The sequence below is a fragment of the Pseudomonas sp. GW821-FHT09C10 genome, from assembly GCF_059418085.1.
Genome location: NZ_JBWKPE010000015.1, coordinates 1 through 56,557, shown reverse-complemented (window position 1 = coordinate 56,557; position 56,557 = coordinate 1). Strand labels below are relative to the sequence as shown.

The 56,557-nt window shown below is 61.5% G+C and carries 55 protein-coding genes (1 of these 55 cut by a window edge); 37 read left to right on the top strand and 18 right to left on the bottom strand.

All coding sequences use genetic code 11. The features are described 5' to 3' along the window. Positions 1–96: the 3' portion of a SprT family zinc-dependent metalloprotease gene (locus AC07OT_RS24640; protein WP_027606355.1), read on the top strand. 399 nt of this gene lie to the left of the window's left edge; the window shows 96 of its 495 coding nt (coding positions 400–495); the start codon falls outside the window, past its left edge; the stop codon is at positions 94–96. Positions 97–192: 96 nt separating this feature from the next. Here the strand turns inward: AC07OT_RS24640 and AC07OT_RS24635 are convergent, their stop codons facing one another. Continuing rightward, positions 193–1,368, bottom strand: a complete 1,176-nt coding sequence (locus tag AC07OT_RS24635) for a CaiB/BaiF CoA transferase family protein (protein ID WP_495109274.1) — start codon at positions 1,366–1,368, stop codon at positions 193–195. A gap of 157 nt (positions 1,369–1,525) precedes the next feature. Between AC07OT_RS24635 and tusD the strand changes: the two genes are divergently transcribed. From tusD to AC07OT_RS24605, 6 genes are all read left to right on the top strand, one after another. Beyond that, the gene (gene tusD / locus AC07OT_RS24630; RefSeq protein WP_495109273.1) at positions 1,526–1,918 is read left to right on the top strand and encodes a sulfurtransferase complex subunit TusD; all 393 of its coding nucleotides are present in this window, start codon (positions 1,526–1,528) and stop codon (positions 1,916–1,918) included. Position 1,919: 1 nt separating this feature from the next. Further along, entirely contained in the window at positions 1,920–2,270 is a 351-nt protein-coding gene (gene tusC / locus AC07OT_RS24625; RefSeq protein WP_495109272.1) for a sulfurtransferase complex subunit TusC, read from the top strand. Then, on the top strand, positions 2,270–2,548 hold the full coding sequence (tusB, locus tag AC07OT_RS24620) for a sulfurtransferase complex subunit TusB (protein WP_092488792.1): 279 nt from the start codon (positions 2,270–2,272) through the stop codon (positions 2,546–2,548). The genes tusC and tusB overlap by 1 nt, the downstream gene beginning before the upstream one ends. Then, positions 2,545–2,880: a TusE/DsrC/DsvC family sulfur relay protein gene (locus tag AC07OT_RS24615; RefSeq protein ID WP_495109271.1), complete on the top strand. Its 336-nt coding sequence runs from the start codon at positions 2,545–2,547 to the stop codon at positions 2,878–2,880. Before tusB ends, AC07OT_RS24615 begins: the two co-directional genes overlap by 4 nt. After that, the gene (locus tag AC07OT_RS24610; protein ID WP_495109270.1) at positions 2,877–3,878 is read left to right on the top strand and encodes a glycosyl transferase family protein; all 1,002 of its coding nucleotides are present in this window, start codon (positions 2,877–2,879) and stop codon (positions 3,876–3,878) included. Before AC07OT_RS24615 ends, AC07OT_RS24610 begins: the two co-directional genes overlap by 4 nt. A gap of 88 nt (positions 3,879–3,966) precedes the next feature. Further along, positions 3,967–4,962, top strand: a complete 996-nt coding sequence (locus AC07OT_RS24605) for a glutathione S-transferase family protein (protein WP_495109269.1) — start codon at positions 3,967–3,969, stop codon at positions 4,960–4,962. A gap of 50 nt (positions 4,963–5,012) precedes the next feature. Here the strand turns inward: AC07OT_RS24605 and cysG are convergent, their stop codons facing one another. Genes cysG through AC07OT_RS24575 form a run of 6 tightly spaced genes read right to left on the bottom strand, consistent with a single transcriptional unit; the run spans position 5,013 to position 12,515 of the window. After that, positions 5,013–6,407: a siroheme synthase CysG gene (gene cysG, locus AC07OT_RS24600; RefSeq protein WP_074847172.1), complete on the bottom strand. Its 1,395-nt coding sequence runs from the start codon at positions 6,405–6,407 to the stop codon at positions 5,013–5,015. Continuing rightward, positions 6,408–7,688 (bottom strand): serine--tRNA ligase, encoded by a 1,281-nt coding sequence (serS, locus tag AC07OT_RS24595; protein ID WP_495102828.1) that lies wholly within the window; start codon positions 7,686–7,688, stop codon positions 6,408–6,410. Positions 7,689–7,704: 16 nt separating this feature from the next. Beyond that, entirely contained in the window at positions 7,705–8,079 is a 375-nt protein-coding gene (gene crcB / locus AC07OT_RS24590; protein ID WP_065948349.1) for a fluoride efflux transporter CrcB, read from the bottom strand. Then, entirely contained in the window at positions 8,079–9,401 is a 1,323-nt protein-coding gene (locus tag AC07OT_RS24585) for a replication-associated recombination protein A (RefSeq protein ID WP_027606344.1), read from the bottom strand. The genes crcB and AC07OT_RS24585 overlap by 1 nt, the downstream gene beginning before the upstream one ends. Positions 9,402–9,428: 27 nt before the next feature. Then, entirely contained in the window at positions 9,429–10,052 is a 624-nt protein-coding gene (lolA, locus tag AC07OT_RS24580) for an outer membrane lipoprotein periplasmic chaperone LolA (protein ID WP_016975527.1), read from the bottom strand. Between the two features lie 54 nt (positions 10,053–10,106). After that, positions 10,107–12,515, bottom strand: a complete 2,409-nt coding sequence (locus AC07OT_RS24575) for a DNA translocase FtsK (protein WP_027606342.1) — start codon at positions 12,513–12,515, stop codon at positions 10,107–10,109. 498 nt (positions 12,516–13,013) lie between these two features. On the opposite strand from AC07OT_RS24575, the gene aat reads away from it, so the two are divergent. The 3 genes from aat to infA all read left to right on the top strand — a co-directional run bounded on the left by aat (position 13,014) and on the right by infA (position 14,776). Continuing rightward, on the top strand, positions 13,014–13,694 hold the full coding sequence (gene aat, locus AC07OT_RS24570) for a leucyl/phenylalanyl-tRNA--protein transferase (protein WP_495109268.1): 681 nt from the start codon (positions 13,014–13,016) through the stop codon (positions 13,692–13,694). Between the two features lie 55 nt (positions 13,695–13,749). Beyond that, entirely contained in the window at positions 13,750–14,457 is a 708-nt protein-coding gene (locus AC07OT_RS24565) for an arginyltransferase (RefSeq protein WP_027606340.1), read from the top strand. Between the two features lie 100 nt (positions 14,458–14,557). Further along, complete coding sequence (gene infA / locus AC07OT_RS24560; RefSeq protein WP_002553999.1) at positions 14,558–14,776, top strand: translation initiation factor IF-1; 219 nt, start codon at positions 14,558–14,560, stop codon at positions 14,774–14,776. A gap of 163 nt (positions 14,777–14,939) precedes the next feature. On the opposite strand, the gene clpA is transcribed toward infA, so the two are convergent. Further along, a complete protein-coding gene (gene clpA, locus AC07OT_RS24555; RefSeq protein ID WP_027606339.1) occupies positions 14,940–17,210 on the bottom strand; it encodes an ATP-dependent Clp protease ATP-binding subunit ClpA in 2,271 nt (756 codons plus the stop codon). A gap of 29 nt (positions 17,211–17,239) precedes the next feature. Next, positions 17,240–17,608 (bottom strand): ATP-dependent Clp protease adapter ClpS, encoded by a 369-nt coding sequence (gene clpS, locus AC07OT_RS24550; RefSeq protein ID WP_010567912.1) that lies wholly within the window; start codon positions 17,606–17,608, stop codon positions 17,240–17,242. Positions 17,609–17,832: 224 nt separating this feature from the next. Here clpS and cspD point away from each other — a divergent pair, with 224 nt between their 5' ends. Then, complete coding sequence (gene cspD, locus AC07OT_RS24545) at positions 17,833–18,123, top strand: cold shock domain-containing protein CspD (RefSeq protein ID WP_495102827.1); 291 nt, start codon at positions 17,833–17,835, stop codon at positions 18,121–18,123. Positions 18,124–18,204: 81 nt separating this feature from the next. Here the strand turns inward: cspD and icd are convergent, their stop codons facing one another. Continuing rightward, positions 18,205–19,461, bottom strand: a complete 1,257-nt coding sequence (gene icd / locus AC07OT_RS24540; RefSeq protein WP_027606337.1) for an NADP-dependent isocitrate dehydrogenase — start codon at positions 19,459–19,461, stop codon at positions 18,205–18,207. A 493-nt stretch (positions 19,462–19,954) separates the two neighbouring features. Between icd and AC07OT_RS24535 the strand changes: the two genes are divergently transcribed. From AC07OT_RS24535 to nuoN, 22 genes are all read left to right on the top strand, one after another. Next, complete coding sequence (locus tag AC07OT_RS24535; protein WP_495109267.1) at positions 19,955–22,180, top strand: NADP-dependent isocitrate dehydrogenase; 2,226 nt, start codon at positions 19,955–19,957, stop codon at positions 22,178–22,180. A 157-nt stretch (positions 22,181–22,337) separates the two neighbouring features. Next, positions 22,338–22,784 carry an NUDIX hydrolase gene (locus tag AC07OT_RS24530; RefSeq protein WP_495109266.1) on the top strand — a complete coding sequence of 149 codons (447 nt, stop codon included), beginning with the start codon at positions 22,338–22,340 and terminating at the stop codon, positions 22,782–22,784. A gap of 59 nt (positions 22,785–22,843) precedes the next feature. Beyond that, a complete protein-coding gene (gene mnmA / locus AC07OT_RS24525; RefSeq protein ID WP_495109265.1) occupies positions 22,844–23,968 on the top strand; it encodes a tRNA 2-thiouridine(34) synthase MnmA in 1,125 nt (374 codons plus the stop codon). Beyond that, positions 23,965–24,588, top strand: a complete 624-nt coding sequence (gene hflD / locus AC07OT_RS24520; RefSeq protein WP_495109264.1) for a high frequency lysogenization protein HflD — start codon at positions 23,965–23,967, stop codon at positions 24,586–24,588. The genes mnmA and hflD overlap by 4 nt, the downstream gene beginning before the upstream one ends. Positions 24,589–24,713: 125 nt before the next feature. After that, complete coding sequence (purB, locus tag AC07OT_RS24515) at positions 24,714–26,084, top strand: adenylosuccinate lyase (RefSeq protein WP_027606330.1); 1,371 nt, start codon at positions 24,714–24,716, stop codon at positions 26,082–26,084. An 84-nt stretch (positions 26,085–26,168) separates the two neighbouring features. Continuing rightward, positions 26,169–27,335: a ribosomal protein uL16 3-hydroxylase gene (locus tag AC07OT_RS24510; protein WP_027606329.1), complete on the top strand. Its 1,167-nt coding sequence runs from the start codon at positions 26,169–26,171 to the stop codon at positions 27,333–27,335. Next, positions 27,328–27,750, top strand: coding sequence for a GNAT family N-acetyltransferase (locus AC07OT_RS24505; protein ID WP_065927066.1), 423 nt, complete (start codon positions 27,328–27,330; stop codon positions 27,748–27,750). Before AC07OT_RS24510 ends, AC07OT_RS24505 begins: the two co-directional genes overlap by 8 nt. Before the next feature lie 249 nt (positions 27,751–27,999). Next, positions 28,000–28,737 carry a secretin N-terminal domain-containing protein gene (locus AC07OT_RS24500; RefSeq protein ID WP_495109263.1) on the top strand — a complete coding sequence of 246 codons (738 nt, stop codon included), beginning with the start codon at positions 28,000–28,002 and terminating at the stop codon, positions 28,735–28,737. Positions 28,738–29,230: 493 nt separating this feature from the next. Beyond that, complete coding sequence (aceA, locus tag AC07OT_RS24495; RefSeq protein WP_003219577.1) at positions 29,231–30,556, top strand: isocitrate lyase; 1,326 nt, start codon at positions 29,231–29,233, stop codon at positions 30,554–30,556. Positions 30,557–31,151: 595 nt separating this feature from the next. Continuing rightward, positions 31,152–31,565: an NADH-quinone oxidoreductase subunit A gene (locus AC07OT_RS24490; RefSeq protein WP_003219575.1), complete on the top strand. Its 414-nt coding sequence runs from the start codon at positions 31,152–31,154 to the stop codon at positions 31,563–31,565. 10 nt (positions 31,566–31,575) lie between these two features. Further along, positions 31,576–32,250 carry a NuoB/complex I 20 kDa subunit family protein gene (locus AC07OT_RS24485; protein WP_003174719.1) on the top strand — a complete coding sequence of 225 codons (675 nt, stop codon included), beginning with the start codon at positions 31,576–31,578 and terminating at the stop codon, positions 32,248–32,250. 72 nt (positions 32,251–32,322) lie between these two features. Further along, the gene (gene nuoC, locus AC07OT_RS24480) at positions 32,323–34,107 is read left to right on the top strand and encodes an NADH-quinone oxidoreductase subunit C/D (RefSeq protein WP_092488806.1); all 1,785 of its coding nucleotides are present in this window, start codon (positions 32,323–32,325) and stop codon (positions 34,105–34,107) included. A gap of 2 nt (positions 34,108–34,109) precedes the next feature. Further along, complete coding sequence (gene nuoE / locus AC07OT_RS24475; protein ID WP_010566874.1) at positions 34,110–34,607, top strand: NADH-quinone oxidoreductase subunit NuoE; 498 nt, start codon at positions 34,110–34,112, stop codon at positions 34,605–34,607. Next, complete coding sequence (gene nuoF, locus AC07OT_RS24470; RefSeq protein ID WP_027606325.1) at positions 34,604–35,959, top strand: NADH-quinone oxidoreductase subunit NuoF; 1,356 nt, start codon at positions 34,604–34,606, stop codon at positions 35,957–35,959. The genes nuoE and nuoF overlap by 4 nt, the downstream gene beginning before the upstream one ends. Before the next feature lie 135 nt (positions 35,960–36,094). Continuing rightward, positions 36,095–38,809, top strand: coding sequence for an NADH-quinone oxidoreductase subunit NuoG (gene nuoG, locus AC07OT_RS24465; protein WP_495109262.1), 2,715 nt, complete (start codon positions 36,095–36,097; stop codon positions 38,807–38,809). Then, on the top strand, positions 38,806–39,813 hold the full coding sequence (nuoH, locus tag AC07OT_RS24460) for an NADH-quinone oxidoreductase subunit NuoH (protein WP_017137518.1): 1,008 nt from the start codon (positions 38,806–38,808) through the stop codon (positions 39,811–39,813). Before nuoG ends, nuoH begins: the two co-directional genes overlap by 4 nt. A gap of 11 nt (positions 39,814–39,824) precedes the next feature. Further along, positions 39,825–40,373, top strand: a complete 549-nt coding sequence (gene nuoI, locus AC07OT_RS24455) for an NADH-quinone oxidoreductase subunit NuoI (protein WP_003174725.1) — start codon at positions 39,825–39,827, stop codon at positions 40,371–40,373. Between the two features lie 9 nt (positions 40,374–40,382). Further along, on the top strand, positions 40,383–40,886 hold the full coding sequence (gene nuoJ, locus AC07OT_RS24450) for an NADH-quinone oxidoreductase subunit J (protein ID WP_003174726.1): 504 nt from the start codon (positions 40,383–40,385) through the stop codon (positions 40,884–40,886). A 2-nt stretch (positions 40,887–40,888) separates the two neighbouring features. Beyond that, positions 40,889–41,197, top strand: a complete 309-nt coding sequence (gene nuoK, locus AC07OT_RS24445; protein WP_003174727.1) for an NADH-quinone oxidoreductase subunit NuoK — start codon at positions 40,889–40,891, stop codon at positions 41,195–41,197. Further along, positions 41,194–43,047: an NADH-quinone oxidoreductase subunit L gene (gene nuoL, locus AC07OT_RS24440; protein WP_065927062.1), complete on the top strand. Its 1,854-nt coding sequence runs from the start codon at positions 41,194–41,196 to the stop codon at positions 43,045–43,047. Before nuoK ends, nuoL begins: the two co-directional genes overlap by 4 nt. Before the next feature lie 39 nt (positions 43,048–43,086). After that, positions 43,087–44,619, top strand: coding sequence for an NADH-quinone oxidoreductase subunit M (gene nuoM, locus AC07OT_RS24435; protein ID WP_017527174.1), 1,533 nt, complete (start codon positions 43,087–43,089; stop codon positions 44,617–44,619). 7 nt (positions 44,620–44,626) lie between these two features. Further along, positions 44,627–46,090, top strand: coding sequence for an NADH-quinone oxidoreductase subunit NuoN (nuoN, locus tag AC07OT_RS24430; RefSeq protein WP_003174731.1), 1,464 nt, complete (start codon positions 44,627–44,629; stop codon positions 46,088–46,090). Between the two features lie 126 nt (positions 46,091–46,216). On the opposite strand, the gene AC07OT_RS24425 is transcribed toward nuoN, so the two are convergent. Both AC07OT_RS24425 and AC07OT_RS24420 read right to left on the bottom strand, forming a co-directional pair. Next, positions 46,217–46,969 (bottom strand): outer membrane beta-barrel protein, encoded by a 753-nt coding sequence (locus tag AC07OT_RS24425; protein ID WP_495109261.1) that lies wholly within the window; start codon positions 46,967–46,969, stop codon positions 46,217–46,219. Positions 46,970–47,091: 122 nt separating this feature from the next. Then, positions 47,092–47,931, bottom strand: coding sequence for an arylamine N-acetyltransferase family protein (locus tag AC07OT_RS24420; protein ID WP_495109260.1), 840 nt, complete (start codon positions 47,929–47,931; stop codon positions 47,092–47,094). 120 nt (positions 47,932–48,051) lie between these two features. Here AC07OT_RS24420 and AC07OT_RS24415 point away from each other — a divergent pair, with 120 nt between their 5' ends. Further along, a complete protein-coding gene (locus AC07OT_RS24415; RefSeq protein ID WP_027606320.1) occupies positions 48,052–48,288 on the top strand; it encodes a DUF6555 family protein in 237 nt (78 codons plus the stop codon). Positions 48,289–48,320: 32 nt separating this feature from the next. Here the strand turns inward: AC07OT_RS24415 and AC07OT_RS24410 are convergent, their stop codons facing one another. Continuing rightward, positions 48,321–48,521 carry a DUF6021 family protein gene (locus AC07OT_RS24410; protein WP_065940074.1) on the bottom strand — a complete coding sequence of 67 codons (201 nt, stop codon included), beginning with the start codon at positions 48,519–48,521 and terminating at the stop codon, positions 48,321–48,323. A gap of 12 nt (positions 48,522–48,533) precedes the next feature. Further along, positions 48,534–48,713: a hypothetical protein gene (locus AC07OT_RS24405; protein ID WP_065940075.1), complete on the bottom strand. Its 180-nt coding sequence runs from the start codon at positions 48,711–48,713 to the stop codon at positions 48,534–48,536. Between the two features lie 134 nt (positions 48,714–48,847). Here AC07OT_RS24405 and AC07OT_RS24400 point away from each other — a divergent pair, with 134 nt between their 5' ends. Further along, positions 48,848–49,369, top strand: a complete 522-nt coding sequence (locus tag AC07OT_RS24400; protein WP_495109259.1) for a DUF3087 domain-containing protein — start codon at positions 48,848–48,850, stop codon at positions 49,367–49,369. A gap of 1 nt (position 49,370) precedes the next feature. Here AC07OT_RS24400 and AC07OT_RS24395 read toward each other — a convergent pair whose 3' ends face one another. From AC07OT_RS24395 to AC07OT_RS24385, 3 genes are all read right to left on the bottom strand, one after another. Further along, positions 49,371–50,504 (bottom strand): MFS transporter, encoded by a 1,134-nt coding sequence (locus tag AC07OT_RS24395; protein ID WP_495109258.1) that lies wholly within the window; start codon positions 50,502–50,504, stop codon positions 49,371–49,373. A 57-nt stretch (positions 50,505–50,561) separates the two neighbouring features. Then, complete coding sequence (locus AC07OT_RS24390) at positions 50,562–51,929, bottom strand: MFS transporter (protein WP_141155383.1); 1,368 nt, start codon at positions 51,927–51,929, stop codon at positions 50,562–50,564. A gap of 118 nt (positions 51,930–52,047) precedes the next feature. Continuing rightward, a complete protein-coding gene (locus tag AC07OT_RS24385) occupies positions 52,048–52,911 on the bottom strand; it encodes a Dyp-type peroxidase (protein ID WP_065940079.1) in 864 nt (287 codons plus the stop codon). A gap of 151 nt (positions 52,912–53,062) precedes the next feature. Between AC07OT_RS24385 and AC07OT_RS24380 the strand changes: the two genes are divergently transcribed. Both AC07OT_RS24380 and AC07OT_RS24375 read left to right on the top strand, forming a co-directional pair. Continuing rightward, positions 53,063–54,679: an NADP-dependent glyceraldehyde-3-phosphate dehydrogenase gene (locus AC07OT_RS24380; protein ID WP_495109257.1), complete on the top strand. Its 1,617-nt coding sequence runs from the start codon at positions 53,063–53,065 to the stop codon at positions 54,677–54,679. Between the two features lie 89 nt (positions 54,680–54,768). Then, a complete protein-coding gene (locus tag AC07OT_RS24375) occupies positions 54,769–55,830 on the top strand; it encodes an FUSC family protein (protein ID WP_495109256.1) in 1,062 nt (353 codons plus the stop codon). 81 nt (positions 55,831–55,911) lie between these two features. Here the strand turns inward: AC07OT_RS24375 and AC07OT_RS24370 are convergent. Beyond that, positions 55,912–56,557 (bottom strand): immunoglobulin-like domain-containing protein (locus AC07OT_RS24370; RefSeq protein WP_495109255.1); only part of this gene is annotated, 646 nt, incomplete at its 5' end.

The following is a 56,557-nucleotide window of genomic DNA, read 5'->3' as shown; positions in this document are numbered from 1 at the left end:
TCGCAACGCCATGGCATGGTGGCTCAGGGGCGGAGGTATCTGTGCAGGCGGTGTCGGCAGACCTTGGTGTTTACCGGCGAAACCAGGGTGGAATAAAGGCCTCATCGGGAGCAAGCCCCCTCCCACATTCAGGCCTGTGAATACGATCAACCTGTGGGAGGGGGCTTGCTCCCGATAGCGTCCGCCCAGCCACTACATAATCACCTTGGAGCTGCGCAGCTCGCTGATGCGCTGCGGGCTCAAGCCCAGCTCCGCCAACACTTCATCGCTGTGCGCGCCCACGGCGACGCCAATGTGCCGGGGCGCTGGCAACCCTTCCGAAAACTTCAACGGGCAGGCCATCTGCGCCTGGCTCGAGCCGTCGCCCCTGGGCACCTGGCTGACCAGCGCCCGCGCCTTCAGTTGCGGATGGGCCACGGCTTCGCTGAGCGTCAGCACCGGCTCCACGCAGGCATCCGCCCCGGCAAACAGCTCGCACAACTGCTCGAAACTGCGCTTCTCGAACTCCACCTGCAAGGCCTGCTTAAGCGCCGGCTGCTGCTCAGGCTTCAAGCCCTGCGCGGCCAACTCCGGGCGGCCCAACGCTTCACACAATTGCTGCATGAAAGCCGGTTCCAGACTGCCCACCGCCATCCAGCGCCCATCCCGCGAGCGGTAATAGTCATAGAAACTGCCGCCATTGAGCACATGGGCCTCTCGCTCAGGCTCCACCCCACACGCCAGGTAACCCGCGCCGGCCATGGCATTCAGGCTGAACGAGCAATCGGTCATGCTCACATCCAGGTATTGCCCGACCCCACTTTGCTGACGGGCGATAACGGCCGCCAGCAGCCCCACTACCGCATGCAGCGAACCGCCGCCCACGTCCGCCAACTGCACGCCCAAGGGCAGTGGCCCGCTGTCCCGGCGTCCGGTGTAACTGGCGACCCCGGCCAACGCCAGGTAGTTGATGTCATGCCCGGCGCGGTCCTTATAGGGCCCGGTCTGGCCGTAACCGGTGATCGACACATAAATCAGCCGCGGGTTGATCGCCTTCAGCGCCTCGTACCCCAGGCCCAGGCGCTCCATCACGCCGGGGCGGAATTGTTCGAGGACAATGTCGTAGTCCTTGACCAGTTCGCGCACGATCTCCAGCGCCGGGGCCTGCTTCAAATCCAGCGCCAGGCTGCGTTTGTTGCGATTGAGATAGGCATGGCTGGCCGAAGTCCCCCGGTCATGGGGCGGCAGCACCCGCAGCAGGTCCATGCGCGTGGGAGATTCGATGCGCAGTACCTCGGCGCCCATGTCCGCCAGCATCAAGGAAGCAAACGGGCCGGGCAGCAAGGTGGAAAAATCCAGCACTTTGAGGGACGCCAAGGGACCTGACATGGAGATTCCATTTGGGTTTCGGATTGCCACAGACTAGGCAGCCTGGCGCCTACCGGCAATCGTCAGAACGATCATCGAGGGTGACCGTTTTGATCATGGCGGGCTTTTTCGTGGCGGCGGCTTTATCATTGCCCCACGTTTGCTTGCAGAGTGTTCCATGAAGTTTGCGATTGCAGTGTTTTCCGCCGCCCACGCGCCCTCCTCGCGCCGCGCCCTGCTGTTTGCACAGGCAGCGTTGGCCGGCGGGCATGAGATTGTGCGGCTGTTTTTCTATCAGGACGGCGTCTACAACGCCTCCAACACCCTCGTGGCACCCCAGGATGAGCAGGACATTGCCCGCCAATGGCACGAGTTGGTCAATGCGCATCAACTCGATGGCGTGGTGTGCATCGCTGCCGCCTTGCGTCGTGGCGTGCTGAATGCCGAGGAAGCCACGCGCTATCAACGCAGCGCGACCAACCTGGATGCGCCCTGGGCGTTGTCGGGCCTGGGTCAATTGCACGACGCCGCCCAGGCCGCCGACCGCCTGATCTGTTTTGGAGGGCCGTGACATGTCCAAATCCTTGCTAGTGATCAGCCGCCAGGCGCCCTGGTCCGGGCCGAGCGCGCGCGAAGCGCTGGATATCGTGCTGGCCGGGGGCGCGTTTGATCTGCCGATCGGCGTGCTGTTCATGGATGACGGCGTGTTCCAACTGGCGCCGCACCAGGACGCCAAGGCCGTGCAGCAAAAGGACCTCAGCGCTAACCTGCAGGCCTTGGGCCTGTTCGGCATCGATGACGTGTTCGCCTGCCACCATAGCCTGGGGGAGCGCGGGCTGACGCAGCCGGCCAATGCCCAGTCGCTGGACAGCGAAGCGATCTCCAGGCTGATTGACCGTTACGACCAGGTGATAACCCTCTGATGTCGACTTTACATGTGGTATCTCACTCTCCTTTTACCGATAGCCGCCTCGCCAGTTGCCTGCGTATCTGCGGCGCCGAGGATGCGATCCTGCTCTGCGGCGATGGCGCCTACGGGTTGCACAACCCGGCCCTGCGCACCAAGGGCGTGAAGGTGTTCGTGCTGGCGGAAGACATGCAGGCGCGCAACCTGCCGCTGCCGGACTGGGCCGACAGCGTGGACTACCCGGGTTTCGTGCAGCTGTCGCTCGACTACAGCAAGGTCAACACCTGGCTATGAACACCCTGACCGTAGGCGCGCGCACCCTCGAGCTGGACAAGGACGGCTACCTCGTCGACCTTAACGAATGGTCCCCTGAGGTGGCCGAGGCCCTGGCTGCCGCCGAGGCCCTGGAGCTGACCCCGGACCATTGGCAGATCCTCGAGCTGCTGCGCCAGTTCTATGCCGAATTCCAGCTGTCCCCCGCCACGCGCCCGCTGATCAAGTACACCGCCTTGAAGCTGGGCCCTGAAAAGGGCAACAGCCTGCACCTCAACACACTGTTCAACGGCACTCCCGCCAAACTCGCCGCCAAGCTGGCGGGCCTGCCCCGGCCGACGAATTGCTTATGACCGACTTTGCCCCACTGACCCTTGAAACCCCTGCCGAGCATCCGTTTGCGCAGTTCGTGCGCATCCTGGGCAAAGGCAAGCGCGGCGCGCGCAACCTCACCCGCGAAGAGGCCCGCGAAGCCATGGGCATGCTGCTCGACGAAAAAGTCGAAGACACCCAGCTCGGCGCCTTCCTGATGCTGCTGCGCCACAAGGAAGAAAGCCCGGAAGAACTCGCCGGTTTTACCCAAGCCGTGCGTGAACGCCTGGACGCCCCCGCACTGAATGTGGATGTCGACTGGCCGACCTACGCCGGCAAGAAGCGCCACCTGCCGTGGTTCCTGCTGGCGGCCAAGTGCCTGGCGCAACATGGCGTGCGCATCCTCATGCACGGCGGCGGCGCACACACGGCGGGCCGGCTGTACACCGAACAATTGCTCGAAACCCTGCACATCCCGCTGTGCCGCAATTGGCAGCAGGTCGGGACGGCGTTTGAACAAGGCAACCTGGCGTTTATCCCGCTGGGCGACTGGGCGCCGCAACTGCAACGCATGATCGACCTGCGCAACACCCTGGGCCTGCGCTCGCCGATCCACTCCCTGGCGCGCCTGCTCAACCCGCTGAATGCGCGCTGCGGCCTGCAAAGCATTTTCCACCCCGGTTACCAGGGCGTGCACCGCGATGCCAGCGGCCTGCTTGGCGACCATGTGATCGTGGTCAAGGGCGACGGCGGCGAAGTCGAGATCAACCCCGACACGATCAGCCACCTCTATGGCACCACCGGTGGCGAAAGCTGGGATGAAGAATGGCCTGCCCTCTCCGACCAGCGCCACGTCAAGCCGGCAACCCTGGAGCCTGAACACTTGAAGGCCGTGTGGCGCGGCGACGTAGAGGACAGCTACCCGCAACTGGCGCTGATCGCCACCATGGCCCTGGCCTTGCGCGGCCTCGGCCACCCACGGGAACAGGCGTTCGCATTGGCCCGGCAATACTGGGATGCACGGGACAAATCGATTTAATCGATCATTCACGCCCGGTCTTTGCGCTTTTAGTTCGAACTCATCCCTTTAGACTGGGCTCCAACGCTTATTAGCCAAGGAGCCAGTCATGGGTTTGCTGATCGAAGGACACTGGAAAGACCAGTGGTACGAAAGTAGCGCAGATGGCGCTTTCCAGCGCGAACAGGCCCAGCGCCGCCACTGGGTGACCGCCGATGGCCAGCCTGGGCCCAGCGGCGAAGGCGGATTCAAGGCCGAGGCCGGTCGTTATCACCTCTATGTGTCCCTGGCTTGCCCCTGGGCCCATCGCACCCTGATCCTGCGCAAGCTCAAGGGCCTGGAAAGCATGATCGACGTGTCCGTGGTCAGCTGGCTGATGCTGGAAAACGGCTGGACCTTCGACAAGGCCCACGGCTCCACCGGCGATAAGCTCGATGGTTTCGAATTCATGCACCAGCGCTATACCGCCGACACCGCCGACTACACCGGCCGCGTCACCGTGCCGGTGCTGTGGGACAAGCAGCTCAACCGCATCGTCAGCAATGAATCGGCGGAGATCATCCGCATGTTCAACAGCGCGTTCAACGGCCTGACCGGCAACACCCTGGACTTCTACCCCGAGCCGCTGCGCGCGACCATCGATGGGCTCAACGAGCGGATCTACCCGGCCGTGAACAATGGCGTGTACCGCGCAGGCTTTGCCACCTCACAAAAAGCCTATGAAAGCGCGTTTGATGATGTGTTTGCCGAACTGGATCACCTGGAGCAGCATCTGGGGGACCATCGCTACCTGGCCGGCGAGTACCTGACCGAGGCGGATGTGCGCTTGTTCACCACGCTGATTCGTTTTGATGCGGTGTATTACAGCCACTTCAAATGCAATCTGCGACGGATTGCCGATTATTCGAACCTTTCGAATTGGCTGAGGGAGATGTATCAGTGGCCGGGCGTGGCCGAGACGGTGGATTTCGCACACATCAAGGGGCATTACTATGGGAGCCACCGCACCATCAACCCGACGGCGATTGTGCCGAAGGGGCCGTTGCAGGCGTTTGATGCCGGGCATGATCGAGCGCGGCTGACAGGTCAGGGTGTCTTGAGCTGAGTACGGCTGGCAAGCCCGTCTTGGTGAACGGGCTTGTCGCAAGAGTGTTGTCAAACCTGAGACTGGGCGCCTTCAAACCACTTCAGCTTCTCGCGCAGCACCACCACCTCACCGACGATCACCAGTGTCGGCGCATGCACTTCATGCTCCGCCACCATGCGCGGCAAGTCCGCCAGGGTGCCGGTAAACACGCGCTGGTTGGACGTGGTGCCCTGCTGGATCAACGCCGCCGGGGTATCCGCGGCACGCCCATGCTTGATCAGTTGCTCACAGATGATCGGCAAGCCAATCAAGCCCATGTAGAACACCAGGGTCTGCGACGGCCCTACCAGGTCACTCCAGGGCAGGTCCGACGTCCCGTTCTTCAAGTGCCCGGTGATAAAGCGTACCGACTGTGCGTAGTCGCGATGGGTCAGCGGTATCCCGGCGTACGCCGCGCAACCACTGGCTGCGGTGATCCCCGGCACCACTTGGAACGGGATGCCATGGGCCGCCAGTTCCTCGATTTCTTCACCGCCACGGCCAAAGATGAACGGATCGCCACCCTTGAGGCGCAGCACGCGCTTGCCTTGCCTGGCCAGGTCCACCAGTTGCTGGTTGATCTGGTCTTGCGGCACGGCGTGGTCGGCGCGGCGCTTGCCGACGTAGATGCGCTCGGCATCACGACGGCACAGTTCCAGAATCGCCGGCGCCACCAAACGGTCGTACAGCACCACGTCGGCTTGCTGCATCAGGCGCAGCGCACGGAAGGTCAGCAGGTCCGGGTCGCCCGGGCCAGCCCCTACCAGATACACCTCGCCCGGCGCATAAGGCGGCGCGCCGTTGACCTTTTCGATCAGCAGACGCTCAGCCTCATCGCCCTGCCCGGCCAACTGACGGTCGGCAATCGGCCCTTGGAACACTTCTTCCCAGAACGCCCGACGCTGCTGCACATCCGGGTACAAACCTTTGACCTGGGCACGAAACCGCGCCGCCAGCCCGGCCAACTGGCCGTAGGTGGACGGAATCCAGGTTTCCAGCTTGGCGCGGATCAAGCGCGCCAGCACCGGCGCATCGCCGCCGCTGGACACCGCGATCACCAAGGGCGAACGGTCGACAATCGCCGGGAAGATCACGCTGCACAAGGCCGGCGCGTCCACCACATTGACCGGTACGCAACGACGCTTGGCGTCACTGGACACTTGCGCGTTCAGTGGCTCGTCGTCGGTCGCCGCGATAATCAGGGTGCAGCCTTCCAGGTCGGCCTCCTGATAACCGCGCAGAATCATTTCCCCGCCACTGCCCTGCACCAACTCGCGCAACTGGTCTTCGATCTGGGGAGCAACCACCCGCAGCACGGCGCCGGCGTCAGCCAGCAGGCGGGATTTGCGCAAGGCAATCTCCCCCCCACCGACGACCAGCACACGACTGCCGCGCAGGTTATGAAACAGCGGCAGAAATTCCATTTAGCGGATGACCTCGACGCCCGCCATGTAAGGCTTGAGCACTTCAGGTACGCGGATCGAACCGTCAGCCTGCTGGTAGTTTTCCAGTACGGCCACCAGGGTACGACCTACAGCCAGGCCCGAACCGTTGAGGGTGTGCACCAACTCCGGCTTGCCGGTTTCCGGGTTACGGAAACGCGCCTGCATGCGCCGGGCCTGGAAATCACCGCAGTTGGAGCACGATGAAATCTCGCGGTATTTGTCCTGGCTGGGTACCCACACTTCGAGGTCGTAGGTCTTCACGGCGCTGAAGCCCATGTCGCCGGTGCACAGCGCCAGCACGCGGTACGGCAGCTCCAGCAGCTGCAGGACGCGTTCGGCGTTGGCGGTCAGGCCTTCCAGGGCTTCCATGGAGGTCGACGGCTCGACCACTTGCACCATCTCGACCTTGTCGAACTGGTGCTGGCGGATCATGCCGCGGGTGTCACGCCCCGACGCACCGGCTTCACTGCGGAAGCACGGGCTGTGGGCGACGAACTTGAGCGGCAGTTGCTTGGCATCGAGGATCTCGCCCGCAACGATATTGGTCAGCGACACTTCGGCGGTCGGGATCAGGTACAGATCGGCTTCGCCATCGCGGCTGATCTTGAACAGGTCTTCCTCGAACTTCGGCAGCTGGCTGGTGCCCATCAGCGCCGGCGCCTGCACCAGGTACGGGGTGTAAGCCTCTTCGTAACCGTGCTCGCCGGTGTGCAGGTTGATCATGAACTGCGCCAGGGCACGGTGCATGCGTGCGATCGGGCCGCGCAGCAGGGCAAAGCGCGCACCGGACATTTTGGCGGCGGTTTCGAAATCCAGGCCACCGGTCAATTCGCCCAGGGCGACGTGGTCCTTGATCTCGAAATCAAAGGCCGTTGGCGTGCCCCAGCGACGCACTTCGACGTTGCCGTCTTCGTCGTCTCCAATCGGCACGGACTCGTGCGGCAGGTTGGGAATGCCCAGCAGGATCGAGTCCAGCTCGGACTGAATGCCTTCCAGCTCGACCTTGCCGTCGGACAGCTCGGTGCCCATGCGCTCGACGTCCGCCATCAACGGCGCGATGTCTTCGCCACGTTGCTTGGCCTGACCGATGGATTTGGAACGCGCATTCCGCTCAGCCTGCAGTGCTTCGGTGCGGGTCTGGACGGTCTTGCGCTGTTCTTCCAGCGCTTCGATGCGCGCAACATCCAAGGCAAAGCCACGGGATGCCAGGCGGTCCGCTACGTCCTGAAGGTTGCTACGTAACAGTTTGGAATCGAGCATGTCGGTCTCTCGTTTATCAAAGTTTGGTCAAGGACAGGCCGGCCCAGGTGGCGAGCAGCCCGCCGAACACGCTGATGCCCAGGTACCCGAAGGCGACCAGGGCCTGCCCGCTTTCCAGCAGGCGCAGCGTATCCAGTGAAAAGGATGAAAAGGTCGTCAGACCGCCTACAAAGCCGACAATCAAGCCGGCGCGAATTTCAATCGGTACTTCCGGGCGCAACAGGAACCAGCCGTACAACAACCCGATAATCAGGCAACCCACCAGGTTGACCGCCAGGGTCGCCGCATAAAAATGCTTCGGCCAATGGGCGCTCACCCAAGTACCAGTGGCGAAACGCAATAATGTACCAGCGATGCCGGCTGCGGACACGGCAAGAATCGTCTTGAACACTACTTTCTCCGCTGTTTGGGGCTGAGGCGGTCGAGTTGGGCGAGGTGATTGAGCTTTTCACCGATCTTCAGCTCCAGGCCACGGGGCACCGGCTGGTAGAACGGCTGCGGCTCAAGCTCATCGGGGAAATAGTCTTCGCCGGCGGCATAGGCGTCCGGCTCATCATGGGCATAGCGGTACTCATCACCGTAGCCCAGTTGTTTCATCAACTTGGTCGGCGCATTACGCAGGTGCAGCGGCACTTCGAGGGAGCCGTGTTCGGCGGCGGCACGCAGGGCGGACTTGAAGCCCATGTACACCGCGTTGCTTTTCGGCGCGCAGGCCAGGTACGTGATGGCCTGGGCCACCGCCAGCTCGCCTTCCGGGCTGCCGAGGCGCTCCTGCACTTCCCAGGCGGCCAGGCACAGGCTCAGGGCGCGCGGGTCGGCGTTGCCGATGTCTTCACTGGCCATGCGCACCACGCGGCGCGCCAGGTACAGCGGGTCGCAGCCGCCGTCGATCATGCGCGCAAACCAATACAGTGCGCCGTCCGGGTTGGAGCCACGCACGGACTTGTGCAGCGCCGAAATCTGGTCGTAGAAGGCTTCGCCGCCCTTGTCGAAACGTCGACGCGTATCGCCGAGCAGGCTTTGCAACAGGTCGACGCCAATCTCGCTGCCGTCTTCGGCCAGGTCGGAGGCGTTCTCCAGCAGGTTGAGAAAGCGCCGGCCATCACCATCGGCGGCGCTTAGCAGGATCTTGAAGCCTTCATCGCTGAGGCTCAGCTGACGCTTGCCCAAGCCCTTGTCTTCGCTCAGGGCACGGTGCAACAGCTTTTGCATCGCGGCTTCGTCGAGGCTCTTGAGCACATAGACCCGCGCCCGCGAGAGCAACGCATTGTTCAATTCAAACGAAGGGTTTTCGGTGGTGGCACCGATAAAAATCAGCGTGCCATCCTCGACGTAGGGCAAAAACGCATCCTGCTGAGACTTGTTGAAGCGATGCACTTCGTCGACAAACAGGATGGTGCGCTTGCCGTACTGCCCGGCCTGCTGCTTGGCCACCTCGACGGCCTGGCGGATCTCCTTGACCCCGGCCAGAACGGCCGAGACCGTTTCGAAGTGAGCATCCGAGACTTTTGCCAGCAGCCGCGCCAGGGTGGTCTTACCCACGCCCGGCGGCCCCCAGAAAATCATCGAGTGCAGCGCACCCTGCTCCAGGGCTTCGCGCAAAGGCTTGCCACGAGCGAGCAGGTGTTCCTGACCGACGTACTCATCCAGGTTGGTCGAGCGCAGGCGCGCGGCCAAAGGCTGGGCAATCGGGTCACTTCGAAACAGATCCATGGGCAGCGTTTGAAACCTCTGGGCAGTTTATTCCTGGATCACGTCGGCACCCTTGGGGATGTCGAACTTGAACTTGGACGCCGGTACCGGCTGGTTGGCCTTGACCCCGGAGAACAGGATGTCGGTGCGCTGGCCGACGCTGTCGACCAGGCGCATGTTGTTGATCACGCCGTTGCCGAACGACAGGGACAGCGTGTCAAACAACGTGTCCTTGGATTTCGGCTTGAGGGTGAACTCGATCACGTTGCTGGTCTGCTTGGAGGTGATGTCGAAGCTGTCGTTGATTTTCGACACATCGCCCGACAGCAGCAGCGCCGGCGTCTGGTTCAGGCGCGGGTCGAGCTTCTTGATGGTGGCCTGCTCCAGGTCCGGGTCCCACAGGGTGACTTTCTGGCCGTCCGAGACGATGGTCTGCTCGGCCTTGCCTTCGGTGTGCCAGTAGAACAGCCCAGGGCGCTGCACGGCCATCTCGCCGGCGGTTTCCTGCAACTGGGTGCCGCCGGCATCCAGGGTGAGCTGGGAGAAGCGCGCGGTCAGGGTCTGGGATTTGTCCAACAGGTTTTTCAGGCTGGCGACGGAGGCCGGGTCAGCGTGGGCCGAAACAGCGGTCAGGGCCAGTGCCGGCAACAACAGCATGCGGATAAGACGCATGGGAGTCCTCATTGAGTCGTAAGGGCGCGCCGCGTGGTGCCACGCGGCACGGAATCAGTCGCGCATCTGCCCGGGGGCGATGACTTCGCGCGAGCCGTTGGTGTTCATTGCAGTGACGACGCCAGCGTTTTCCATGGCTTCGATCATGCGCGCAGCGCGGTTATAGCCGATCTTCAGCTTGCGCTGCACAGCAGAAATCGAGGCGCGGCGGCTTTCCAGCACGAAGGCCACGGCTTCGTCATACAGCGCGTCGGTTTCGGCATCGTCGTCGCCACCGCTGCTGCCGCCGTCGAAGCCGCTGCCGGCCTCTTCGACACCGGCAAGGATGTCGTCGTTGTATTCGGGGGCGCCACGCAGCTTCCAGGCTTCCACCACGCGGTGCACTTCATCGTCGGAGACGAAGGCGCCGTGGACCCGTATCGGCAGGCTGGTACCCGGCGGCATATAGAGCATGTCACCGTGGCCCAGCAGTTGCTCGGCACCGCCCTGGTCGATGATGGTCCGTGAGTCGATCTTGCTCGACACCTGGAACGCCATGCGGGTCGGGATGTTGGCCTTGATCAGGCCGGTGATCACGTCCACCGACGGACGCTGGGTGGCAAGGATCAAGTGGATACCGGCGGCACGGGCCTTCTGGGCGATACGGGCGATCAGTTCTTCGACCTTCTTGCCGACGATCATCATCATGTCGGCGAACTCGTCGACCACCACCACGATGGTCGGCAGCTTGCCCAGCAGCGGAGCCTCGTCGTGGATACTTTCGCGCTTGTACAGCGGGTCGGTCAGCGGCGTGCCGGCGTCCTGGGCTTCCTTGACCTTGGCGTTGAAGCCCGACAGGTTACGCACGCCCATCTTCGCCATCAGTTTGTAGCGGCGCTCCATCTCGGCCACGCTCCAGCGCAGGGCGTTGGCGGCGTCCTTCATGTCGGTGACCACCGGGCAGAGCAGGTGCGGAATGCCTTCGTAGATCGACAGCTCGAGCATCTTCGGGTCGATCATGATCAGCTTGGCGTCTTCCGGGCCGGACTTGAACAGGATCGACAGGATCATCGCGTTCACGCCCACCGATTTACCCGAACCGGTGGTACCGGCCACCAGCAGGTGAGGCATTTTGGCGAGGTCGGTGATCACCGGCTTGCCGCCGATGTCGTGGCCCAGGGCCAGGGTGACCGGCGACTTGAAGTTGTCGTATTCGGGCGTCGACAGCACTTCGGAGAAGCGCACGATCTGGCGATCTTCGTTGGGAATCTCGATACCCACGGTGGTCTTGCCGGGGATCACTTCCACCACGCGCACGCTGGTCACGGCCAGGGAGCGCGCCAGGTCCTTGGCCAGGTTGGAAATGCGACTGACCTTGACGCCGGCAGCCGGCTGGATTTCGTAACGGGTAATCACCGGGCCGGGGTGGATCGAGTCCACCGACACCTCGACGCCGAACTCCTTGAGCTTGATTTCCAGCAGATGGCCGACGGCCGCCAGGGACTCAGGAGAATAGTTGAGCTGTTTCTTTTCGGCCGGGTCGAGGATCGAGATCGGCGGCAAGGTGCCTTCCACGGCGCTGTCGACAAACAACGGCGCCTGTTTCTCTTTCTGCACGCGGTGGCTGGGCTCGGCCGGCTTGGGCGGCGCCGGGGCGATCACCGGCGGTACCTGCTTCTCGCGGTCCGACATGTGCTTGCTCAGGGCCTGCTCGCGTTCGATCAGGCGTTCCTTGACCTTGGCCTGCTCACGGCGGTCCGGTGTGCTTGGGGCCACCACTTCGTTGACGCGGGTATCCACCTCGCGCAACTGGGCCACCATGCGCTTGCGTTCGACCCGGGCGGCCCACCAGCGGTTGGCAGCGCCCTGGAACAGCTCCAGCAAGTCGAGGGTGATCTTGCCGGTCACGTCCATAACCTTGAACCACGAGAGGTCGGTGAACACCGTGAGACCGAACAGGAACAGCGCGATAAACATCAGGGTGCTGCCCTGGATATTCAGGGTCTTGCGTGCCAGGTCGCCGAGGCTCTCGCCCAGCGCCCCACCCGCACCCGCCGGCAGGCCGGTGGGTGCGTGGAAATGAATATGCGCCAGGGCGGCACCGGACAGCACCAGGAATACCAGGCCGATCAGGCGCCACGAAAACAGCCAGCCGCTCCACTGCCACGGCTCATGACGCTGGCGGAAGATCTGCCAGGTCTTGATTGCCAGCAGCAAAGGGAAAATGTAAGCGAAGTAACCCAGCACCATGAACAGGATATCGGCGCTGTAGGAACCGGCAGGCCCACCGAAGTTCTGCACGTCTTCGATCTTGCTGTTATGGCTCCAGCCCGGATCGTCCTTGCCATAGGTGAGCAAGGCCATCATCAGGAACAGGCACAGCGCGCCGATAGCGATCAGCGCGCCTTCCTTGAGTCGATAGTGCAGGTGCTGGCGCCAGGCCGGCACGACGGCTGCTTTAGGTGTTGCGGCGGATTTCTTCAAAACGGGTCTTTTCCTGCGCCTGTTAGCGCGTCCATCTGTTGAATAACTGCAAATACTGCCCAATCCGAGCAGCTGAAAAATGAACGAACGTCGTGGAATCTACTTTTAACACTGGGCGATTGCTGGATGAAATGGCGATAACGCCACAATGGCCGCATTGTACGGGTTTGTGTTGCGGTTGCCACGCCACTTGGCTTTCTTCAGGCAGCATAGCCAATTGTGTGTCACAACATGTTCAATTTGAGCATGCATTGTCTTTGCTGACAAAGGCTTATGAGCTGTTTTTACCAATCCAGGCAAGCTTGGCAAATGGCCTGCATGGGCCAGACCCGATTACGACCACGCCTCACGCAGAGAGTTGCAGAAACACCCGCTCACGCTTATGCACGCCAACAGCCGATTCGGGCTGGCCCCACAGCGCTGCGTCGACAATAATCACACCCCTTGGGGCACGCGATCCGCCTGCCACTCCCCTCCCCTTCCGCAAGCCTGGATGCCATGCTGACCTGGTTACAACGCGACTCACTGACATTTCCCCCGCTGGCCAAGGCCATGCGCGAACCCAATGGCCTGCTCGCCGCCGGCGGCGACCTGTCGGCCGAGCGACTGGTGCAAGCCTACCGCCACGGTTGCTTTCCCTGGTTCTCGGAGGGCCAGCCGATCCTCTGGTGGTCGCCGGACCCGCGCACCGTGATATTCCCCGACGAGCTGCATGTCTCCCGCAGCCTGGGCAAACTATTGCGCCAGCAGCGCTATACCGTGACCTTCGACCAGGACTTTGCCGCCGTCATCCAGGCGTGCGCCGCGCCGCGCGCGTATGCCGATGGCACCTGGATCACCGAAGGCATACAGAGCGCCTACCTGGCGCTGCACCAGCGCGGTTACGCCCATTCGGTAGAGGTATGGGACAACGGCGAGCTGGTCGGCGGCCTGTATGGCTTGGCGATGGGCCAGCTGTTCTTCGGCGAGTCGATGTTCAGCCGTGCCGACAACGCCTCGAAATTCGGCTTTGCTACATTGACCCGGCAATTGCAGGCCTGGGGCTTTGTACTGATCGACTGCCAGATGCCCAACGACCACCTGCACAGCCTGGGTGCCCGCGCCATATCCCGCAGCGACTTTGCAGGTTTCCTGCGTGACCATCTGGACCAACCCAACGCAGGACCGTGGGTTTCTTAGGCGACTTGCGCGCTCCTGGCTTACACTTATTTCAAAGCTAATCCGAGGGTTGATCATGACCGAGTTGGCGCGTTTGAAGTTTTATGCCACTCAACCCCACTCTTGCAGCTATCTGCCCGACGAGCAGGCCACCACCCTGTTCCTCGACCCCAGCCAGCCGATGGATGTGCACGTGTATGCCGATCTCTCGGAAATGGGTTTTCGACGCAGCGGCGATCATCTGTACCGGCCCCACTGCCAGAACTGCAATGCCTGCGTGCCGGCACGCATCCCTGTGGCGCAGTTTCTGCCGGACCGCAATCAGAAGCGCATCCTCAAGCGCAATGCCGACCTGACGGTGGCAGCTGCCAAGCCACGATTCACCGAAGAGTATTTTGACCTGTACCAGCGCTATATCGAGCAGCGCCACGCCGACGGCGATATGTTCCCACCCAGCCGCGACCAGTTTTCCACCTTCCTGGTGCGTGACCTGCCGTTCTCGCGCTTTTACGAATTTCGCGCGGACGGCCGCCTGGTGGCCGTCGCCGTGACCGATTTGCTGCCTAACGGCCTGTCAGCGGTCTACACCTTCTACGAGCCGGCCGAAGAGCGGCGCAGCCTCGGGCGTTTCGCGATCCTCTGGCAAATCGGTGAAGCACTGCGCCTGGAACTCGAGGCGGTGTACCTCGGATACTGGATCAAGAACTGCAAAAAGATGAACTACAAGACCCAATATCGCCCCATAGAACTGCTGATTAATCAAAGATGGGTCACGCTTAACTAGAACCCCTTGGCTTAAACACCCTTTTTCGGGCACAATGCACGCCGCTTTTGCCTGGCGCAGTTGCACCGGGCCATTCACTGGATACCGAGGGCTTTACTGCATGTCGAAAGAAGACAGCTTCGAAATGGAAGGCACTGTCGTCGACACCCTGCCCAACACCATGTTTCGTGTGGAGTTGGAAAATGGGCACGTCGTAACCGCGCATATCTCCGGCAAGATGCGCAAGAACTACATTCGTATTCTTACCGGTGACAAAGTGCGCGTCGAGCTGACGCCCTATGACTTGAGCAAAGGGCGTATCACTTACCGCGCTCGCTAAGCAAGTCAATACAAGACGCCCGGTTATGCCGGGCGTTTTTGTGTGCATGGGATTTCTCAAACATCGAGGGATCCTGCGGGAGGGGGCAAGCCCCATTCTGAGAATTGCATTTCAAGACAGCAAAAAGGCGCCTTTCGGCGCCTTTTGCGTTGTTACAGAACGATCAGGCCATTTCAGCCGTGGTTTCGAACTCGAAGGTCAGCTCGCCATCCTTCAGGTCGATATGCACCACGCCACCATGGTCGGAAAGCTCGCCAAACAGGATCTCTTCAGCCAGCGGCCGCTTGATCTTGTCCTGGATCAGACGCGCCATCGGGCGAGCGCCCATTGCCGCATCGTAGCCACCTTCGGCGATCCAGCTGCGCGCCGCTTCCGTGACATCCAGTTGCACGCGCTTGTCTTCCAACTGCGCCTGAAGCTCGGTGAGGAACTTGTCCACCACACTCTTGATGACCTCATGGCTGAGGCGACCAAACTGGATAATGGTGTCCAGGCGGTTGCGGAACTCCGGCGTGAAGCTCTTCTTGATCACTTCCATCGCATCGGACGAGTGATCCTGGTGGGTAAAGCCGATCGAAGCCCGCGCGGCCGTCTCGGCACCGGCGTTGGTGGTCATGATCAGGATGACATTGCGGAAGTCCGCCTTGCGCCCGTTGTTGTCGGTCAGGGTCCCGTGGTCCATCACCTGCAGCAGCAGGTTGAAGACTTCCGGGTGGGCCTTCTCGATTTCATCGAGCAGCAGTACGCAATGGGGCTGCTTGGTAATCGCTTCGGTCAACAGGCCGCCCTGGTCGAAACCGACATAGCCCGGAGGCGCACCGATCAGGCGCGACACGGTGTGACGTTCCATGTATTCGGACATGTCGAAGCGCACCAGCTCGATCCCCATGGCCTTGGCCAATTGCCGCGCCGCTTCGGTCTTGCCGACACCGGTAGGACCGGCGAACAGGAACGAACCGACAGGCTTGTCCGGCGACTTGAGGCCCGCACGCGACAGCTTGATCGCGGTGGACAGCGCATCGATTGCCGCGTCCTGGCCGAACACGGTGAGCTTGAGGTCGCGCTCAAGGTTACGCAGCAGCTCCTTGTCGGAACTGTTGACGTGTTTTGGCGGAATTCGCGCGATCTTCGCGACAATGTCCTCGACCTGAGGCACGTCGATGCGCTTCACACGCTTCTCGACCGGCTGCAGGCGTTGGTAGGCCCCGGCCTCATCGATCACATCGATGGCCTTGTCCGGCATGTGCCGGTCATTGATGTAGCGCGACGCCAACTCGGCCGCCGCACGCAGCGCCTCATCGGTGTACTCGATGCCGTGGTGCGCCTCAAACCGCCCCTTGAGCCCGCGCAGGATGCCGATGGTATCTTCGACCGACGGCTCGGACACGTCGACTTTCTGGAAGCGACGCGCCAGGGCACGGTCTTTCTCGAAGATGCCGCGGAATTCCTGGAAGGTGGTCGAACCGATGCAGCGGATATCACCCGACGACAGCAGCGGCTTGAGCAGGTTGGAAGCGTCCATGACCCCACCGGAGGCCGCACCCGCACCAATGATGGTGTGGATCTCGTCGATGAACAGGATCGCCTGCGGGCGTTTTTTCAGCTCGCCGAGCAGCGCCTTGAAGCGCTTCTCGAAATCGCCACGGTACTTGGTCCCGGCGAGCAACGCGCCCAGGTCAAGGGAGTAGACGACACTGTTGGCCAGCAGGTCCGGCACCTGATTGTCGACGATGCGCTTGGCCAGGCCTTCGGCAATCGCGGTCTTGCCCACGCCCGCCTCACCCACCAGCAACGGATTGTTCTTGCGACGGCGCGCCAGGATCTGCGCTACACGCTCGACCTCAAGCTCACGCCCCACCAGCGGATCGATCCGCCCCTGGCGCGCCAGCTCGTTGAGGTTGCTGGCATAGGCATCCAGCGGGTTGCTTGAAGAAGAAGACTCACCGCCCTCGTCGTCCTGCATATCCTGCTCACCCTCGGAATGATCGCCGTGCCCAGGCACCTTGGAGATACCGTGGGCGATGTAGTTGACGACATCGATACGGGCAACGCTCTGCTGCTTGAGCAGGAACACTGCCTGGCTTTCCTGTTCGCTGAAGATCGCCACAAGCACATTGGCGCCTGTGACTTCACGCTTACCGGAGCTCTGTACGTGGAAAACAGCACGTTGCAATACCCGCTGGAAGCCCAGGGTTGGCTGGGTCTCACGGTCCTCGTCATGCACGGGGATCAGTGGCGTGGTGGAGTCGATAAACTCCTGCAGGTCATGCTTGAGCTTGTCGAGATTGGCGCCGCACGCACGCAGAACCGTGGCGGCAGCTTCGTTATCCAAAAGTGCCAGCAGCAGGTGTTCGACGGTCATGAATTCATGACGCTTCGAACGAGCCTCCTTGAAGGCAAGATTGAGGGTGACTTCGAGCTCGCGGTTTAACATAGCTTCACCTCATACCCAAGTGGTCGGCGTTAACCGTCCTTCTCGATTTCACAGAGTAGCGGATGCTGGCTTTCCCTGGCGTACTGGTTGACCTGCATGGCCTTTGTCTCGGCGATGTCACGGGTAAACACTCCACATACTGCCCGTCCTTCTGTGTGAACGGCCAGCATTACCTTGGTCGCCAACTCGCGGTTCAGGTTAAAAAACACCTCGAGCACTTCGACCACGAAATCCATCGGTGTGTAGTCATCGTTGAACAAAACCACCTTGTACATCGGCGGCGCCTGTAAAGCAGGCTTGGCCTCCTGAACAGCAATGCCTGCAGAACCGTCGTCATCGTGTTCGTGATCCGGTCGATCCTGATTGAATGTTAGTCGAATCTGGCTGATTGCATGCATGGAAAGAAAGGTTCGTCAGTGGTTCAAATACAGTGGTGGGGGCGACCTGTCAGAATTTCAACTCTGACCGTTCAGTCGCCTTGACTATCGGCAAATCGGTGTTACAACCAATAGAACCCACAGTGGGTAAAAAAGGTCCGCGCAGTCAACCTTATTTATTCGGGTTAGGACGGATAAACTGGATGATACTCCAGTGATGGAGTCTGGTGCAGAGGGATATGGGTATGTCTGGCGTCAAGATCAGTGGCAAGGTCAAGTGGTTCAACAATGCCAAGGGATATGGCTTTGTTAATGAAGAAGGTAAAACCGAGGACCTTTTTGCGCACTACTCAGCGATTATCATGGATGGGTACAAAACGCTGAAGGCTGGCCAAGCTGTGAGCTTTGAAATCATTCAAGGACCGAAAGGGCTGCACGCCGTGAATATCGATGCAGTGAAAGAGGCAGCGAAAGCCGAAACGCATGAAAAAAACACGCCATCAACCGCTCATAAAGAAAAGAAACAAACGGCCTGACACCCCGCGAAGCGAGTGACATGTGATAAAAAAACCGGCCACCCGATCGACTTGGGTTGGCCGGTTTTTTGTACCAGGCTTTTACATATGCGAAATCAGCGCATCCCCAAAGCCCGACGACGACACCAGCTTCGCACCGTCCATCAGGCGCTCGAAGTCATAGGTCACGGTCTTGGCCGAGATAGCGCCGTTGGTGCCCTTGATGATCAGGTCGGCCGCTTCGGTCCAGCCCATATGACGCAGCATCATTTCCGCCGACAGGATCAATGAGCCCGGGTTGACCTGGTCCTTGCCCGCATACTTGGGCGCAGTGCCGTGGGTGGCCTCGAACATGGCCACGGTGTCGGACAGGTTGGCACCCGGCGCAATCCCGATACCGCCCACCTCTGCCGCCAGGGCGTCGGACAGGTAGTCGCCGTTCAGGTTGAGGGTCGCGATCACGTCATACTCGGCCGGACGCAACAGGATCTGCTGGAGCATGGCATCGGCGATGGCATCCTTGACCACCACATTCTTGCCGGTCTTCGGGTTCTTGAACTGCATCCACGGGCCGCCGTCCAGCAGGGTCGCACCGAACTCTTCAGCCGCCACTTCGTAGGCCCATTCCTTGAAGGCGCCTTCGGTGAACTTCATGATGTTGCCCTTGTGCACGATGGTCAGCGAGTCGCGATCGTTATCCACTACATATTGCAGGGCCTTGCGCGCCAGGCGCTTGGTGCCTTCCAGCGATACCGGCTTGATCCCAATGCCGCAATCCTGGTCGAAACGAATCTTGGTGACGCCCATTTCCTCCTTGAGGAACTTGATGACCTTGGTCGCTTCCGGCGAGCCGGCCTTCCACTCGATCCCGGCGTAAATGTCTTCGGAGTTTTCGCGGAAGATGGTCATGTCCACGTCGCCTGGTTTCTTGACCGGGCTGGGCACACCTTCGAACCAGCGCACCGGGCGCAGGCAGACGTAGAGGTCGAGTTGCTGGCGCAGGGCCACGTTCAGCGAACGAATGCCGCCCCCTACCGGAGTGGTCAGCGGCCCCTTGATGGACACCACGTAATCCTTGACCGCATCCAGGGTTTCCTGGGGCAGCCAGGTATCCTGGTCGTAGACCTGGGTCGCTTTCTCGCCGGCGTACACCTCCATCCAGGAGATCTTGCGCTTGCCGCCGTAGGCCTTTTCAACAGCTGCGTCGACCACCTTGATCATCACCGGGCTGATGTCGACGCCAATACCGTCACCTTCGATATACGGGATGATCGGTTGGTCAGGAACATTGAGAGAATGGTCTGCATTGACGGTGATTTTGTCGCCGACTGCCGGAACCTGAATCTTCTTGTATCCCATGCTGAACTCCATCTATGGATTGAACATCTGGCTGCGTTCGAGCCTACTCCAGATAAATGGCGACTGAAACCTCGCGCCATGCTCATTTGCATCGAAAACAGCATAAATTGTCGCCTACAAGCCTGAAAGCAAAGGGAAAAGCGCCAATCTTGAGCACTTCGTGCGACTTTAGGCGTAACCCGGTACCTGCGACCTTTAGACCAATGGACGACACACCTTTTGTATGAAGGCTCGGCGTAAGCATAGCGACCTATGTATAATGCCGCCGCTGACCAAAGAGTCACGATGGCAGACCGCTCTGGAACAGGGCCCTCCGCTACAAAGCAGGACTAATACAATAGTCCACCCGCTTGACGCTCGACTGATGCAACCCAACATCACCGCGAAGAAACCTCGACCTTTCGCTCATGGATGACTTTGAACGAACGCGCTCCACCCGGCGCATCTCGAGTTTCTGCGCACGCTTTCAGCAAAGAAGAGAGTTAATCCGAATATGCCCACCCGCTCGAAGATCATCTACACCTTCACCGACGAAGCCCCAGCCCTCGCCACCTATTCACTGCTGCCTATCGTAGAGGCCTTCACCGCTTCCGCTGATATTGCCGTGGAAACCCGCGACATCTCCCTCGCAGGGCGCATCCTCGCAAGCTTCCCCGAGCAACTGGGCACCAAGGCCGTACCGGACCACCTCGCCGAACTGGGCGACCTGGCCGTTACCCCTGAAGCCAACATCATCAAGCTGCCTAACATCAGTGCCTCGACCCCGCAACTGCAGGCGGCGATCAAGGAACTGCAGGCCCAGGGCTACGCCTTGCCGGACTACCCGGAAACCGTAACCACCGACGCGGAAAAAGAAACCCGTGCACGTTACGACAAGGTCAAGGGCAGCGCCGTGAACCCGGTCCTGCGCGAAGGCAACTCCGACCGCCGCGCGCCGCTGTCGGTCAAGAACTACGCTCGCAAGCACCCGCACAAGATGGGCGCCTGGGCTGCGGACTCCAAGTCCCACGTTGCCCACATGAGCAACGGCGACTTCTACGGCAGCGAAAAATCCGTACAGATCGAAGCAGCTGACGCTGTCAAAATCGAGCTGGTCGCTCAAGACGGCACCACCACCGTCCTGAAAGAAAAGACCACCGTCAAGGCCGGCGAAATCATCGACAGCGCGGTACTGAGCAAGAAAGCCCTGCGCAGCTTCATCGCCGCTGAAATCGAAGACGCCAAGAAACAAGGCGTGCTGCTGTCGGTCCACCTGAAAGCCACCATGATGAAGGTCTCCGACCCGATCATGTTCGGCCAGATCGTTGCCGAGTTCTATAAAGACGCCCTGGCCAAGCACGCAGACGTGCTGGCACAGATCGGCTTCAACCTGAACAACGGCATCGGCGACCTGTACGCCCGCATCAAGGCCCTGCCGGCCGAGCAGCAGGCGCAGATCGAAGCTGACATCCAGGCGGTCTACGCCGCTCGCCCTTCCCTGGCGATGGTCAACTCCGACAAAGGCATCACCAACCTGCACGTGCCGAGCGACGTCATCGTCGACGCCTCGATGCCGGCCATGATCCGTGACTCCGGCAAGATGTGGGGCACCGACGGCCAGCTGCACGACACCAAGGCCGTGATCCCGGATCGCTGCTACGCCACCATCTACCAGGCGGTGATCGAAGAGTGCAAGGCCAACGGCGCCTTCGACCCTACCACCATGGGCAGCGTGCCGAACGTTGGCCTGATGGCGAAAAAAGCCGAAGAGTACGGCTCCCACGACAAGACCTTCCAGATCAAGGCTGACGGCGTCGTCCGCGTCACCGACAGCAAGGGCAACCTGCTGATGGAACAGAAAGTCGAGGCCGGCGACATCTTCCGCATGTGCCAGACCCAAGACGCACCGATCCAGGACTGGGTCAAGCTGGCCGTCAACCGTGCCCGCGCCAGCAACACCCCGGCCATCTTCTGGCTGGACCCCAAGCGTGCACACGACGGCGTCGTGGTCGAGAAAGTCCAGGCCTACCTGAAAGACCACAACACCGAAGGCCTGGACATCCGCATCATGTCGCCGGTCGACGCGATGAAGTTCACCCTGGAACGTACCCGCAAGGGCCTGGACACCATCTCGGTGACCGGCAACGTGCTGCGTGACTACCTGACCGACCTGTTCCCGATCATGGAGCTGGGCACCAGCGCCAAGATGCTGTCCATCGTGCCGCTGATGAACGGCGGCGGCCTGTTCGAAACCGGCGCCGGCGGTTCGGCACCGAAGCACGTGCAACAGCTGCTGGAAGAGAACTTCCTGCGCTGGGACTCCCTGGGCGAGTTCCTGGCCCTGGCCGCCTCCCTCGAGCATTTGGGTGTGACGTACAACAACCCTAAAGCCCTGGTACTGTCCAAGACCCTGGACCAGGCCACCGGCCAGTTCCTCGACAACAACAAGTCGCCATCGCGCAAAGTCGGCAACATCGACAACCGCGGCAGCCACTTCTACCTGGCGCTGTACTGGGCCCAGGCCCTGGCCGCCCAGACCGAAGACACTGCACTGCAAGGTCAATTCGGCGAACTGGCCAAGACCCTGGCCGCGAACGAAGCAACCATCGTTGCCGAGCTCAATGCCGTACAGGGCAAGCCAGTGGACATCGGCGGCTACTACGCGCCGAACCCGGAGCTGACCAGCAAGGCCATGCGCCCAAGCAACACCCTCAACGCGGCGATTGCCAAGTTGAAGTAAGGTTGTAAGGATGCAAAGAAGCCCCGGCCCTGCGCCGGGGTTTCTGTTTCTACCGCTCAACAGAAGAAACCGGATTCAATGTGGGAGAGTGCTTGCCCCTCCCACACTGGCCGCAATTCTGCCCAAACACCGCGTCATATCTTGAATCGAGCCCCCCATGACCTGGCAACCCCACATCACCGTCGCCACCATCGTCGAAGACAACGGCAAATTCCTGATGGTCGAAGAACTCAAGGGCGGCCGCGCCGTGCTCAACCAGCCCGCCGGCCATCTCGACCCGCATGAAACCCTGACCGAGGCCGCCGTGCGCGAAACCCTCGAGGAAACCGGCTGGGACGTGGAAGCCACCGGCATCGTCGGCATCTACCTGTACACCGCACCCAGCAACGGGGTTACCTATCAACGCGTCTGCTTTATTGCCAAGGCACTGAAACACCATACGGACTATCAACTGGACGAAGGCATCCTGCGCGCCCGCTGGCTGAGCCGTGACGAGCTGATGGCCGTGCGCGACGCCTGGCGTAGCGAGCTGATCATCCGCTGTATCGATGATTATCTGGCCGGCCAGCGTCACAGCCTGGAATTGATCCGCCCTTCTCTTTAGCCTTGCGGGCCCAGGCCTGTTAGAATCGCGTCCTTTTTCAAGACACCCGTTGAAACCCTATGCGTGATCCAGCCCCTTCTGACACACAAAAGAAGCGCGTCATCGTCGGCATGTCCGGCGGCGTGGATTCTTCCGTTTCCGCCGTTCTGCTCATGGAGCAGGGTTATGAGGTGGAAGGCCTGTTCATGAAGAACTGGGAAGAAGACGATGGAACGGAATATTGCACCGCCATGGACGACCTGGCGGACGCCCAGGCCGTGTGCGACAAGATCGGTATCAAGCTGCACACCGCCAACTTCGCCGCCGAGTACTGGGACAACGTGTTCGAGCACTTCCTGGCCGAATACAAGGCCGGTCGCACGCCGAACCCGGACATCCTGTGCAACCGCGAAATCAAGTTCAAGGCGTTCCTCGACTACGCCATGATCCTTGGCGCCGACCTGATTGCCACTGGCCACTACGTGCGTCGCCGCGACATCGATGGCCGCACCGAACTGCTCAAGGGCCTGGACCCGAACAAGGACCAGAGCTACTTCCTGCACGCCGTCGGCGGTGAACAGATCGCCAAGACCCTGTTCCCGGTGGGCGAGCTGGAAAAACCCGAAGTTCGCAGGATCGCCGAGCAACACGGCCTGGCGACCGCTAAGAAGAAGGACTCCACCGGGATCTGCTTTATCGGCGAGCGCCGCTTCAGCGACTTCCTCAAGCAGTACCTGCCGGCGCAACCAGGCGAGATCAAGACCACCGAGGGTGAAGTGATCGGCCGTCACCACGGCCTGATGTACCACACCATCGGCCAGCGCCAGGGCCTGGGCATCGGCGGCTTGAAGGATGCCGGCGAAGAGCCGTGGTACGTGCTGGTCAAGGACCTGGAACACAACGTGCTGATCGTCGGCCAGGGCAATGAACACCCGCTGCTGTTCTCGGGCGCACTGCTGGCCTCGGAGATCTATTGGGTCAACCCGATCGACCTGAGCGCCCCGCGCCGCCTGACGGCCAAGGTACGCTATCGCCAGAGCGACCAGCCCTGCACCCTGGAAAAAACCGCGACGGGCTACCGCGCCACCTTTGATGACCCGCAACGTGCGGTCACCCCTGGCCAGTCCGTGGTGTTCTATGACGGCGAAATCTGCCTGGGCGGCGGCGTGATTGAAGTCGCCGAAGCCTGGAGCAACCCGGCATGAGCCCGACCCAGGAGCAATTGACAGCACTCGGCGGGGTATTTCTCTCCGCCGTGCTCGTGGACAAGATCGCCAAGACCGGCCAGGTCACCGAGGCAGGCCTGACCTGCATGCTCGGCAGCCTGCTGATCCGCGACCCCAAGGACACGCTGGAAGTGTATGGCGGCGACGACCTGGCGCTGCGCGAAGGTTACCGCGCGCTGATCGGCGCCCTGGAGCGCGACCCGAGCACCTTGCAGCGCGAGCCGCTGCGCTACGCCCTGTCGATGCTCGGCCTGGAGCGCCAACTGGCCAAGCGTGAAGACATGCTGGAAGTCATCGGCAAGCGCCTGCCGCAGATCCAATCCCAGGTAGAGCACTTCGGCCCGGCCCACGAAAACGTGATTGCCGCCTGCGGTGCGCTGTACCAGGACACCTTGAGCACCTTGCGCCAACGGATTCAGGTGCACGGCGACATGCGCAACCTGCAGCAACCGAACAACGCCTCGAAAATCCGCGCCCTGCTGCTGGCCGGTATTCGTTCGGCGCGGTTGTGGCGGCAATTGGGCGGTCATCGCTGGCAGCTGGTGATCAGCCGACGCAAATTGCTCAAAGAGCTTTACCCGTTGATGCGCAACGAATAAGTCGCACCGACAGGCTACTTTCAAGCCGTTACGCGTAATACGCCGGTCAGTTGGCAACGGACCGGCGGATTTTTTCATGTATGATACGCGCCCCATTTCGTTGCCCGACTGTCCGAGAACACCCCATGCAGCTCTCTTCGCTCACTGCGGTTTCCCCTGTTGACGGCCGCTACGCCGGCAAAACCCAGGCCCTGCGCCCTATTTTCAGCGAATACGGCCTGATCCGTGCTCGTGTACTGGTTGAAGTGCGCTGGCTCCAGCGCTTGGCCGCTCACCCCGCCATCAGCGAAGTGCCGGCGTTCTCCGCCGAAGCCAACGCTGTACTCGACGCCCTGGCGGACAATTTCTCCCTGGAGCACGCCGAGCGTGTGAAAGAGATCGAGCGCACCACCAACCACGACGTCAAGGCCATCGAATACCTGCTCAAGGAGCAGGCGGCCAAGCTGCCGGAACTGGCCCAGGTCAGCGAATTCATCCACTTTGCCTGCACCAGCGAGGACATCAACAACCTGTCCCACGCCCTGATGTTGCGCGAAGGCCGTGATGACGTGATGCTGCCGCTGATGCGCCAGACCGCCGAAGCCATCCGCGAGCTGGCCATCCGTTTCGCCGACGTGCCGATGCTGTCGCGCACCCACGGCCAGCCGGCGTCGCCGACTACCCTGGGCAAGGAACTCGCCAACGTGGTGTACCGCCTGGAGCGTCAGATCGCTCAAGTCGCAGCAGTCCCACTGCTGGGCAAGATCAACGGCGCTGTCGGCAACTACAACGCCCACCTGTCGGCCTACCCTGAGATCGACTGGGAAGCCAACGCCCGCGCCTTCATCGAAGACGAGCTGGGCCTGGGCTTCAACCCGTACACCACGCAGATCGAACCCCACGACTATATTGCCGAGCTGTTCGACGCCATTGCGCGCTTCAACACCATCCTGATCGACTTCGATCGCGATATCTGGGGCTACATCTCCCTGGGCTACTTCAAGCAGCGCACCATTGCCGGTGAAATCGGTTCGTCGACCATGCCGCACAAGGTCAACCCGATCGACTTCGAAAACTCCGAAGGCAACCTCGGCATCGCCAACGCCCTGTTCCAGCACCTGGCCAGCAAATTGCCGATCTCCCGCTGGCAGCGCGACCTGACCGACTCCACCGTACTGCGCAACCTCGGCGTGGGCTTTGCCCACAGCGTGATCGCGTACGAAGCCAGCCTCAAAGGCATCAGCAAACTGGAGCTCAACGCGCAGAAAATCGCCGCTGACCTGGACGCGTGCTGGGAAGTGCTGGCCGAGCCGATCCAGACCGTGATGCGCCGCTACAACATCGAAAACCCTTACGAGAAGCTGAAAGAGTTGACCCGTGGCAAGGGCATCAGCCCTGAAGCACTGCAAACTTTCATCGACGGCCTGGACATGCCAGCCGCGGCCAAGGCCGAGCTGAAACTGCTCACCCCGGCCAACTACATCGGCAACGCTGTAGAGCAAGCCAAGCGCATCTGATCCGCGCAAGCCCCCTTGAGACGCCCGGCCGCGCCGGGCGTTTTTATTTCAGTCTGAAAAGTGCTTTTTTTCAATAGGTTACACATGAATCCTGATATCCCTCTTCAACTTCTGGGCGGCATTACGGCACGGGAATTCCTGCGCGACTACTGGCAGAAAAAACCGCTGCTGATCCGCCAGGCGATCCCTGACTTCGAAAGCCCGATCGACGCCGACGAACTCGCCGGCCTGGCCCTGGAAGAAGAAGTCGAATCGCGCCTGGTGATCGAACACGGCGAACGCCCGTGGGAACTGCGCCGCGGCCCGTTCGCCGAAGACGCCTTCAGCACCCTGCCTGAGCGTGAGTGGACCCTGCTGGTACAGGCGGTCGACCAGTTCGTGCCGGAAGTGGCCGAGTTGCTGGAGCAGTTCCGCTTCCTGCCAAGCTGGCGCATCGACGACGTGATGATCAGCTTTGCCGCACCCGGTGGCAGCGTAGGCCCGCACTTCGACAACTACGACGTATTCCTGCTGCAAGCCCAGGGCAAGCGCAACTGGAAGATCGGCCAGATGTGCAGCTCCGAAAGCCCGCTGCTGCAACACGCCGACCTGCGCATCCTCGCCGAATTCGAAGAAAGCGCCGAATGGGTGCTGGAACCGGGCGACATGCTCTACCTGCCGCCACGCCTGGCGCATTTCGGCATCGCCGAAGATGACTGCATGACGTACTCGGTGGGCTTTCGCGCCCCAAGCGCCGCCGAAGTGCTGACCCACTTCACCGACTTCCTCGCCCAGTACCTGACCGACGAAGAGCGCTACACCGACGCCGACGCGCAGCCGGTCAGCGACCCGCACCAGATCCAGAGCGACGCCCTCGACCGCCTCAAGAGCCTGCTGGCCGAGCACATGAGCGACGAGCGCATGCTGCTGACCTGGTTCGGCCAATTCATGACCGAGCCGCGCTACCCGGAACTGGTGGCGGGCGAAGAACTGGGCGAAGACGACTTCATCAACAGCCTGCAGGACGGCGCGATCCTGGTGCGCAACCCAAGCGCGCGCATGGCCTGGTCGGAAGTCGACGATGACGTCCTGCTGTTCGCCAGCGGCCAGAGCCGTTACCTGCCGGGCAAACTGCGCGAACTGCTGAAACTGGTCTGCGCCGCCGATGCCCTGCACGCCGAAAACCTTGGCGAATGGCTGTTGGACGAAGACGCCCGTGACCTGCTGTGCGAGCTGGTCAAGCAAGGAAGCCTGGGGTTTGCCGATGAATAGGATTCACGTAGGTGTCGCGGACTGGCATAAGGATATCGCCGAGATTCGGCGCATTCGTGAAGCGGTATTTATCGCTGAACAATCGGTTCCACCTGAGCTTGAGTGGGATGCGGACGACGCAGACGCAGTGCATTTCCTTGCATTCGAAGGCGACTTTCCGATCGGCACCGCGCGCCTGCTGCCCAGCGGCGAGATCGGCCGGGTGTCGGTGCTCAAGGACTGGCGCGGGCTGAAGGTCGGCGACAAGCTGATGGAAGCCGTGATCGGCGTGGCCGAGCAACGTGGCCAGACCAAGCAGTTCCTGAGTGCGCAGGTGTATGCGGCGCCGTTCTATGAGCGACTGGGCTTCAAGATCGTCAGCGAGGAATTCCTGGAAGTCGGGATTCCCCATGTCGATATGGTGCGCGGGGCCTGATCCCTGCTGTAAGGGCTTGCCTGTGGTGAGCCTGCTTGCCTGTGGTGAGCGGGCTTGCCCCGCGCTGGGCTGCGCAGCAGCCCCAAACCAAACGCCGCATTCTTTCCGTAAGAACGCGGCGTTTTTTATAGGGGCTGCTACGCAGCCCGGCGCGGGGCAAGCCCGCTCACCACAGGCAAGCCCGCTCACTACACCCCAGGCCGACAAACTGGCACTATCAAGCCTAACCGACTCGCAGAGATAACGGACATGTCCCTACGCACCCTGCTCACCGCCCTCCTCCTCACCGCCAGCTGCTCGGCAATGGCCGACACCGAAGTCGTCAACCTGAGCAACCGCACCAGCACCGACCTGCTCCCCGTGGCGCAGAACTTCATCGGCAAGGACGGCACCGTCAGCGCCTACGGCAACCAGCTTATCGTTAACGCTTCCCCCGGCAAGATCCAGGACCTGCGCACGCTGCTCGCCCAGCTGGATACACCAGCCAAGCGCCTGCTGATCACCGTCGATACCAATGAAAACAACCAGCAGAACAGCGGCGACAGCCAGACCCGCATCATCAGCTACGGCACGGCCAGCCGCGACGGCGGCATCCAGCAGATCCAGGCCAGCGAAGGCGTGCCCGCGCTGATCCAGGTCGGCCAGAGCGTGCCACTGACCACGACCCAACCCGACGCCTACGGCCGTCCGCAGAACCAGACCCAGTACCGCAACGTCACCCAGGGCTTCTACGTCACCGCCAGCGTCACCGGCGAGACCGTGCACCTGGCGATCAGTACCAACCGTGACCGCATGAGCCAGGAACGTCCCGATGTAGTGAATGTGCAAAGCACCGACACAACCGTCAGCGGGCGCCTTGGCGAATGGATCCCCCTGGCCGGCATCAACCGCGAGACCCAGGCCGACAAATCCTTCACAACCCGCAGCTACTCTACCCAGGGCCGCGATGACCTGACGCTGCGGGTCAAGGTCGACACCCTGAACTGAAGCACCAAAAACTGACTGATGAGTCGTATTAGACTAAAGATGTAGTGCCTGAAAAAAAGCACTACAAAACATTTGACGATCCAAAAAAGCATGGGCATGATGGCCTCGCTCCCGCTAATCAGGGGCCCTGGCAAGGGCCTTCGGATCGCCGCTCCAAGCTACCCACCCGAGCCGATTCGTGTCTGTACCGCCCACAAGGTGTGTTTGACGAGGTTGCGACTGGAACGAAGTTGTCCCGAGGGACGGAAGCTAACCAGGTAACCCGGCTACACACTGATGAATCGTACAAAGGCCCACGATGCCCGAAGACCGTTCGCAGTTCGCCCTTACCTGCTCAACTCCCCCTTGAGCCATCGTTCATCCCGTCGCCTGCCCCGCCGAACTTGACTTGAACACCTGAGCTTCTGGTCAGCGAGCAGCCATAACCACGCATTCACTACGTGGCTGGCAAATGGAATTTTCCACCTAGACCTATGCGACGAGGTTTTCCCCCATGGCACTGACACGCGAACAGCAAATTGCAGCCCTCGAGAAAGACTGGGCTGAAAACCCACGCTGGAAAGGCGTAACCCGCGCTTATTCCGCTGCTGACGTCGTCCGCCTGCGTGGCTCGGTTCAACCTGAGCACACCTTTGCAAAACTCGGCGCCGAGAAGCTGTGGAAGCTGGTCACCCAAGGTGCCAAGCCGTCCTTCCGCCCCGAGAAAGATTTCGTCAACTGCATGGGCGCCCTCACTGGCGGCCAGGCAGTCCAACAGGTGAAAGCCGGTATCCAGGCGATCTACCTGTCCGGCTGGCAAGTGGCAGCGGACAACAACTCCGCTGAATCCATGTACCCCGACCAATCGCTGTACCCGGTGGACTCCGTGCCGACCGTGGTCAAGCGCATCAACAACTCGTTCCGTCGTGCCGACCAGATCCAGTGGAAAGCCGGTAAAGGCCCGGGTGATGAAGGCTACATCGACTACTTCGCGCCCATCGTGGCCGACGCCGAAGCCGGTTTCGGCGGCGTACTGAACGCCTATGAGCTGATGAAGAGCATGATCGAGGCTGGCGCGGCCGGCGTGCACTTCGAAGACCAACTGGCTTCGGTGAAGAAATGCGGCCACATGGGCGGCAAGGTACTGGTACCGACCCAGGAAGCCGTACAGAAGCTGACCGCTGCCCGCCTGGCGGCTGACGTTGCCGGCACGCCGACCATCATCCTGGCCCGTACCGACGCCAACGCTGCAGACCTGCTGACCTCGGACTGCGACCCGTACGACCAGCCGTTCGTAACCGGCGAACGTACCCAAGAAGGTTTCTACAAAGTGCGCGCCGGTCTCGACCAGGCCATCGCCCGCGGCCTGGCCTACGCGCCGTACGCCGACCTGATCTGGTGCGAAACCGCCAAGCCGGACCTGGACGAAGCGCGTCGCTTTGCCGAAGCAATCAAGAAGGAATACCCGGACCAGTTGCTGTCCTACAACTGCTCGCCTTCCTTCAACTGGAAAAAGAACCTGGACGACGCGACCATCGCCAAGTTCCAGCGCGAACTGTCCGCCATGGGCTACAAGCACCAGTTCATCACCCTGGCCGGCATTCACAACATGTGGCACAGCATGTTCAACCTGGCGCACGACTACGCCCGCAACGACATGACCGCCTACGTGAAGCTGCAGGAACAGGAATTCGCTGACGCCGCCAAGGGCTACACCTTTGTGGCCCACCAGCAGGAAGTGGGCACCGGCTACTTCGACGACATGACCACCGTGATCCAGGGCGGCACCTCGTCCGTGACCGCGCTGACCGGTTCGACCGAAGAAGAGCAGTTCCACTGATCGATGTGAGTACACGGCCACGGCGGACCCGTTAAAGAGCTAACCGCCGTGCCGCACGATAATCACGCCCCGACTGGTTCGGGGCGTTTTTTTTTGCCGGTACACATCACGCTGATTCACCAAAGCCAAATGTGGGAGGAGGCAACCCCCTCCCACATGAGGAACCCTCGCAACCTGAAGATTTTGTACAAAACCTTGATCCAGAGCGGTATTCGCAGCAGATAAATCAGTTAAAAGATGCGCTCCAACAACTCGCGCTAATCAGGCAAGTAACGGCAACTTACTCCGCTGTATGAGAAACAATCGCTTAAACCCCACGCAAACAATATTCATTATCATTTAGAACCTAAAAACTTCGTTACAGGTTAAACAAAACACATTTGATCAAATGCCCGCTAATGCCCGCCCCGCAAGGGCTACAGCCCCAAGAAGGTGCACTATGTGCTTATTCCATCGAATAATTTCGCCCTAGGAATTTTACTTGCCCGGTGTTTAGCCATAAAATCACCGCGATTGATTGCAGTGCGACATATCGTCACTGCATCGTTACTTTTTCGAGCTCAGAGACCTTTGCTCTCTGTTAAGGATTTCCAGCATGACCGAAGCGACAGGACTCATGGCCCACAACTGGGGCTTTGCCATTTTCCTCCTCGGTGTTGTCGGCCTTTGCGCCTTCATGCTCGGTGTGTCCAGCCTCCTCGGGTCAAAAGCCTGGGGCCGCAGCAAGAATGAACCGTTCGAATCCGGCATGCTGCCTACAGGTGGCGCCCGCTTGCGGCTCTCAGCCAAATTCTATCTGGTCGCGATGCTCTTCGTGATCTTCGACATCGAAGCCCTCTTTCTCTTTGCCTGGTCTGTGTCCGTCCGCGAAAGCGGCTGGACCGGATTCGTCGAAGCCCTCGTTTTCATAGCAATTCTGTTGGCAGGCCTTGTCTACCTATTTCGAGTGGGCGCCCTTGACTGGGCTCCGGAAGCTCGTCGTAAGCGGCAAGCGAAGCTGAAACAATGAGGCTTTGGCGATGCAATACAATCTCACCAGGATCGACCCGGATGCTCCTAACGAGCAGTACCCCATCGGCGAACGGGAAACCGTTTCCGATCCGTTAGAAGACCAAGTCCACAAGAACATCTACATGGGCAAGCTCGAAGACGTGCTGAGTGGCGCGGTCAACTGGGGACGTAAGAACTCCCTGTGGCCGTACAACTTCGGCCTTTCGTGCTGCTACGTGGAAATGACCACCGCCTTCACGGCGCCCCACGACATCGCGCGCTTTGGCGCCGAAGTTATCCGGGCATCACCGCGCCAGGCGGATTTCATGGTTATCGCCGGTACCTGCTTTATCAAGATGGCGCCGATCATTCAGCGTCTCTACGAGCAAATGCTCGAGCCAAAGTGGGTTATCTCCATGGGTTCGTGCGCCAACTCCGGTGGCATGTACGACATCTACTCCGTGGTTCAGGGGGTGGACAAGTTCCTGCCCGTGGACGTCTACGTGCCTGGCTGCCCGCCCCGCCCCGAAGCATTCCTGCAAGGCTTGATGCTGTTGCAGGAATCGATTGGCAAGGAGCGTCGCCCGCTTTCCTGGGTCGTCGGCGATCAAGGCGTGTACCGCGCCGAGATGCCGTCGCAAAAGGAACAGCGCCGCGAACAGCGAATCGCAGTCACCAACCTGCGCAGCCCCGACGAAGTCTGATCCAGCACCGCTTCTTTTATAGAACGAAAACCTGGCTTCATTCTTTACGTTGACCGAAAGCGATAAAAAACCATGACTACAGGCAGTGCTCTGTACATCCCGCCTTATAAGGCAGACGACCAGGATGTGGTCGTCGAACTCAATAACCGTTTTGGCCCTGACGCCTTCACCGCCCAGGCCACACGCACCGGCATGCCGGTGCTGTGGGTCGCGCGCGCCAGGCTCGTCGAAGTCCTGACCTTCCTGCGCAACCTGCCCAAGCCGTACGTCATGCTCTATGACCTGCATGGCGTGGACGAGCGCCTGCGCACCAAGCGCCAGGGCCTGCCGAGCGGCGCCGATTTCACTGTGTTCTATCACCTGCTGTCGATCGAACGTAACAGCGACGTGATGATCAAGGTCGCACTGTCCGAGAGCGACCTGAGCGTGCCGACCGTGACCGGTATCTGGCCGAACGCCAGCTGGTACGAGCGCGAAGTCTGGGACATGTTCGGTATCGACTTCCCGGGCCACCCGCACCTGACGCGCATCATGATGCCGCCAACGTGGGAAGGTCACCCGCTGCGCAAGGACTTCCCTGCCCGCGCCACCGAATTCGACCCGTTCAGCCTCAACCTCGCCAAGCAGCAGCTTGAAGAAGAGGCCGCGCGCTTCCGTCCGGAAGACTGGGGCATGAAGCGCTCCGGCACCAACGAGGACTACATGTTCCTCAACCTGGGCCCGAACCACCCTTCGGCCCACGGTGCCTTCCGCATCATCCTGCAACTGGACGGCGAAGAAATCGTCGACTGCGTACCGGACATCGGCTACCACCACCGTGGTGCCGAGAAGATGGCCGAGCGTCAGTCGTGGCACAGCTTCATCCCGTACACCGACCGTATCGACTACCTCGGCGGCGTGATGAACAACCTGCCGTACGTGCTCTCGGTCGAGAAGCTGGCCGGCATCAAGGTCCCGGACCGCGTCGACACCATCCGCATCATGATGGCCGAGTTCTTCCGGATCACCAGCCACCTGCTGTTCCTGGGTACCTATATCCAGGACGTCGGCGCCATGACCCCGGTGTTCTTCACCTTCACCGACCGTCAGCGCGCCTACAAGGTCATCGAAGCCATCACCGGTTTCCGCCTGCACCCGGCCTGGTACCGCATCGGCGGCGTCGCCCACGACCTGCCGAATGGCTGGGAACGCCTGGTCAAGGAATTCATCGACTGGATGCCCAAGCGCCTGGACGAGTACCAGAAGGCTGCGTTGGACAACAGCATCCTCAAGGGCCGTACCATCGGCGTCGCCCAGTACAACACCAAAGAGGCCCTGGAATGGGGTGTGACCGGTGCCGGCCTGCGTTCGACCGGTTGCGACTTCGACCTGCGTAAAGCGCGTCCCTATTCCGGCTACGAGAACTTCGAGTTCGAAGTCCCGCTGGCGGCCAATGGCGATGCCTACGACCGTTGCATCGTGCGTGTCGAAGAAATGCGCCAGAGCCTGAAGATCATCGAGCAGTGCATGCGCAACATGCCGGCCGGCCCGTACAAGGCGGATCACCCGCTGACCACGCCGCCGCCGAAAGAGCGCACGCTGCAGCACATCGAAACCCTGATCACGCACTTCCTGCAGGTTTCGTGGGGCCCGGTAATGCCGGCCAACGAATCCTTCCAGATGATCGAAGCGACCAAGGGTATCAACAGTTATTACCTGACGAGCGATGGCGGCACCATGAGCTACCGCACCCGGATTCGTACCCCAAGCTTCGCCCACTTGCAGCAGATCCCTTCGGTGATCAAAGGCGAGATGGTCGCGGACTTGATTGCGTACCTGGGTAGTATCGATTTCGTTATGGCCGACGTGGACCGCTAAGCATGAACAGCACGCTTATCCAGACAGACCGTTTCACCTTGAGTGAAACCGAGCGCTCGGCCATCGAGCACGAGCTGCATCACTACGAAGACCCGCGCGCGGCGTCGATCGAAGCCTTGAAGATCGTCCAGAAGGAACGTGGCTGGGTGCCGGACGGCGCCCTCTACGCCATCGGCGAGATCCTCGGCATCCCCGCCAGCGACGTTGAAGGCGTGGCGACGTTCTACAGCCAGATCTTCCGCCAGCCGGTCGGCCGCCACATCATTCGCGTGTGCGACAGCATGGTCTGCTACATCGGTGGCCACGAATCAGTGGTCAGCGAGATCCAGGCCAAGCTGGGCATCGGCCTCGGCCAGACCACCCCGGACGGCCGCTTCACGCTGCTGCCGGTGTGCTGCCTGGGCAACTGCGACAAGGCGCCGGCGTTGATGATCGACGACGACACATTCGGTGACGTGCAGCCCGCTGGCGTGACCCAATTGCTCGAGGGCTACCCATGACCCTGACTTCCTTCGGCCCGGCCAACCTGATCAAGCGTTCGGCCGAAACCCACCCGCTGACCTGGCGCCTGCGTGACGACGGCGAGCCGGTATGGCTCGACGAGTACCAGGCCAAGAATGGCTACGCCGCTGCGCGCAAGGCCTTCGCCGACATGGCCCAGGACGACATCGTCCAGACCGTGAAGGACGCCGGCCTCAAGGGTCGCGGCGGTGCAGGCTTCCCCACGGGCGTGAAGTGGGGCCTGATGCCCAAAGACGAATCCATCAACATCCGCTACCTGCTGTGCAACGCGGATGAAATGGAACCCAACACCTGGAAAGACCGCATGCTGATGGAGCAACTGCCCCATCTGCTGATCGAAGGCATGCTGATCAGCGCCCGCGCGCTGAAAACCTACCGTGGCTACATCTTCCTGCGCGGCGAATACACCACCGCCGCCAAGCACCTCAACCGTGCCGTGGCAGAAGCCAAGGCCGCAGGCCTGCTGGGCAAGAACATCCTCGGTTCGGGCTTTGACTTCGAACTGTTCGTGCACACCGGCGCCGGGCGTTACATCTGCGGTGAAGAAACCGCACTGATCAACTCCCTCGAAGGCCGCCGCGCCAACCCGCGCTCCAAGCCGCCCTTCCCTGCCGCCGTGGGCGTGTGGGGCAAGCCGACCTGCGTGAACAACGTCGAGACCCTGTGCAACGTGCCGGCGATCATCGCCGACGGCGTGGACTGGTACAAATCGTTGGCCCGCGAAGGCAGCGAAGACATGGGCACCAAGCTCATGGGCTTCTCCGGCAAGGTCAAGAACCCTGGCCTGTGGGAGCTGCCGTTCGGCGTGACCGCACGCGAGTTGTTCGAGGACTACGCCGGCGGCATGCGCGACGGCTACACCCTCAAGGCCTGGCAGCCAGGCGGCGCCGGCACCGGCTTCCTGCTCCCCGAGCACCTCGACGCACAGATGTATGCCGGCGGCATCGGCAAGGTGGGCACCCGGATGGGTACCGGCCTGGCGATGGCGGTGGACAACACCGTGAACATGGTCTCGCTGCTGCGCAACATGGAGCAGTTCTTTGCCCGTGAATCCTGCGGCTTCTGCACCCCATGCCGCGACGGCCTGCCGTGGAGCGTGAAGCTGCTGATGGCCCTGGAAAACGGCGAAGGCCGCGAGGGTGATATCGAAACCCTGCTGGGCCTGGTCGGTTTCCTCGGCCCAGGCAAGACCTTCTGTGCTCACGCACCGGGCGCCGTGGAGCCATTGGGCAGCGCAATCAAATACTTCCGCTCGGAGTTCGAAGCCGGCATCGCGCCCACCAGCGCCGCCGTCCCGCCTCTGGCAAGGCCGATCGTAGTCGGCGCGTAACGCTTAAACAGGCGAAGGGTCCGTGCCCTTCGCCTGCTCATGTGCTGACGCCGTGAAGGCTGTGTAGATGCACATGAATAACAAGATTCCATTAGCCACGCCCGCTGACAACGGGCCAACGAAGAACTTTGAACCATGGCCACTATCCACGTAGACGGCAAAGCGCTCGAAGTCGATGGGGCGGACAACCTGTTACAGGCGTGTCTGTCACTCGGCCTCGATATCCCGTATTTCTGCTGGCACCCCGCGCTTGGTAGCGTCGGTGCCTGTCGCCAGTGTGCGGTCAAGCAGTACACCGACGAAAACGACACCCGTGGTCGTATCGTCATGTCCTGCATGACCCCAGCCACCGACAACACCTGGATCTCCATCGACGATGAAGAATCCAAGGCGTTCCGCGCCAGCGTTGTCGAATGGCTGATGACCAACCACCCCCACGACTGCCCGGTCTGTGAGGAAGGCGGTCACTGCCACCTGCAAGACATGACGGTGATGACCGGCCACAACGAGCGCCGTTATCGCTTCACCAAGCGTACCCACCAGAACCAGCAACTGGGCCCGTTCATTTCCCACGAAATGAACCGCTGCATCGCCTGCTACCGCTGCGTACGCTTCTATAAAGATTACGCCGGCGGCACCGACCTCGGCGTATTCGGCGCCCACGACAACGTGTACTTCGGTCGCGTTGAAGACGGCGTGCTCGAAAGCGAGTTCTCCGGCAACCTCACCGAGGTCTGCCCGACCGGTGTGTTCACCGACAAGACCCACTCCGAGCGCTACAACCGCAAGTGGGACATGCAGTTTTCGCCAAGCATCTGCCATGGCTGCTCGAGCGGTTGCAACATCTCCCCAGGCGAGCGCTACGGCGAACTGCGTCGGATCGAAAACCGCTTCAACGGTTCGGTCAACCAGTACTTCCTGTGCGACCGTGGCCGCTTCGGCTATGGCTACGTCAACCGCGAAGACCGTCCACGCCAGCCACTGCTGGCCGATGGCGCCAAGCTGAGCCTGGACGCGGCGCTGGACAAAGCCGCCGACCTGCTGCGCGGCCGTAACATCGTCGGTATCGGCTCGCCCCGCGCCAGCCTCGAAAGCAACTACGCGTTGCGCGAGCTGGTGGGTGCCGAGCACTTCTACTCCGGTATCGAAGCCGGTGAGCTTGAGCGCATCCGCCTGGTCCTGCAGGTGCTGAACGACAGCCCGCTGCCGGTGCCGAACATGCGCGACATCGAAGACCACGATGCCATCTTCGTGCTCGGTGAAGACCTGACCCAGACCGCCGCGCGTATCGCGCTGTCCCTGCGTCAGTCGGTCAAAGGCAAGGCCGAAGACATGGCCGACGCCATGCGCGTCCAGCCTTGGCTCGACGCTGCGGTGAAAAACATCGGCCAGCACGCGCTGAACCCGCTGTTTATCGCCAGCCTGGCGGAAACCAAGCTCGACGACATCGCCGAAGAATGCGTCCACGCCGCACCGGACGACCTGGCCCGCATCGGTTTCGCCGTGGCCCACGCCCTCGACGCCAGCGCGCCGGCAGTCGAAGGCCTCGACACTGAAGCCGCCGAACTGGCCCAGCGTATTGCCGACGCCCTGCTGGCAGCCAAGCGTCCATTGATCATTGCCGGTACCTCGTTGGGTTCCAAGGCCTTGATCGAAGCCGCCGCCAACATCGCCAAGGCCTTGAAGCTGCGCGACAAGAACGGCTCCATCAGCCTGGTGGTGCCGGAAGCCAACAGCCTCGGCCTGGCCATGCTCGGCGGCGAGTCCCTGGATGCCGCCCTGCAAACCGTGATCGACGGCACTGCCGATGCGATCGTGGTGCTGGAAAACGACCTGTACACTCGCACCGATGCCGCCAAGGTTGACGCTGCGCTGAACGCCGCCAAGGTCCTGATCGTCGCCGACCACCAGAAGACCGCCACCAGCGATCGCGCCGACCTGGTACTGCCGGCCGCCACCTTCGCCGAAGGCGACGGCACCCTGGTCAGCCAGGAAGGTCGTGCCCAGCGCTTCTTCCAGGTGTTCGATCCGAAGTACATGGACGCCAGCATCCTGGTTCACGAAGGCTGGCGCTGGCTGCATGCCCTGCGCGCGACCCTGCTGAACCAGCCGATCGACTGGACCCAGCTCGACCACGTCACCGCCGCAGCCGCCGCGAGCGCGCCGCAGCTGGCGCGTATCGTCGACGCCGCACCGTCCGCCGCGTTCCGCATCAAGGGCATGAAGCTCGCCCGTGAGCCACTGCGTTATTCCGGTCGTACCGCCATGCGCGCCGACATCAGCGTGCACGAACCGCGTACCCCGCAAGACAACGACACCGCGTTCGCCTTCTCCATGGAAGGTTACTCGGGTTCGGTCGAGCCACGTCAGCAGGTGCCGTTTGCCTGGTCGCCGGGCTGGAACTCGCCACAGGCCTGGAACAAGTTCCAGGACGAAGTCGGTGGTCACATCCGCGCCGGCGACCCGGGCACCCGCCTGATCGAACCCCAGGGCGACGCGCTGAACTGGTTCGCTGCGGTGCCGCGTCCGTTCAACCCGGCCCAGGGCACCTGGCAGGTTGTGCCGTTCTTCCACCTGTTCGGCAGCGAAGAAACCTCTTCCAAGGCCGCGCCGGTACAAGAGCGCATTCCCGAGGCCTATGTGTCCGTGGCCAAGTCCGAAGCCGACCGCCTGGGCGTCAACGACGGCGCCCTGCTCAGCGTGACCGTGGCCGGCCAGACCCTGCGTCTGCCGCTGCGTATCAACGAAGAGCTGGGTGCCGGCCTGGTTGCCCTGCCTAAAGGCCTCGCCGGCATCCCGCCGGCGATCTTCGGCAAAACCGTTGACGGTCTGCAGGAGGCAGCGCAATGACCTGGTTCACCCCTGAAGTGATCGACGTGATCATCTCGGTCGTCAAGGCCATCGTGATCCTGTTGGCCGTGGTCGTCGCGGGCGCCCTGCTCAGCTTCGTCGAACGTCGCCTGCTGGGCTGGTGGCAGGACCGTTACGGTCCGAACCGCGTTGGCCCGTTCGGTATGTTCCAGATCGCCGCCGACATGCTGAAAATGTTCTTCAAGGAAGACTGGACCCCGCCGTTTGCCGACAAGGTGATCTTCACCCTGGCGCCGGTCGTGGCCATGAGCGCCTTGCTGATCGCCTTCGCGATCATCCCGATCACCCCGACCTGGGGCGTGGCGGACCTGAACATCGGTTTGCTGTTCTTCTTCGCCATGGCCGGCCTGTCGGTCTACGCGGTGCTGTTCGCCGGCTGGTCGAGCAACAACAAGTTCGCCCTGCTGGGCAGCTTGCGGGCCTCGGCCCAGACCGTGTCCTACGAAGTGTTCATGGGCCTCGCGCTGATGGGCATCGTGGTGCAGGTCGGCTCGTTCAACATGCGCGACATCGTCGAGTACCAGGCGCAGAACCTGTGGTTCATCATTCCGCAGTTCTTCGGCTTCTGTACCTTCTTCATCGCCGGCGTCGCCGTGACTCACCGTCACCCGTTCGACCAACCGGAAGCGGAACAGGAACTGGCCGACGGCTACCACATTGAATACGCCGGCATGAAATGGGGCATGTTCTTCGTCGGTGAATACATCGGCATCATCTTGATCTCGGCCCTGCTGGTCACGCTGTTCTTCGGCGGCTGGCACGGTCCGTTCGGCATCCTGCCGCAGCTGGCGTTCTTCTGGTTCTTCCTGAAGACCGCGTTCTTCATCATGCTGTTTATCCTGCTGCGCGCTTCCATTCCGCGTCCACGATACGACCAGGTGATGGATTTCAGCTGGCGTTTCTGCCTGCCGCTGACCCTGATCAATTTGCTGGTGACTGCTGCCGTTGTGTTGTTGAACACGCCAGCGGGCGCGGTTCAGTGAGGATTTGACCCATGTTCAAATATATTGGCGACATCGTTAAGGGTACCGGTACCCAGTTGCGAAGCCTGGTGATGGTTTTCGGCCATGGCTTTCGCAAACGCGACACCCTGCAATACCCGGAAGAAGCGGTGTACCTGCCGCCGCGCTATCGCGGCCGCATCGTGCTGACCCGCGACCCCGATGGCGAAGAGCGTTGCGTGGCCTGCAACCTGTGCGCCGTGGCGTGCCCGGTGGGTTGCATCTCCCTGCAGAAAGCTGAAACCGAAGACGGTCGCTGGTACCCGGACTTCTTCCGCATCAACTTCTCGCGCTGCATTTTCTGCGGCCTCTGCGAGGAAGCTTGCCCGACCACCGCGATCCAGCTCACACCGGATTTCGAGATGGCCGAGTTCAAACGTCAGGACCTGGTGTACGAGAAAGAAGATCTTTTGATCTCTGGTCCCGGTAAAAACCCTGATTACAACTTCTATCGTGTTGCAGGTATGGCCGTTGCCGGTAAGCCGAAAGGCGCCGCACAAAACGAAGCCGAGCCGATCAACGTGAAGAGCTTGCTGCCTTAAGGAAGAAAGATGGAATTCGCTTTCTATTTCGCATCGGGTATCGCGGTTGTGTCCACGCTTCGCGTGATCACCAACACCAACCCCGTGCACGCCCTGCTCTACCTGATCATTTCGCTGATCGCCGTGGCCATGACCTTCTTCAGCCTCGGCGCGCCGTTCGCCGGTGTGCTGGAAGTGATCGCCTACGCCGGCGCCATCATGGTGCTGTTCGTGTTTGTGGTGATGATGCTCAACCTCGGGCCGGCCTCGGTCGCCCAGGAACGCGTCTGGCTCAAGCCCGGCATCTGGCTCGGCCCGGTTGTCCTCGCAGCGCTGCTGCTGGGTGAACTGCTGTATGTGCTGTTCGCTCACCAGAGCGGCCAGGCCATCGGCCATACCACCGTGGACGCAAAAGCCGTGGGCATCAGCCTGTTCGGCCCGTACCTGCTGGTGGTCGAACTGGCTTCGATGCTGCTGCTCGCTGCAGCCATCACCGCCTTCCACTTGGGCCGCAACGAAGCCAAGGAGCAATGACGATGCCTGCTATCCCTTTGGAGCATGGTCTGGCGGTCGCCGGCATCCTGTTCTGCCTTGGCCTGGTCGGCCTGATGGTTCGCCGTAACATTCTGTTCGTGTTGATGAGCCTGGAAATCATGATGAACGCTGCGGCACTGGCGTTCATCGTTGCAGGTGCACGTTGGGGCCAGCCGGATGGACAAGTCATGTTCATCCTGGTGATCAGCCTGGCAGCCGCCGAGGCCAGTATCGGCCTGGCGATCCTGCTGCAACTGTATCGTCGCTTCCACACGCTTGATATCGACGCTGCCAGTGAGATGCGCGGATGAACATGATCTTTCTGACTTTCGTATTTCCCCTGATCGGTTTCCTGCTGCTGTCGTTCTCTCGCGGACGCTGGTCGGAAAACCTTTCGGCCCTGATCGGTGTGGGCTCCATTGGCCTGTCGGCCATCGTTGCCGCCTACGTCATCTGGCAATTCAACGTGGCACCGCCGGAAGGCGGCCACTACACCCTGGTGCTGTGGCAGTGGATGTCGGTGGAGGGCTTCAAGCCCAACTTCGCCCTCTACGTCGATGGCCTGTCGATCACCATGCTTGGCGTGGTGGTGGGCGTGGGCTTCCTGATCCACCTGTTCGCGTCCTGGTACATGCGCGGTGAAGCGGGCTACTCGCGCTTCTTCTCGTACACCAACCTGTTTATCGCCAGCATGCTGTTCCTGGTGCTCGGCGATAACCTGTTGTTCCTGTACTTCGGCTGGGAGGGCGTGGGCCTTTGCTCGTACCTGTTGATCGGTTTCTACTACAGCAACCGCAACAACGGTAACGCGGCACTCAAGGCATTTATCGTCACCCGCATCGGCGACGTGTTCATGGCCATCGGCCTGTTCATCCTGTTCCAACAGGTGGGCACGCTGAACATCCAGGAACTGCTGGTGCTGGCACCGCAGAAATTCCAGGTCGGCGACTTCTGGATCACCCTGGCGACCCTGATGCTGCTGGGCGGCGCCGTGGGTAAATCCGCGCAACTGCCGCTGCAGACCTGGCTGGCGGATGCGATGGCCGGTCCTACCCCGGTGTCGGCACTGATCCACGCCGCAACCATGGTGACCGCCGGTGTCTACCTGATCGCCCGTACCCACGGCCTGTTCACCCTGGCGCCGGACATCCTGCACCTGGTGGGCATCGTCGGCGGCGTGACCCTGGTACTGGCCGGCTTCGCCGCGCTGGTGCAGACCGACATCAAGAGGATCCTCGCCTACTCGACCATGAGCCAGATCGGCTACATGTTCCTGGCCCTGGGCGTCGGCGCCTGGGACGCGGCGATCTTCCACCTGATGACCCACGCCTTCTTCAAGGCCCTGCTGTTCCTGGCCTCCGGTGCGGTGATCGTGGCCTGCCACCACGAGCAGAACATCTTCAAGATGGGCGGCCTGTGGAAGAAACTGCCACTGGCCTACGCCAGCTTCATCGTCGGTGGTGCCGCCCTGGCCGCCCTGCCGCTGGTGACCGCCGGTTTCTACTCCAAGGACGAAATCCTCTGGGAAGCCTTTGCCAGCGGTAACCAGAACCTGCTGTACGCAGGCCTGGTGGGTGCGTTCATGACCTCGCTGTACACCTTCCGCCTGATCTTCATCACCTTCCACGGTGAAGCCAAGACCGAAGCCCACGCAGGCCATGGCATCTCCCACTGGTTGCCCCTGTCGGTGCTGATCATCCTGTCGACCTTCATCGGCGCGCTGATCACCCCGCCACTGGCCGGTGTACTGCCGGAAAGCGCCGGCCATGCCGGCGGCGCCGCCAAGCACAGCCTGGAAATCGCCTCGGGCGCCATTGCCATCGCCGGTATCCTGCTGGCAGCCCTGCTGTTCCTCGGCAAGCGTCGCTTCGTGACCGCCGTGGCCAACAGTGGCATCGGCCGTTTCCTCTCGGCCTGGTGGTTCGCCGCCTGGGGCTTCGACTGGCTCTACGACAAACTGTTCGTCAAGCCCTACCTGGCCATCAGTCATGTACTGCGTAAAGACCCGCTCGACCAGACCATCGGTTTGATCCCGCGCGCGGCCAAAGGCGGTCACACCGCCCTGAGCCGTACCGAGACCGGCCAGTTGCGTTGGTATGCGGCTTCCATGGCGGCCGGTGCCGTGCTGGTGATCGGCGCCATCGTTGTGGTAGCGGTCTGATATGAACTTTGCGAACTTGCGAAAGGAAACGAGCCCGTCATGATTCTGCCCTGGCTAATCCTGATCCCCTTTATCGGCGGCCTGCTCTGCTGGATGGGTGAACGCTTCGGCGCCACCCTCCCCCGCTGGATTGCGTTGCTGACCATGTCCCTGGAACTCGCACTCGGCCTCTGGCTGTGGGCCCATGGCGACTATTCATTCGCTCCGGCACCGGGTGTCGATCCGACGTTCGCGCTTGAATTCAAGCACGTGTGGATCCAGCGCTTCGGCATCAACGTGCACCTGGCCCTCGACGGCCTGTCGCTGTTGATGATCCTGCTGACCGGCCTGCTGGGTATCCTCTCGGTACTCTGCTCCTGGAAAGAGATCCAGCGTCACGTGGGCTTCTTCCACTTGAACCTGATGTGGATCCTGGGCGGCGTTGTCGGCGTGTTCCTCGCCCTCGACCTGTTCATGTTCTTCTTCTTCTGGGAAATGATGCTGGTGCCGATGTACTTCCTCATCGCGCTCTGGGGTCACAGTTCTTCGGACGGCAAGAAAACCCGGATCTACGCGGCGACCAAGTTCTTCATCTTCACCCAGGCTTCCGGCCTGATCATGTTGGTGGCGATCCTGGGCCTGGTACTGGTCAACTTCAACTCGACTGGCGTGATTACCTTCAACTACGCCGACCTGTTGAAAACCAAGATGTCCCTGACCACCGAGTACATCCTGATGCTGGGCTTCTTCATCGCCTTCGCGGTGAAGCTGCCGGTGGTGCCGTTCCACTCCTGGCTGCCTGACGCTCACGCCCAGGCGCCGACCGCCGGCTCCGTGGATCTGGCCGGTATCCTGCTGAAGACAGCGGCCTACGGCCTGCTGCGTTTCGCCCTGCCGCTGTTCCCGAACGCCTCGGCCGAGTTCGCACCAATTGCCATGACCCTCGGCCTGATCGGGATCTTCTACGGTGCGTTCCTGGCATTCGCGCAAACCGACATCAAGCGTCTGATTGCCTTCTCGTCCGTTTCCCACATGGGTTTCGTACTGATCGGCATCTACTCCGGCAGCCAGCTGGCGTTGCAAGGCGCCGTGATCCAGATGCTGGCCCACGGTGTCTCGGCCGCCGCACTGTTTATCCTGAGTGGCCAGTTGTACGAGCGCCTGCACACCCGTGACATGCGTGAGATGGGCGGCGTGTGGTCGCGCATTGCGTACCTGCCGGCGATCAGCCTGTTCTTCGCCGCCGCCTCCCTGGGCTTGCCGGGTACCGGTAACTTCATCGGCGAGTTCCTGATCCTGATGGGTGCCTTCGTGCAAACGCCGTGGATCAGTGCCATTGCTACGTCCGGCCTGGTATTCGGTTCGGTCTACTCGCTGATCATGATCCACCGCGCCTACTTCGGCCCGGCCAAGTCCGACACCGTCCTCAAGGGGATGGATGCTCGCGAACTGATCATGGTGCTCGGCCTTGCGGTATTGCTGATCTACATCGGCGTGTACCCGCAACCGTTCCTGGACACTTCTGCCGCGACGATGCATGGCGTGCAGCAGTGGTTCGGCACCGCCTTCTCTCAACTCGCTTCGGCCCGGTAAGAGCGCTATGGAATTCACGATCCAACACTTTATCGCGCTTGCGCCGCTGCTGATCACCAGCCTCACCATCGTGGTGGTGATGCTGGCGATCGCCTGGCGCCGCAATCATTCACAAACGTTCCTGCTGTCCTGCGCCGGTCTGAACCTGGCCTTGCTGTCGATTATCCCGGCACTCAAGGTCGCGCCACTGGCGGTGACCCCGCTGATGATGGTCGATGACTTCGCGCTGCTGTATATCGCGCTGATCCTCGTCGCCACCCTCGCCTGCGTCACCCTCGCCCACGCCTACCTCGGCGAAGGCGGCACCGGCTACCCGGGCAACCGCGAAGAGCTGTACCTGCTGATCCTGCTGGCTGCGGCCGGCGGTATCGTGCTGGTCAGCGCGCAGCACCTGGCCGGCTTGTTCATCGGCCTGGAACTGCTGTCGATCCCGACCTACGGCCTGGTGGCCTACGCCTTCTTCAACAAGCGCTCCCTGGAAGCCGGCATCAAGTACATGGTGCTGTCGGCCGCCGGTTCCGCGTTCCTGTTGTTCGGCATGGCCCTGCTCTACGCCGAAGCCGGCAGCCTGAGCTTCACCGGTATCGGTCACGCCCTGGCCGCCACCAACAGCCCCGCGCCGATTGCCCAACTGGGCCTGGCGATGATGCTGATCGGCCTGGCGTTCAAGCTCTCCCTGGTGCCGTTCCACCTGTGGACCCCGGACGTATACGAAGGCGCCCCGGCGCCGGTGGCGGCGTTCCTGGCGACCGCGTCCAAGGTCGCTGTGTTTGCGGTGATGGTGCGTCTGTTCCAGATCTCGCCTGCCGCCAACACCGGCGTGCTGAGCAACGTACTGACCGTGATCGCCATCGCGTCGATCCTGTTCGGCAACCTGCTGGCCCTGACCCAGAACAACCTCAAGCGTCTGCTGGGTTACTCGTCCATCGCTCACTTCGGCTACCTGCTGATCGCCCTGGTGGCGAGCAAAGGGCTGGCCGTGGAAGCCATCGGCGTGTACCTGGTCACCTACGTGATCACCAGCCTCGGCGCGTTCGGCGTGATCACCCTGATGTCCTCGCCTTACAAGGGCCGTGACGCCGACGCCCTGTACGAATACCGCGGCCTGTTCTGGCGCCGTCCGTACCTGACCGCCGTACTCACCGTGATGATGCTGTCCCTGGCCGGTATCCCGCTGACCGCGGGCTTTATCGGCAAGTTCTACATCGTCGCGACCGGTGTCGAAGCCCACGAGTGGTGGCTGGTTGCGTCCCTGGTGCTGGGCAGTGCCATCGGCGTGTTCTACTACCTGCGCGTGATGGTCACCCTGTACCTGATCGAGCCAAACCTGCGCCGTGTGGATGCCGAGTTGCACTGGGAACAGAAAGCCGGTGGCGTGATGCTGCTGGCCATCGCCCTGCTCGCCTTCTTCCTCGGCGTGTACCCACAACCGTTGCTCACCCTGGTGCAGCACGCGGTGCTGGGGGTTTGATCCCTTAGCGGTATGTGAACCAACAGAAACGGCGCCTTCGGGCGCCGTTTTTGCGTTCTGGGCTGACCTGCAACAGCCCCAAAAAAAACGCCCCGAATGTTCGGGGCGTTTTACATCGCAACCGCGTCAGAACGCGATACCGACCTTGACCCCGTACTCATCCCGCTTGAGACGAGTGTTATCGGCCACTTCGGAATCACCGTCGAGCTTGTATTCGGTGCGGGTGTAGTAAAGGCCCGCCATCACCGGCAGGTCGCCCTTCTGGTTCATCAGCAGGCTGACTTCCGCATACGGGTTAGTGCGGTCCTTGAGGTCTACGGTGTCGCTGCCCACGCCGTCCACCTTGAGCTTGGTACGACCATCAATGGTGCGACGCGCACCGGCTTCGAAACGCAGCGTCATGTCATCGAACTGATGGTTATAGCCCAGGGCTGCCTTGGCGAACGGCGACTTGTTGGTGAGTTCCATGTCGTAGTCGTTCGAGTCCAGCTCATAGCGGGTCCAGCTGTAACCGCCGCCCACGATCACATCGACGAAGTTGCGCGCATCCAGCGCGGCACGCCAGCCGAGATCCAGGTCGGCCTGGCCTTCCTTGAGTTTGTTATCACTCTTTTTACCGTACTTGGCTTCCACACCTGCCTGGTAGATAAAGCCCGACTCGGCGGTGAGCTTGTTGCCGAAGTTGTAGAAAAGACCGGCTTCGGGCATGTGGTCCTTATCACTTTCACTACCGCCTTCGAGCTTGAAGTCGTTGTAGCTGCCCAGGATCCCAAAGGTAGAAATCGGGTCAGTGGACGGTGCAGCGAACACCACTGCCGGCGCGGCGACCAGCGCCAGCAGTGAGGAATTTTTGAGGAAGCTTCCGAATAGTTTGGACATCGTTTACATCTCCTTGTCTGGTGGGCAAATTATCCAGGAAACGCTTCGAACCCAGATTGGCACCAAAGGTTCGAAAAATTTGCCCCCACCTGGAGGTAAAACGGTTCAGCGATGGCTCTAGGTCAATACTCCTGGCGTACAGCCATTACCAAGCCATCAAGGGTTGAATCAAGCTGAGGGTGACCCGGCACACGAATCCCAAAGGCAGTGCCCAGCACGTCCAGCAGCTCGTCGGCGCTCTGGATCACACGCTTGTCACTCGGCCGATCCAGATAGTGAATTCCATAATGGGTGTTGTTCAAGGTGTGGCGTTCGCCCGCTGCCAGGCGTGCGACTTTCAATTGACCCAGGAACGGCGATCCCGGATGGGTCGAGACGTACCAGTTACCGATTTCGTAGTCGATGTCGGCCTGCACTTGCAGATCGAAGACATACAAGCCACGCCACTCCCCCGCGACCTCGGCCCACAAGGTGTAGCTGCTCTCCTGTTCATTGAGAGTCAGGCGATACGGCTCATGGGCCGTGGCCTGCACGGCTTGCGTGTCCAACTGCAGCGGACTGCTGGGCACCATGCCACCAAAGCCGACGTCGGTGATGTAGCGCACGCCGTCCAGGGTCACCAGGCTCAGGCGGTGGGTGCGCGCCGTACGTGCGTCCGGCGGACCACCCATCACCACCCGCCCGGTAATGCCGCGGGCCTCGAAGCCCAGCTCCTGCAACAGCGCCAGGAACATCTGGTTCAACTCATAGCAATACCCACCCCGCCCATCGAACAGGACTTTCTGCTCGACGCTGGGCAAGTCGATCGGCACCGGCAGGCGCAGCAGGGTCGACAGGCTTTCGAAGGCGAAGGTGCACACATGACGCAGTTGCAAATCCCGCAGGGTCTGCAGGGTGGGCGGTGGCGGCGCATCGTAACCCAGGCGTTGCAGGTACAGGCGGCTATGGTTCAGGAGGGTCATGGCGCGATCCTTGGGCGCGGGAGCAATGCGTCACTATGCCGCGCAAGCATGCAGATTGTCATTTTGAATGAACCTTTTTAAACCGTTCCCTCTCCATCTATAACAAGACAGGGAGGCAACATGAGTACCGCAAAAATCTACACCATCCACTACCAACTGCACGGTCAACCGAAGTCCTTTGTGGTGCGTGCCGAAGTGATGAACAACGCCGAGGCCTGGCACTGGGCAGCCGTTGACGCTGACATAGCGCATGTCAGTCGTATCGGCCGGGTTGGCCATGAGCAGGTGAAAAAAACCACGCGCCCATGGGCCGAGAAGTACGGCATTACCGACGTCACCTGGATGCCGCCCAGATAAATAAAAAGCCCCGCTCAGTGGCGGGGCTCAGTTCATTTCTTCAAGTCGCCCAACGGATCGTAGGGCGGCTTTTTTTTCGCGTCGTCCTTGGCCTTTTTATCCAGCGGGGCGATGGCCGGACCGATGGGATCAACCTGCGGATCAGCCACATCGGGCGAGTCCGGATCAAATCCCAGCTCATCCTTGCCGCTGGCGTGTTCGTTGGAGGGCGGTCCATCCGAGCGCTTGTTCATCATGGTCTCCTGTTAGAGCGGGCGAGCTTTGTCGTGGAGGTTTTCCAGGTCTTCTTCGACGCGCTCCACATCATCCTGGGCGTCACGCTCTTTCGGGTCATTGGGGCGCAAGGCATCGTTGTCGCGCTCCTCTTCGCCGGGCGTGCGATCGGGGTCCGGGGTACCGGGCGGTGGCTGCTTGTATTCGGGCATGGTGGTTGACCTCAAAGGGACTACACCGCTTTAGAGAAACTGCCCCAGATCATGGTTCAACTTGATTGCCCCACCACTGACCGCCGACCATGAGAAGATGCCTTCCCCCTACCCGCCCTGGAGACCTGGACCGGATGTTCGAGCTCAAACCCTGCGACCCCGTCACCTACCGCCAGCAGACGCGCCGCAGCACGCTGATCGTGGCCGTGCTGTTCGTGGCCCTGGCCATGCTGCTGTCGAGCCTGGCGGTGATGCTGTTCGGCGAACCCGGCGGTGACAACTTCCGCTTCAATGTCGGTGGCGTATTCGCCGGGGTGTTGATAACGGTCGCCCTGCTGCGCGGCCCGTTCCGCACCCAGCCGTGGCTGGCACCGGCCGTGTATGGCTGGCAGCTCAAGCGCACCCTGATGCGCGTGACCAACGTGATGCACACCGTCACCGAGCGTGTGCAGGCGAATGATCCGACGGCCATGAAGATCCTGCGCTTCTATCACCTGGGGCTGACGCAGATGCACGCCCTGGACGCCAATTCCAGTGCCCAGGCTCAGTTGGTCGGTGAAATGGACGCGCATAAGAACACGATGCAGGCACTGGGGATCGACACCGAACAAACCCGATTTGATCCCGCTTGGCTGGAAGGATTGAAACGCACGTAAGTCAGCCGGCTGCAACACGGGTGCGCCAGCAGAACAACGCACTCACCGCAATCGCCGCACCCGCCACGCCAAACACCAGGGGGGCCGAGGCCACCGGCAACAGCAGGCCTGCCAGCAGTGGCCCGAGGCCCGCACCGATGTCACGCCATACCGCATTCGACGCCAGGGCCGACACCCGCAGCGAACCGGGGTTGCGCTCGGCGACCAGGGTGGTCACCAGGGGCAGTTGCAACGCGCGCAGCACCAACACCGCCGCCGCGCCGACAATCACCCAATAGCCGCCGAACGCCGTCAGGGCCAAGGCACTCAGGAACGAAAACAGCAACAACATCGAGGTCGCGCCAAAGCGCTGGGCGGCGTGGCCTCCCAGGGGGCTCAGGAGCATTTCCGAGACATAACGCAGGGCCATCAAGCCGCCGGCGATCAGCACCGCATTACCGCCGAGCAGCTTCTGCGCCTGGATCGACAGGCCGAAAATAAACAGTCCGTCCAGCGCCACGCCTTCGATAAACGACCACAGCGCCACGCTGTCGGGCCACTTGAAACGGCGCCCGGGGGTGCTGTGCAAATCATGCCCGGCGCTGGGCAGGCCGCGCGCCATCCACAGCCCCACCAGACAACAGCCGGCGAGGATCACAAAGATCGGACGCGGCCCGACCCACAGCGTCAGCCAGCCACCGAACGGTAACGCCAGCATCGGCCCCCAGGCGATCAGGGCCCGCGAACGCCCGGCCCGGCGCGCGGCGCCCTCCGGCTCGGAGGTGGCCAATACCTGGGTCGACAGGTTCAACGCAGCGAAACACAGGCCCCACACCAGCCGCAGCCCCAACAACGCGGCAAAGCCCGACAGCACCGAATTACCCAGGGCGCACAGCGTTGCGGCCCCGGCGGCGATCATGCAGGTCAGGCGATCACCGTTGCGCGCGTAGAAATTCAGCACATGGCGGTAACCGAAAATCCGCACCAGCCGGTTGGCCGCCAGCAATACACCGGCCTGGGCGAGCGTGATGCCAAAGGCCTGGGACTCCATGGGCAGCAGCAGATAGAGCAACACATCACTGGGCAGGCATAAGGCCAGGGTCAACGCAGCGCGGCGGGAATGGGTATCGGCAGTGCGGAGGGCCAGGCTGGACATAAATCTGAAACATCCCGAAATATTCAGGTCGCCACGGTAGCCCTCCCGCCGCTGGTTTTACAACGGCTTTTTCCCGTAGGGCAGCAAACGCAGGCCACTGGCCACGGCGCCCACCAGCGCAAACACGCAACCCAGCCACAGCGCATACAGCGGGCCATTGCCCAGGGACAGGTGGAAACACAGCGCCACCAACGACGCCCCCAGCGTCTGCCCCAGCAACCGCGAAATCGCCACGATGCCGCTGGCCCCGCCGCTGCGCGCCAACGGCGCACTGGTCATCAAGGCCTTGAGGTTGGGCGACTGGAAGAAGCCGAAACCGGCACCGCACAACGCCATGCGCCAGCCAATATCAAAGGCCGACGCGCCGTGGCCCAAGGTCGCCAACGCGGCCATTCCCACGCTCAACATCAACAGCCCGATACCGCACAGCAGGCCCAGGGACACACGGTCAGCCAGGCGCCCGGCGACCAGGGCCATCACCGCCACGACCGCCGGCCACGGCGTCATCAGGAACCCGGTTTCCACCTGGCTATGCCCCAGCACCGCCTGCAACAGAAAGGGCAGCGACACAAAGGCCAGGCCCTGGGCGCTGAAGGCGCAGATCGCCGTCAGGGAAGACAAGGCAAACACCGGCCGCTTGAACAGATCCAACGCCAGCATCGGCGCCGGGTGACCGGCCTGCCGACGCAGCAGCAACGCGCCACACAGCAGCGCCACCGCAATCAAGCCCAGGGTCAACGCCCCCTGCGCACCATGCACCGCCGTGCCCAGCCCCAGCACCAGCAAGGCGAACAACCCGGCACACAGTGCAGCCGCGAGGCGGTCGAAGGCATGCCCGGCCATCGGCAGGGTCGGCAATGAACGCAGGCCCAGTCCCAGGGCCAACAGCCCCAACGGCACATTGATCAGGTACAGCCAGTGCCAGGTCGCCACCGACAGAATCGCCGACGCCGCCGTGGGCCCCAGGGTAAACGCCAGCCCCACCACCAGCGAGTTATAGCCCAGGCCACGCCCGAGCATTTTTGACGGGTAGATATGCCGCAGCAACGCCGTATTGACGCTCATGATCGCCGCCGCCCCCAGCCCCTGCACCACACGGGCGGCGGTCAGGGTCACCAGCGAGCCGGCCAGCCCACAAAACAGCGACGAGACGATAAACAGCAGCAACCCGCCGAGATACACACGGCGGTGACCGAGCACATCACTGAGGGACGCAAACGGCAGCACCGTGGCGATAATCGCCAACTGGTAGGCATTGACTACCCAGATCACCGAGGCGGAATCGGTGCCAATCCCTTCGGCCAGGGTCGGCAAGGCCGTATTGACGATGGCCGTGTCGAGGGTCGCCATGCCGATCCCCAGGGAGATCGCGATCACGGCCGGCAGGCGTTTATTGAGGGGCAGCCCATCGGCAACAGAAGACATGAACAATCCGCACAGTGGCAAAGGTGTCTAGATTACGGGCAGCCGGGGTTTTTTTCAGTGGGGGATTGCGTGGCTGTCCGAATTTTCATGTTCAGCCACGCGCCACAGGTAAAGGCGATCAGCCTGCCAGTGCACTCAGGTCCAGGCGCCCACCGAGGGTCGGCGGACACCAGTAGTAACCACCGGTCAACGGCGTGCTGATGCGATACAGGCCATCGACAATCCCGTCCTCCAACCCGCTCATGCGGCGCAGTTGGGCTTCGAACGCATCGAAGGAATGGCCGAATGCGAGGAACATCAACCCGGCCTGGCCATTTTCGGCCCAGGGCATGGAGCGGCGCACCACGAAGGCTTCCGGGGTGAAGCTTTCCTGGGCGGTACGTTTGGTGTGGGCGGATTCGGGGGCGTCTTCCAACTCTTCGTTGTCGCCATGGCGGCGGCCGATGATGTGGTCGCGCTCCTGGGCGGGCAACGCGGCGAAGCCATCGAGGTCGTGCTGCCATTGCTGGATCGCGGCGAAGCTGGCGCCGCTGTCGGTCAGGGCGGCCTCAACGGCAGCGTCATCGTGGGGGTTTTCGGTGCCGTCTTCGTAGTCGGTGAGGTCGAAGCCGGTCTTGTAGCGGAAGCCTTCGGTCGACTGCACCAGGCGAAACGCCGGGGCCAGGGCCTTCTCGAAAGCGCGACTGCGCAGCAGCAACTCACCGCGATCGACGCCATGCAGCCACACCCACAGTGCCTGCTGGGTGGACGGGTTGTGCGCGCCCGGCGCGCTCACGGCAGGAAAGCTGCGCAAGCCATCAACTGTTGCACCCAGCGCGTTGACCAGCGGCTCGCCAAATCCGACCACTGCAGCCGAATCGGTCAACTGCACCAGCGCGTCCAGCGCAGCGGGCACGGCTGCCAGGGTGTCCACGGCAAAAAACAGATGGCGTGCCTGCAAAGGCACCGGTGCGGCAAGAATGCCCGGCTGGTACTGACTCATGTGAACTCCTTCAAGAAAGGCGCGCAGTCTACTATCTCGAAGAGCAGGCGACACGTCCCGGTGTGCAGTGCAACGCGCACAAGCCTTGCCATGAAGCCCTGTGTTGGGTGACTCTCTAGTCATGTTTTGCAACTATTTCAGGGGTAGTGCCATGACCACCAGCAACCTGCTCGCCCAGCTGTTTCCCACCAGCGTCGCCGATATTCCCGAGCAATACCTCCTGGCGGCGCCCATCGAACAGCGTGACTACCTGGTGGATGGCCAGTTGCAGGTGTGGAACGGCCCCTTGGCCCAGGTACAGAGCCCGGTGCAATTGGGCGACCGCCGCGTGGTGATCGGCAGCACGCCGTTGCTGGACGCCGACACCGCCCTTACCGCCCTCGATGCCGCCGTGCGCGCTTATGACCGCGGCCAGGGTGAATGGCCGACGATGCGCGTGGTGGAGCGTATCCAGCACGTCGAGGCGTTTTTGCGACGTATGCGCGAACAGCGCGACGCAGTGGTCACGCTGCTGATGTGGGAGATCGGCAAGAACCTCAAGGACTCGCAGAAAGAGTTCGACCGCACCTGCGACTACATCACCGACACCATCAATGCCCTCAAGGAACTCGACCGCCGCAGCAGCCGCTTCGAGTTGGAACAGGACACCCTCGGGCAGATCCGCCGCGTGCCCCTGGGCGTGGCGCTGTGCATGGGCCCCTACAACTACCCGCTCAACGAGACGTTTACCACGCTGATCCCGGCGCTGATCATGGGCAATACCGTGGTGTTCAAGCCGGCCAAACTCGGTGTGCTGCTGATCCGCCCGTTGCTGGAAGCCTTCCGCGACAGTTTCCCGGCCGGGGTGATCAACGTGATCTACGGAAGTGGCCGCGAAACCGTCAGTGCGTTGATGGCCAGCGGCAAGATCGACATCTTTGCCTTTATCGGTACCAACAAGGCCGCCAGTGACTTGAAAAAACTGCACCCCAAGCCGCACCGCCTGCGTGCGGCACTGGGCCTGGATGCGAAAAACCCCGGCATCGTGCTGCCCGAGGTGGACCTGGACAACGCCGTCAGCGAGGCCGTCACCGGTTCGCTGTCCTTCAACGGCCAGCGTTGCACCGCGCTGAAAATCCTGTTTGTGCATGAAGACGTGGTCGACAGCTTCATCGAGAAATTCAACCGCAAGCTGGAGACCCTCAAACCCGGCATGCCCTGGGAAGACGGGGTTTCACTGACGCCGCTGCCGGAAGTCGGCAAAGTCGATTACCTCAACGAGCTGGTGGCCGATGCCCAACAACATGGCGCCCACGTGGTGAATGCCAATGGCGGCACCCATCGTGGTTCGTTCTTCTATCCGGCGGTGCTGTACCCGGTGACCCCGCAGATGCGCGTGTACCACGAGGAACAATTCGGCCCGGTGGTGCCCATCGTGCCCTACCGTGATCTGGAGACGGTGATCGAGTACGTACTCGACTCGGACTTCGGCCAGCAATTGAGTATTTTCGGCACCAACGCCGTGGCAGTCGGACGCCTGGTGGACACCTTCGCCAACCAGGTCGGCCGCATCAATATCAACGCCCAGTGCCAGCGCGGCCCGGACACCTTCCCGTTCAACGGGCGCAAGAACTCGGCCGAGGGCACGCTGTCGGTACATGACGCGCTGCGCGTATTTTCGATCCGCACCCTGGTGGCGACCAAATTCCAGGAGAGCAACAAGGCGCTGGTCAGCGACATCCTGCGCAACCGTGACTCAAGCTTCCTGACCACCGACTATATCTTCTAAGCACAATGCCGATCTCAAGGTGGGAGGGGACCGCCCCTCCCACATTTGGATTGTGTACATATCCAAAACCGAGGCCACTTTAATTACCGATGAACCTGCCACTCTTCGCCCGGCGCCTGCTGCGCCCCTTGCTCGACCCTTACCGCCGCTATCGCCACGCCAAGCTGATCCACGCCGTGCGCGTGTCCATTGGCTTGCTGGCGACGATCCTGCTGACCACCGGCATCAACCTGCCCCATGGTGAATGGGCGTCGGTGACCATGCTGGTGGTGATCGGCGGTTTGCAACACCACGGCAATATCGGCAAGAAAGCCGTTGAGCGCGCCTATGGCACGCTGATCGGTGCCAGCGTCGGTCTGCTGCTGGTGGTGCAGGAGGCGTATGTCGGCCAGCCGCTGCTCACCTACCTGCTGATGTCGGTGGTGTGCGGGTTCTTTTCCTATCACGCCATCGGCAAGGGCGGGTACACGGCGCTGTTGTCCGCGATCACGGTGTTTATCGTCGCGGGGCACGGTGACAACCCGTTGTCGGACGGGCTGTGGCGCACCGTGGATATCCTGATCGGCATTGCCTTGGCGCTGGCGTTTTCCTTCGCCCTGCCGCTGTATGCCGTATATTCCTGGCGCTACAACCTGGCCAGCGCCCTGCGTGACTGCGCCCAGATCTACAGCCGGATCATCAATGGCCAGTCGGTCACCGACGATGAACACCTGAAACTGCTCAACCGCCTGAATGCGGCGATGCTGCAATTGCGCTCGCTGATGCCGTCGGTGTCCAAGGAAGTGCGCATCTCCATGACCGAACTGGACGCGATCCAACGCCACCTGCGCATGTGCATCAGCACCCTGGAGATTCTCGGCAACACCCGCCCGGACCCGCGGGACGAACAGGCGATGGCGCGCATGCAAGTAATGTTGAAAGCCGAGCATCGGCAGATTCGCGTGCAGTTGGTGGGGATGGCGCGGGCATTGAAGTCGGGGGTTACGGAGCGGCTGGAGCGGCCCAGCCCTGTCAGCGGCGGCCAGCCTTCACTGGATGCACCGGTGTACAGCGCATTGGATGGGTATCGGTTGTTGACGGTGCAGCTGGCGGCGAATGTGGATGCGATGCGGGGGCGGTTGGCGAAGAGTGCCGTACGCTGGAGACTTTGAGCTGCGGACTGGTAGCGCCAACGCGCGACAGATCTATCATCGGTATAGATCCGTCGCGGTTACTCGTTGGTAATTTGATAGTCAGGAAGGCTGTAAGCACCAAGCCCACCGAACTGTGCCTTGTGTCGCACATCCGACGTCGTTCCGTGCTCGGCGCCATAGAGCCCTATTCGGCTCATTGCAGCCTGTCTCCAGGCACAACCAATACTCGCCATCTGTCGGAATGGGCCAAGTCGTTACCGGACCGTAGGCTTTCACCATTTCATCAATCCCACCGTAAAAACTCATTGCCCTGCCCCCTGGCAGCGAGTTACGCCACGCAATAGCTTGGGCGTAATTCACACCGCTCGAGTACTCACGCAAGTAATACACATTGCTGACGGTAACGTTATACGACACGGTGCTGCCTGCCTGATCCCTCACATCAATTGTCGTACTGCCATTGGCAACCCCTCTCACTTTCCCTGCCGCTGTTACCGAGGCGACAGCAGAGTTGCGTGAACTGTAGGTATAAGGTGGACGGCCGCCGGTGGCCGCGCGAGTTTGGTTATTACCTGCATAATCCCCGGCAGGTTGTCCCCAGAACGCAATGATCGCAAATCCATTCAAGTTCATTGTGGTTTGATCAATTCTCAAGGGCGGATAATTCACTAACGTGTAAGTCGTCGTCGGGAAAGTAATCACATCGCCAGGGCTCACGCTGCCATTGAGCGTCACCTGGCTCCTC

Excerpts from the sequence above, each read along its gene's own strand:
- AC07OT_RS24635 (WP_495109274.1), bottom strand. The coding sequence starts at position 1,368 with ATGTCAGGTCCCTTGGCGTCCCTCAAAGTGCTGGATTTTTCCACCTTG.
- tusD (WP_495109273.1), top strand. The coding sequence starts at position 1,526 with ATGAAGTTTGCGATTGCAGTGTTTTCCGCCGCCCACGCGCCCTCCTCG.
- tusC (WP_495109272.1), top strand. The coding sequence starts at position 1,920 with ATGTCCAAATCCTTGCTAGTGATCAGCCGCCAGGCGCCCTGGTCCGGG.
- tusB (WP_092488792.1), top strand. The coding sequence starts at position 2,270 with ATGTCGACTTTACATGTGGTATCTCACTCTCCTTTTACCGATAGCCGC.
- AC07OT_RS24615 (WP_495109271.1), top strand. The coding sequence starts at position 2,545 with ATGAACACCCTGACCGTAGGCGCGCGCACCCTCGAGCTGGACAAGGAC.
- AC07OT_RS24610 (WP_495109270.1), top strand. The coding sequence starts at position 2,877 with ATGACCGACTTTGCCCCACTGACCCTTGAAACCCCTGCCGAGCATCCG.
- AC07OT_RS24605 (WP_495109269.1), top strand. The coding sequence starts at position 3,967 with ATGGGTTTGCTGATCGAAGGACACTGGAAAGACCAGTGGTACGAAAGT.
- cysG (WP_074847172.1), bottom strand. The coding sequence starts at position 6,407 with ATGGAATTTCTGCCGCTGTTTCATAACCTGCGCGGCAGTCGTGTGCTG.
- serS (WP_495102828.1), bottom strand. The coding sequence starts at position 7,688 with ATGCTCGATTCCAAACTGTTACGTAGCAACCTTCAGGACGTAGCGGAC.
- AC07OT_RS24585 (WP_027606344.1), bottom strand. The coding sequence starts at position 9,401 with ATGGATCTGTTTCGAAGTGACCCGATTGCCCAGCCTTTGGCCGCGCGC.
- lolA (WP_016975527.1), bottom strand. The coding sequence starts at position 10,052 with ATGCGTCTTATCCGCATGCTGTTGTTGCCGGCACTGGCCCTGACCGCT.
- aat (WP_495109268.1), top strand. The coding sequence starts at position 13,014 with ATGCTGACCTGGTTACAACGCGACTCACTGACATTTCCCCCGCTGGCC.
- AC07OT_RS24565 (WP_027606340.1), top strand. The coding sequence starts at position 13,750 with ATGACCGAGTTGGCGCGTTTGAAGTTTTATGCCACTCAACCCCACTCT.
- infA (WP_002553999.1), top strand. The coding sequence starts at position 14,558 with ATGTCGAAAGAAGACAGCTTCGAAATGGAAGGCACTGTCGTCGACACC.
- clpA (WP_027606339.1), bottom strand. The coding sequence starts at position 17,210 with ATGTTAAACCGCGAGCTCGAAGTCACCCTCAATCTTGCCTTCAAGGAG.
- clpS (WP_010567912.1), bottom strand. The coding sequence starts at position 17,608 with ATGCATGCAATCAGCCAGATTCGACTAACATTCAATCAGGATCGACCG.
- cspD (WP_495102827.1), top strand. The coding sequence starts at position 17,833 with ATGTCTGGCGTCAAGATCAGTGGCAAGGTCAAGTGGTTCAACAATGCC.
- icd (WP_027606337.1), bottom strand. The coding sequence starts at position 19,461 with ATGGGATACAAGAAGATTCAGGTTCCGGCAGTCGGCGACAAAATCACC.
- AC07OT_RS24535 (WP_495109267.1), top strand. The coding sequence starts at position 19,955 with ATGCCCACCCGCTCGAAGATCATCTACACCTTCACCGACGAAGCCCCA.
- AC07OT_RS24530 (WP_495109266.1), top strand. The coding sequence starts at position 22,338 with ATGACCTGGCAACCCCACATCACCGTCGCCACCATCGTCGAAGACAAC.
- mnmA (WP_495109265.1), top strand. The coding sequence starts at position 22,844 with ATGCGTGATCCAGCCCCTTCTGACACACAAAAGAAGCGCGTCATCGTC.
- hflD (WP_495109264.1), top strand. The coding sequence starts at position 23,965 with ATGAGCCCGACCCAGGAGCAATTGACAGCACTCGGCGGGGTATTTCTC.
- purB (WP_027606330.1), top strand. The coding sequence starts at position 24,714 with ATGCAGCTCTCTTCGCTCACTGCGGTTTCCCCTGTTGACGGCCGCTAC.
- AC07OT_RS24510 (WP_027606329.1), top strand. The coding sequence starts at position 26,169 with ATGAATCCTGATATCCCTCTTCAACTTCTGGGCGGCATTACGGCACGG.
- AC07OT_RS24505 (WP_065927066.1), top strand. The coding sequence starts at position 27,328 with ATGAATAGGATTCACGTAGGTGTCGCGGACTGGCATAAGGATATCGCC.
- AC07OT_RS24500 (WP_495109263.1), top strand. The coding sequence starts at position 28,000 with ATGTCCCTACGCACCCTGCTCACCGCCCTCCTCCTCACCGCCAGCTGC.
- aceA (WP_003219577.1), top strand. The coding sequence starts at position 29,231 with ATGGCACTGACACGCGAACAGCAAATTGCAGCCCTCGAGAAAGACTGG.
- AC07OT_RS24490 (WP_003219575.1), top strand. The coding sequence starts at position 31,152 with ATGACCGAAGCGACAGGACTCATGGCCCACAACTGGGGCTTTGCCATT.
- AC07OT_RS24485 (WP_003174719.1), top strand. The coding sequence starts at position 31,576 with ATGCAATACAATCTCACCAGGATCGACCCGGATGCTCCTAACGAGCAG.
- nuoC (WP_092488806.1), top strand. The coding sequence starts at position 32,323 with ATGACTACAGGCAGTGCTCTGTACATCCCGCCTTATAAGGCAGACGAC.
- nuoE (WP_010566874.1), top strand. The coding sequence starts at position 34,110 with ATGAACAGCACGCTTATCCAGACAGACCGTTTCACCTTGAGTGAAACC.
- nuoF (WP_027606325.1), top strand. The coding sequence starts at position 34,604 with ATGACCCTGACTTCCTTCGGCCCGGCCAACCTGATCAAGCGTTCGGCC.
- nuoG (WP_495109262.1), top strand. The coding sequence starts at position 36,095 with ATGGCCACTATCCACGTAGACGGCAAAGCGCTCGAAGTCGATGGGGCG.
- nuoH (WP_017137518.1), top strand. The coding sequence starts at position 38,806 with ATGACCTGGTTCACCCCTGAAGTGATCGACGTGATCATCTCGGTCGTC.
- nuoI (WP_003174725.1), top strand. The coding sequence starts at position 39,825 with ATGTTCAAATATATTGGCGACATCGTTAAGGGTACCGGTACCCAGTTG.
- nuoJ (WP_003174726.1), top strand. The coding sequence starts at position 40,383 with ATGGAATTCGCTTTCTATTTCGCATCGGGTATCGCGGTTGTGTCCACG.
- nuoK (WP_003174727.1), top strand. The coding sequence starts at position 40,889 with ATGCCTGCTATCCCTTTGGAGCATGGTCTGGCGGTCGCCGGCATCCTG.
- nuoL (WP_065927062.1), top strand. The coding sequence starts at position 41,194 with ATGAACATGATCTTTCTGACTTTCGTATTTCCCCTGATCGGTTTCCTG.
- nuoM (WP_017527174.1), top strand. The coding sequence starts at position 43,087 with ATGATTCTGCCCTGGCTAATCCTGATCCCCTTTATCGGCGGCCTGCTC.
- nuoN (WP_003174731.1), top strand. The coding sequence starts at position 44,627 with ATGGAATTCACGATCCAACACTTTATCGCGCTTGCGCCGCTGCTGATC.
- AC07OT_RS24425 (WP_495109261.1), bottom strand. The coding sequence starts at position 46,969 with ATGTCCAAACTATTCGGAAGCTTCCTCAAAAATTCCTCACTGCTGGCG.
- AC07OT_RS24420 (WP_495109260.1), bottom strand. The coding sequence starts at position 47,931 with ATGACCCTCCTGAACCATAGCCGCCTGTACCTGCAACGCCTGGGTTAC.
- AC07OT_RS24415 (WP_027606320.1), top strand. The coding sequence starts at position 48,052 with ATGAGTACCGCAAAAATCTACACCATCCACTACCAACTGCACGGTCAA.
- AC07OT_RS24410 (WP_065940074.1), bottom strand. The coding sequence starts at position 48,521 with ATGAACAAGCGCTCGGATGGACCGCCCTCCAACGAACACGCCAGCGGC.
- AC07OT_RS24405 (WP_065940075.1), bottom strand. The coding sequence starts at position 48,713 with ATGCCCGAATACAAGCAGCCACCGCCCGGTACCCCGGACCCCGATCGC.
- AC07OT_RS24400 (WP_495109259.1), top strand. The coding sequence starts at position 48,848 with ATGTTCGAGCTCAAACCCTGCGACCCCGTCACCTACCGCCAGCAGACG.
- AC07OT_RS24395 (WP_495109258.1), bottom strand. The coding sequence starts at position 50,504 with ATGTCCAGCCTGGCCCTCCGCACTGCCGATACCCATTCCCGCCGCGCT.
- AC07OT_RS24390 (WP_141155383.1), bottom strand. The coding sequence starts at position 51,929 with ATGTCTTCTGTTGCCGATGGGCTGCCCCTCAATAAACGCCTGCCGGCC.
- AC07OT_RS24385 (WP_065940079.1), bottom strand. The coding sequence starts at position 52,911 with ATGAGTCAGTACCAGCCGGGCATTCTTGCCGCACCGGTGCCTTTGCAG.
- AC07OT_RS24380 (WP_495109257.1), top strand. The coding sequence starts at position 53,063 with ATGACCACCAGCAACCTGCTCGCCCAGCTGTTTCCCACCAGCGTCGCC.
- AC07OT_RS24375 (WP_495109256.1), top strand. The coding sequence starts at position 54,769 with ATGAACCTGCCACTCTTCGCCCGGCGCCTGCTGCGCCCCTTGCTCGAC.